At 65.1% G+C, this 57,671-nt stretch carries 46 protein-coding genes and 3 pseudogenes (1 of these 49 running past the window's edge); 34 read left to right on the top strand and 15 right to left on the bottom strand.

Annotated elements, in window-relative coordinates; all coding sequences use genetic code 11:
* Positions 1-719: the 5' portion of a glycoside hydrolase family 26 protein gene (locus ACTWQJ_RS00590; RefSeq protein WP_443304623.1), read on the bottom strand. It extends 496 nt beyond the left edge of the window; only the first 719 of its 1,215 coding nucleotides appear in the window; it begins with the start codon at positions 717-719; the stop codon falls past the left edge of the window.
* Between the two features lie 168 nt (positions 720-887).
* Here ACTWQJ_RS00590 and ACTWQJ_RS00585 point away from each other — a divergent pair, with 168 nt between their 5' ends.
* Both ACTWQJ_RS00585 and ACTWQJ_RS00580 read left to right on the top strand, forming a co-directional pair.
* Positions 888-2,144: a carboxylate--amine ligase gene (locus ACTWQJ_RS00585; RefSeq protein WP_443304622.1), complete on the top strand. Its 1,257-nt coding sequence runs from the start codon at positions 888-890 to the stop codon at positions 2,142-2,144.
* A gap of 2 nt (positions 2,145-2,146) precedes the next feature.
* A complete protein-coding gene (locus ACTWQJ_RS00580; RefSeq protein WP_443304633.1) occupies positions 2,147-3,412 on the top strand; it encodes an NAD(P)-binding domain-containing protein in 1,266 nt (421 codons plus the stop codon).
* A 112-nt stretch (positions 3,413-3,524) separates the two neighbouring features.
* On the opposite strand, the gene ACTWQJ_RS00575 is transcribed toward ACTWQJ_RS00580, so the two are convergent.
* The 3 genes and pseudogenes from ACTWQJ_RS00575 to ACTWQJ_RS00565 form a co-directional block, all read right to left on the bottom strand.
* On the bottom strand, positions 3,525-4,325 hold the full coding sequence (locus ACTWQJ_RS00575) for a chaplin (RefSeq protein ID WP_443304621.1): 801 nt from the start codon (positions 4,323-4,325) through the stop codon (positions 3,525-3,527).
* Between the two features lie 214 nt (positions 4,326-4,539).
* Entirely contained in the window at positions 4,540-5,403 is an 864-nt protein-coding gene (locus ACTWQJ_RS00570) for an ABC transporter permease (protein WP_443304620.1), read from the bottom strand.
* Positions 5,400-6,188, bottom strand: a pseudogene (locus ACTWQJ_RS00565) (ABC transporter ATP-binding protein); the annotation flags it as partial. The pseudogene ACTWQJ_RS00565 and the gene ACTWQJ_RS00570, both read right to left, overlap by 4 nt.
* A 31-nt stretch (positions 6,189-6,219) precedes the next feature.
* Here ACTWQJ_RS00565 and ACTWQJ_RS00560 point away from each other — a divergent pair.
* From ACTWQJ_RS00560 to ACTWQJ_RS00530, 7 genes are all read left to right on the top strand, one after another.
* Positions 6,220-7,881, top strand: a complete 1,662-nt coding sequence (locus ACTWQJ_RS00560) for a recombinase family protein (protein ID WP_443304618.1) — start codon at positions 6,220-6,222, stop codon at positions 7,879-7,881.
* A gap of 2,167 nt (positions 7,882-10,048) precedes the next feature.
* Positions 10,049-10,774: a hypothetical protein gene (locus ACTWQJ_RS00555; RefSeq protein ID WP_443304616.1), complete on the top strand. Its 726-nt coding sequence runs from the start codon at positions 10,049-10,051 to the stop codon at positions 10,772-10,774.
* A gap of 574 nt (positions 10,775-11,348) precedes the next feature.
* Positions 11,349-11,873: a DNA cytosine methyltransferase gene (locus ACTWQJ_RS00550; RefSeq protein WP_443304615.1), complete on the top strand. Its 525-nt coding sequence runs from the start codon at positions 11,349-11,351 to the stop codon at positions 11,871-11,873.
* Between the two features lie 333 nt (positions 11,874-12,206).
* Positions 12,207-12,938 (top strand): hypothetical protein, encoded by a 732-nt coding sequence (locus ACTWQJ_RS00545; RefSeq protein WP_443304614.1) that lies wholly within the window; start codon positions 12,207-12,209, stop codon positions 12,936-12,938.
* Positions 12,939-13,098: 160 nt separating this feature from the next.
* Complete coding sequence (locus ACTWQJ_RS00540) at positions 13,099-13,449, top strand: hypothetical protein (protein ID WP_443304613.1); 351 nt, start codon at positions 13,099-13,101, stop codon at positions 13,447-13,449.
* 67 nt (positions 13,450-13,516) lie between these two features.
* Positions 13,517-13,819, top strand: coding sequence for a hypothetical protein (locus ACTWQJ_RS00535; protein WP_443304612.1), 303 nt, complete (start codon positions 13,517-13,519; stop codon positions 13,817-13,819).
* A 16-nt stretch (positions 13,820-13,835) separates the two neighbouring features.
* Positions 13,836-14,726 carry a bifunctional DNA primase/polymerase gene (locus ACTWQJ_RS00530; RefSeq protein WP_443304611.1) on the top strand — a complete coding sequence of 297 codons (891 nt, stop codon included), beginning with the start codon at positions 13,836-13,838 and terminating at the stop codon, positions 14,724-14,726.
* 529 nt (positions 14,727-15,255) lie between these two features.
* Here ACTWQJ_RS00530 and ACTWQJ_RS00525 read toward each other — a convergent pair.
* Entirely contained in the window at positions 15,256-16,761 is a 1,506-nt protein-coding gene (locus ACTWQJ_RS00525; protein WP_443304610.1) for a hypothetical protein, read from the bottom strand.
* Positions 16,762-17,135: 374 nt separating this feature from the next.
* On the opposite strand from ACTWQJ_RS00525, the gene ACTWQJ_RS00520 reads away from it, so the two are divergent.
* The 20 genes and pseudogenes from ACTWQJ_RS00520 (at position 17,136) to ACTWQJ_RS00425 (ending at position 40,727) form a co-directional block, all read left to right on the top strand.
* Positions 17,136-17,384: a hypothetical protein gene (locus ACTWQJ_RS00520; protein WP_443304609.1), complete on the top strand. Its 249-nt coding sequence runs from the start codon at positions 17,136-17,138 to the stop codon at positions 17,382-17,384.
* 613 nt (positions 17,385-17,997) lie between these two features.
* Positions 17,998-18,213: a hypothetical protein gene (locus ACTWQJ_RS00515; RefSeq protein WP_443304608.1), complete on the top strand. Its 216-nt coding sequence runs from the start codon at positions 17,998-18,000 to the stop codon at positions 18,211-18,213.
* 1,723 nt (positions 18,214-19,936) lie between these two features.
* The gene (locus ACTWQJ_RS00510; RefSeq protein WP_443304607.1) at positions 19,937-21,277 is read left to right on the top strand and encodes an AAA family ATPase; all 1,341 of its coding nucleotides are present in this window, start codon (positions 19,937-19,939) and stop codon (positions 21,275-21,277) included.
* Between the two features lie 749 nt (positions 21,278-22,026).
* Positions 22,027-22,578 carry a DUF7341 domain-containing protein gene (locus ACTWQJ_RS00505; RefSeq protein ID WP_443304606.1) on the top strand — a complete coding sequence of 184 codons (552 nt, stop codon included), beginning with the start codon at positions 22,027-22,029 and terminating at the stop codon, positions 22,576-22,578.
* Between the two features lie 1,491 nt (positions 22,579-24,069).
* Positions 24,070-25,473: a terminase large subunit domain-containing protein gene (locus ACTWQJ_RS00500; RefSeq protein ID WP_443304605.1), complete on the top strand. Its 1,404-nt coding sequence runs from the start codon at positions 24,070-24,072 to the stop codon at positions 25,471-25,473.
* A gap of 9 nt (positions 25,474-25,482) precedes the next feature.
* Positions 25,483-26,646 carry a phage portal protein gene (locus ACTWQJ_RS00495; RefSeq protein ID WP_443304604.1) on the top strand — a complete coding sequence of 388 codons (1,164 nt, stop codon included), beginning with the start codon at positions 25,483-25,485 and terminating at the stop codon, positions 26,644-26,646.
* A gap of 17 nt (positions 26,647-26,663) precedes the next feature.
* Positions 26,664-27,323 (top strand): HK97 family phage prohead protease, encoded by a 660-nt coding sequence (locus ACTWQJ_RS00490; RefSeq protein WP_443304603.1) that lies wholly within the window; start codon positions 26,664-26,666, stop codon positions 27,321-27,323.
* 206 nt (positions 27,324-27,529) lie between these two features.
* Complete coding sequence (locus ACTWQJ_RS00485) at positions 27,530-28,750, top strand: phage major capsid protein (protein WP_443304602.1); 1,221 nt, start codon at positions 27,530-27,532, stop codon at positions 28,748-28,750.
* Between the two features lie 66 nt (positions 28,751-28,816).
* On the top strand, positions 28,817-28,975 hold the full coding sequence (locus ACTWQJ_RS00480; protein ID WP_443304601.1) for a hypothetical protein: 159 nt from the start codon (positions 28,817-28,819) through the stop codon (positions 28,973-28,975).
* Positions 28,976-29,194: 219 nt separating this feature from the next.
* Entirely contained in the window at positions 29,195-29,788 is a 594-nt protein-coding gene (locus ACTWQJ_RS00475; RefSeq protein WP_443304600.1) for a phage gp6-like head-tail connector protein, read from the top strand.
* 8 nt (positions 29,789-29,796) lie between these two features.
* Positions 29,797-30,240, top strand: coding sequence for a hypothetical protein (locus ACTWQJ_RS00470; RefSeq protein ID WP_443304599.1), 444 nt, complete (start codon positions 29,797-29,799; stop codon positions 30,238-30,240).
* Positions 30,241-30,975 (top strand): hypothetical protein, encoded by a 735-nt coding sequence (locus ACTWQJ_RS00465; protein ID WP_443304598.1) that lies wholly within the window; start codon positions 30,241-30,243, stop codon positions 30,973-30,975.
* 14 nt (positions 30,976-30,989) lie between these two features.
* Positions 30,990-31,400 (top strand): hypothetical protein, encoded by a 411-nt coding sequence (locus ACTWQJ_RS00460; RefSeq protein ID WP_443304597.1) that lies wholly within the window; start codon positions 30,990-30,992, stop codon positions 31,398-31,400.
* Positions 31,401-31,911: 511 nt separating this feature from the next.
* Positions 31,912-32,322, top strand: coding sequence for a hypothetical protein (locus tag ACTWQJ_RS00455; RefSeq protein WP_443304596.1), 411 nt, complete (start codon positions 31,912-31,914; stop codon positions 32,320-32,322).
* 153 nt (positions 32,323-32,475) lie between these two features.
* Positions 32,476-35,565 carry a phage tail tape measure protein gene (locus ACTWQJ_RS00450; protein ID WP_443304595.1) on the top strand — a complete coding sequence of 1,030 codons (3,090 nt, stop codon included), beginning with the start codon at positions 32,476-32,478 and terminating at the stop codon, positions 35,563-35,565.
* Positions 35,562-38,939, top strand: coding sequence for a hypothetical protein (locus ACTWQJ_RS00445; RefSeq protein ID WP_443304594.1), 3,378 nt, complete (start codon positions 35,562-35,564; stop codon positions 38,937-38,939). Before ACTWQJ_RS00450 ends, ACTWQJ_RS00445 begins: the two co-directional genes overlap by 4 nt.
* On the top strand, positions 38,940-39,335 hold the full coding sequence (locus ACTWQJ_RS00440) for a hypothetical protein (RefSeq protein WP_443304593.1): 396 nt from the start codon (positions 38,940-38,942) through the stop codon (positions 39,333-39,335).
* Between the two features lie 250 nt (positions 39,336-39,585).
* Positions 39,586-40,077: pseudogene (locus ACTWQJ_RS00435) on the top strand (GH25 family lysozyme); the annotation flags it as partial.
* A 120-nt stretch (positions 40,078-40,197) separates the two neighbouring features.
* Positions 40,198-40,533: a hypothetical protein gene (locus tag ACTWQJ_RS00430; RefSeq protein ID WP_443304634.1), complete on the top strand. Its 336-nt coding sequence runs from the start codon at positions 40,198-40,200 to the stop codon at positions 40,531-40,533.
* Entirely contained in the window at positions 40,530-40,727 is a 198-nt protein-coding gene (locus tag ACTWQJ_RS00425) for a hypothetical protein (RefSeq protein WP_443304592.1), read from the top strand. Before ACTWQJ_RS00430 ends, ACTWQJ_RS00425 begins: the two co-directional genes overlap by 4 nt.
* A 648-nt stretch (positions 40,728-41,375) precedes the next feature.
* Here ACTWQJ_RS00425 and ACTWQJ_RS00420 read toward each other — a convergent pair.
* The 3 genes from ACTWQJ_RS00420 to ACTWQJ_RS00410 all read right to left on the bottom strand — a co-directional run bounded on the left by ACTWQJ_RS00420 (position 41,376) and on the right by ACTWQJ_RS00410 (position 43,505).
* Positions 41,376-41,828, bottom strand: a complete 453-nt coding sequence (locus ACTWQJ_RS00420; RefSeq protein WP_443304591.1) for a helix-hairpin-helix domain-containing protein — start codon at positions 41,826-41,828, stop codon at positions 41,376-41,378.
* Between the two features lie 204 nt (positions 41,829-42,032).
* Positions 42,033-42,248: a hypothetical protein gene (locus ACTWQJ_RS00415; protein ID WP_443304590.1), complete on the bottom strand. Its 216-nt coding sequence runs from the start codon at positions 42,246-42,248 to the stop codon at positions 42,033-42,035.
* A gap of 843 nt (positions 42,249-43,091) precedes the next feature.
* Positions 43,092-43,505 carry an ATP-binding protein gene (locus tag ACTWQJ_RS00410; RefSeq protein ID WP_443304589.1) on the bottom strand — a complete coding sequence of 138 codons (414 nt, stop codon included), beginning with the start codon at positions 43,503-43,505 and terminating at the stop codon, positions 43,092-43,094.
* Between the two features lie 206 nt (positions 43,506-43,711).
* Between ACTWQJ_RS00410 and ACTWQJ_RS00405 the strand changes: the two genes are divergently transcribed.
* Positions 43,712-44,602 (top strand): helix-turn-helix domain-containing protein, encoded by an 891-nt coding sequence (locus ACTWQJ_RS00405; protein WP_443304588.1) that lies wholly within the window; start codon positions 43,712-43,714, stop codon positions 44,600-44,602.
* A gap of 9 nt (positions 44,603-44,611) precedes the next feature.
* Entirely contained in the window at positions 44,612-44,839 is a 228-nt protein-coding gene (locus ACTWQJ_RS00400; RefSeq protein WP_443304587.1) for a DUF397 domain-containing protein, read from the top strand.
* 1,100 nt (positions 44,840-45,939) lie between these two features.
* Here ACTWQJ_RS00400 and ACTWQJ_RS00395 read toward each other — a convergent pair.
* Positions 45,940-47,814 (bottom strand): annotated as a pseudogene (locus ACTWQJ_RS00395) (CocE/NonD family hydrolase); the annotation flags it as partial.
* A gap of 259 nt (positions 47,815-48,073) precedes the next feature.
* Here ACTWQJ_RS00395 and ACTWQJ_RS00390 point away from each other — a divergent pair.
* Positions 48,074-49,507, top strand: coding sequence for a condensation domain-containing protein (locus tag ACTWQJ_RS00390; RefSeq protein WP_443304586.1), 1,434 nt, complete (start codon positions 48,074-48,076; stop codon positions 49,505-49,507).
* Between the two features lie 96 nt (positions 49,508-49,603).
* Here ACTWQJ_RS00390 and mmsA read toward each other — a convergent pair whose 3' ends face one another.
* From mmsA to iolC, 5 genes are read right to left on the bottom strand one after another with little or no spacing between them, the layout of a single operon-like run.
* Entirely contained in the window at positions 49,604-51,106 is a 1,503-nt protein-coding gene (gene mmsA, locus ACTWQJ_RS00385) for a CoA-acylating methylmalonate-semialdehyde dehydrogenase (protein ID WP_443304584.1), read from the bottom strand.
* Positions 51,107-51,120: 14 nt separating this feature from the next.
* A complete protein-coding gene (gene iolD / locus ACTWQJ_RS00380) occupies positions 51,121-52,998 on the bottom strand; it encodes a 3D-(3,5/4)-trihydroxycyclohexane-1,2-dione acylhydrolase (decyclizing) (protein ID WP_443304583.1) in 1,878 nt (625 codons plus the stop codon).
* On the bottom strand, positions 52,995-53,816 hold the full coding sequence (gene iolB, locus ACTWQJ_RS00375) for a 5-deoxy-glucuronate isomerase (RefSeq protein WP_443304582.1): 822 nt from the start codon (positions 53,814-53,816) through the stop codon (positions 52,995-52,997). The genes iolD and iolB overlap by 4 nt, the downstream gene beginning before the upstream one ends.
* Before the next feature lie 7 nt (positions 53,817-53,823).
* Complete coding sequence (locus tag ACTWQJ_RS00370; protein WP_443304581.1) at positions 53,824-54,705, bottom strand: Cgl0159 family (beta/alpha)8-fold protein; 882 nt, start codon at positions 54,703-54,705, stop codon at positions 53,824-53,826.
* Entirely contained in the window at positions 54,702-55,670 is a 969-nt protein-coding gene (iolC, locus tag ACTWQJ_RS00365; protein ID WP_443304580.1) for a 5-dehydro-2-deoxygluconokinase, read from the bottom strand. The genes ACTWQJ_RS00370 and iolC overlap by 4 nt, the downstream gene beginning before the upstream one ends.
* Positions 55,671-56,001: 331 nt before the next feature.
* On the opposite strand from iolC, the gene ACTWQJ_RS00360 reads away from it, so the two are divergent.
* On the top strand, positions 56,002-56,202 hold the full coding sequence (locus ACTWQJ_RS00360) for a helix-turn-helix transcriptional regulator (RefSeq protein WP_053763086.1): 201 nt from the start codon (positions 56,002-56,004) through the stop codon (positions 56,200-56,202).
* A gap of 19 nt (positions 56,203-56,221) precedes the next feature.
* On the opposite strand, the gene ACTWQJ_RS00355 is transcribed toward ACTWQJ_RS00360, so the two are convergent.
* Positions 56,222-57,265: a zinc-dependent alcohol dehydrogenase family protein gene (locus tag ACTWQJ_RS00355; RefSeq protein ID WP_443304579.1), complete on the bottom strand. Its 1,044-nt coding sequence runs from the start codon at positions 57,263-57,265 to the stop codon at positions 56,222-56,224.
* A gap of 149 nt (positions 57,266-57,414) precedes the next feature.
* Between ACTWQJ_RS00355 and ACTWQJ_RS00350 the strand changes: the two genes are divergently transcribed.
* Positions 57,415-57,654, top strand: a complete 240-nt coding sequence (locus ACTWQJ_RS00350) for a heavy-metal-associated domain-containing protein (protein ID WP_129802521.1) — start codon at positions 57,415-57,417, stop codon at positions 57,652-57,654.
* Positions 57,655-57,671 lie beyond the last annotated feature (17 nt).

The raw sequence follows: 57,671 nt of genomic DNA, 5'->3' as shown, positions 1-57,671 counted from the left end.
CAGGGAATGGCGTCCCTGCCACGGCTCGGCGTGAAATCGAACCGGAACCTCTGGCCCGGCACCGAACGCATGGTGGTGACGATCCTGTTCCAGTACTTCTTCCACGCCTGCGGGTCCGGACCGCAGCGATGGGTGTACGTGGTGCCGTTCATCTCCCAGCCGAGCACCAGGACCGTGTCCGGCACCTCCAGCTGGACCAGCCGCTCGGCGAGGGCACGGAAGTGGTGATCGAACTCCCCGGCCGCGCCCCGCCGCAACAGCTTGCGCACCTCGGCGTCGGAGACGCCCCCCTCGTTGCGCTCCTGCAGGGGGACGTTGAGGACGAGCATCCGGTCGTCCTCCTGGTTGCGCCAGTTCGCCCACACGTTGAGGAAGCCGGGGGCACCCTCGATGTCGCGCCAGCTGTTGCCGGGCAGGTAGGTGTGGCCGACGCGGAGCTCGGCACGGCCCAGCCAGTGGCTGAACCGCGGCATGCGGGCCACGCCACGGGCGTCGGAGCCGAGGAAGGCACCGAAGGCCGGAACGTCCCTGCCCGGCGCGGGCCTGGGGATCAGGGGCGCGGGAGCCGCCGGGACGGGTGCCGGAGGGCGAGCATCGTCACCCCGCACCACCCCCACCTCCGCCGGGGGCCCGGACGCCAGGACTGCCGACGCGGCTGCGACCGCCACCGCGCCCGCGGCCAGCCAGCGGACCCGGATCCGCTTGTGGTGAGGGGCCATGCTGTTCCTTTCCTCAATCTCCTCCGGCCTTCCGCCGCAGCTTCTGCTTATTGACCAACCGTCACATGAAGTCAGGCACAGGAAAACCAATGGCGCCACTGCCATTGCGGCTTTCGAGTGCTGCGCCCGCCCGTGCGGGTGATCCGATCCGTTAGAAAGAGAGATTTCGTGCCGCTACTCGACACCCGCGTCCCCGCCGTACTGCTACGAATCGACCGGAATCCTTTTCACCACGGCACGCTGGGAGCCGTGCGGTCGCTCGGCAGGGCGGGAGTGGAGGTGCATGTCGTCGCCGATTCAGCGAGAAGTCCGGTCCATGCGTCGCGTTACGTGCGTCAGATGCATCCCCCGCCGCTCCCGGGAGCCTCCCCGGACGACATCCTCGGCGTGCTGCGCCGCGTGGCCGACCGGATCGCGCGTCCGGCCGTCCTGGTCCCGATGGACGACGCGTGCGCCGTCGCCGTGGCTCGGATGCGGACCGACCTCGCGCCCTCCTACCTGCTGCCGACGATGCCGGGCACGCTGCCCGAACGCGTGGCCGACAAGGCGGAACTGGCCGCCGTGTGCGCGTCCGCGGGCGTCCCGCACCCGATGACGCTGGTCCCGGACAGTGCGGCACGGGCCGCCGCCGACGCGCGGCAGCTCGGGCTGCCGCTGGTGGCGAAGTGGAGCCGGCCCTGGCTGCTGCCGGCCGGCAGCGGGCTGCGCAGCACGGTGCTGGTGCGCTCCGTGCAGCAGGCCCGCGAGCTGTATCTGCGCACCGAGGATGCGGGCAGTCGGCTGCTGCTGCAGGCGTACCTGCCGCCGGGGCCGAACCGGGACTGGTTCTTCCACGGCTATGCCGACCGCTCGGGCACCCTGCGCGCGGGCGGGCCGGGCCGCAAGCGGCTGGACTGGCCGCGGGGAGCGGGGCTGACCGCGGTGGGCTGCTGGACACCCAACCCGCAGGTGCAGGCGCTGGCCGAGCGGCTCACCGGCGAGCTGGGCTACCGCGGCATCTTCGACCTCGACTTCCGCCGCTGCGGCACGACGGGCAGCTATCACCTGCTCGACTTCAACCCGCGCCCCGGCGCGCAGTTCCGGCTCTTCGCCGACAGCGCGGGACTGGACGTCGTACGCGCCCTGCACCTGGACCTGACGGGCCGTCCGCTGCCGGACGGGGCCCCCATGGCCGGGCGGACGTTCGTGGTGGAGAACTACGCGCCCCTCGCGGCACTGCGTGCGGCGCCGGGCGGGCGCGAACTGGCCTGGTACGCCCGCGACGACCGCGCGCCCGGATGGGCGATGTGGGGCCTGTGGTGCCGGCATGTGTCCCGCCGGCTGCGTGAGCGGCTGGGCGCGACGGCGGCGGCACCGGCGGCGCCGCGGCTCATCCCCCGGGCGTCCTCGCCCTCCCTGACCGATAACGAGAAAGCGAGCAGTTGATGATGTACGACCTTCTGGTGGTGGGCGCAGGCCCGTACGGCCTGTCGATCGCGTCCCACGCCGCGGCCGCCGGGCTGAACCTGCGTGTGTTCGGTCGGCCCATGGCGTCCTGGCGGGACCACATGCCCCGCGGCATGTTCCTGAAGTCGGAGCCCTGGGCGTCCAACCTCTCCGACCCGGCCGGGCGTTGGCGCCTGGACGTCTACTGCGCGGAGCACGGCCTGACGGCACGTCATGCGCAGCCGATCCCGGTCGAGGCGTTCGCGTCGTACGGCCTGTGGTTCGCGCGCCATGCCGTGCCGGAGGTGGACGAGCGCACGATCACCCGGGTGGCGTCGGGCCCCGGCGGCTTCACGGCGGTCACCGAGGACGGACAGGCGCTGTACGCGCGGGCGGTGGCGCTGGCGGTCGGTGTGATGCCGTTCGTCGAGGTCCCGCAGGCGCTGCGCGGACTGCACCCCTCACTGGTGACGCACAGCAGCCACCACAGCGACCTCGACCGCTTCCGTGGCAAGGACGTCACGGTCATCGGCGGCGGCCAGGCGGCCCTGGAGACCGCGGCGCTGCTCGCCGAACAGGGCACGTCCGTACGTGTGCTGGCGCGGGCCGACGGGCTGCGGTGGAACGACGTGCCGCCGCCCTGGGAGCGCCCCTGGTGGCAGTCGGTCCGCTCCCCGCACAGCGGCCTCGGCCCCGGTTGGCGGAACTGGTTCTACGCCGAGCGCCCCGGCCTCTTCCGGCGCCTGCCGGAGTCGACCCGGGCCCGCATCGCGACCACGGCACTGGGGCCGGCGGGCGCGTGGTGGGTGCGGGACCGGGTGGAAGGCGTGGTGGAGCTGCTGCCGGGTCATGAGGTCACCGCGGCCTGTGCGGTACCGGGCGGCCTACGGCTGGACATGGTGAGCCGCGCGGGCGTCCGGAGCGCCCTGGAGACCGAACATGTCATCGCCGCCACGGGGTTCCGGGCGCGCTGCGACCGGCTCGGACTGCTCTCGCCCGAGCTGCGCGGAACGCTGGCGGCCCTGCCCGACGGCTCCCCGGTGGTCGGGCGCGACTTCGAGTCCTCCCAGCCCGGCCTGTTCCTCGCGGGCCTGGTGACCGCCTCCGGCTTCGGCCCGGCCATGCGCTTCGTCCAGGGCGCGTCCTTCACGGCGGAGACCCTCGTCCGAGGGGTACGCCGCCGGCTCAGGACGACTCCCACGGGCGGGACGGTCCCCGTACCGGGAGGCGGCCGCCGAACCGAAACGCCGTCGCCGGTACGCCGTTGACGAAGGAACGCGAAGCCGCTCGGGGCCGCTGACGACGAGAGAGTCGTCAGCGGCCCCGAGCGGCGTTTCCTCCCGGTTCGGGCGCCGGGCGGGTTGCGTCCGGCAGGAGCACCTACCGGTGGGAGGTGGCGCGGCTGCGGCGGTACACCAGGACCCCGCCCGCGATCAGTGCGGCACTGGCGGCCGAGGCCGCCATCAGCGCACCGCTGCCGGTCTCGGCCAGCTGGGGCACCTCGCCGGGCAGCACCTCGGCCGTGGGCGGCAGCTCACTCGGCGGCGTGGGACGCGGCGTCTCCTTGACGCGCGGAGGAGCCGGGGTGGCGGGCGTGGACGGCACACTCGGCTTCGCAGGCGTGTCCACCTCGGTGCCGTAGCCGTAGTCACGGTTCGAGCAGGTGTTGTCTGCCGCCTCGTTGAACAGCGCGAGGATATCGACGGTGTTGCCGCACGCGTTCACCGACAAGTCGACCGGCACCTGCAGGCTGTTCCCTGACAGCACACCGGGAGAATCCTTGGCGACCTCTTCCGCGTGCGCGCCGGAGGTGCCGTCGCCGTAGCCGTCGGAGTCGCTGGAGCTGCTGGAGCTGCTGGACTTGCCGGAGTCGCTGGACTCACCGGACTTATCGGACGCCTCAGAAGAGGACTTGGCCGACCCGTCCTCCGTCTTGTGCGAGGTGTTGGCGCAGCTGTTGCCGAACGCCTTGTTGAGCAACGCGGCCGCATCGACGGTGTTGCCGCACAGGTTCAACGGCACCTTGATCGGCACCTGCACGGCGTTCCCGGACAGCACACCGGGAGAATCCTTGGTGACTGCTTCCGCCTGGGTGTCAGCGATGGCGGACGTGCCGTACAGGGAGAGCATGCCCGTGGCGGCAGCCGCCGCGAACACTCCCCTGCTCAGGGTCTGTCGCAATGTCGTTGTCTTCCTGCTCGAAGAATGAAGAACTGGGAAGGCCGGCCTTGGAACGGAGATTTCGTCCAAGGCCGGCCAGGACGCAGCCGGGAAGCTGGTGCGTTGGGCGGTCAGTCGTTCTTGCACTTGGCCCGGTCCGAGGAGTCCCTTGCCCTACGGCTTCATCAACACGACACCCGAGAATTGGTTTCGCAGGTTCACCCGGTTGGCGCGCTTACGACACCACGTCCTTGCGGGCGAAACCCCGGAACGCCAAAGCGAAAAGCACAAGTGCGTATGTAAGGGAAATCGCGGTGCCCTGGATCATGCCGGACCACTCGGGGCTGGGCTGGACGGCGTCCGCCCAGGCGAACTGCCAGTGCGCGGGCAGGAAGTGGCGCCAGTCGCCGAGGGCGGTCACCGCGTCGAGGACGTTGCCGACGATGGTCAGGCCGACCGCGCCACCGACCGCGCCCAGGGGGGCGTCGGTCTTGGTCGACAGCCAGAACGCCAGCCCTGCGGTGACCAGTTGCGACACGAAGATGAACGCCACGACCACCACGAGCCGCTGCGCCGCGGTGCCCGCGTCGAGCGCACCGCCGGTCGGGATCTGCAGCGGGCCCCAGCCATAGGCGGCGATGCCGACGGCCAGCGCGACGACGGGCAGCAGCATCATCGCAGCCAGGCTCAGGCCGAGCCCGACGACCAGCTTGGACCACAGCAGCCGGGCCCGCGGCACGGGCGCCGCCAGCAGATAGCGCAGGGACGACCAGCTGGCCTCCGAGGCGACCGTGTCCCCGCAGAACAGGGCCACCGGGACCACCAGCAGGAAGCCCGCGGAGACGAAGAGGTTGACCGCGGCGAAGTTGGCGGCGGACGCGGTCGCCGAGTCCATCAGCGTGATCCGGTCGCCGCCGGCGTCCGGCTCGCCGCCGATCGCGAAGGCGACGACCAGCACGAACGGCAGGACGGCGAGGATGCCGAACATGACCAGCGTGCGGCGCCGTTTCAACTGGCGGACCAGCTCGACCCGGAGGGGCAGCGTACGGCCCGCCCGGTAACCGGAGGCGACCTCGGTGCGCTCGGTGAGCGTGCTCATGCGGAACCTCCGATCAGGGTGAGGAAGGCGTCTTCCAGGCGGCGGTGCGGGCCGACCGACGTGACGGGCACTTCGAGCCGTACGAGTTCGGCGACCAGGCGGGCCGGGCTGCCGTCGGGGTCGAGGCGGACGAGGAGTCCGTCGTCGGTGAGGACGGCGGAGGCGACGCCCGGCAGGGCGGCGACCTTCTCGGCGACCGGCTCCTCCACGGGCACGGCGGTGCCGACGAGGAGGGTGTCACCGGAGCCGACGATCTCGCCGACCGGGCCCGCCTGCACGAGCCTGCCCCGGTCCATCACCACGAGATGCGTGCAGGACTGCTCGACCTCCGCCAGGAGGTGGCTGGAGACGATCACCGTACGGCCGGCTGCCGCGTACCGGATCATCACCTCGCGCATCTCGCGGATCTGGGGCGGGTCGAGGCCGTTGGTGGGTTCGTCGAGGATGAGCAGGTCCGGCAGGCCGAGCATGGCCTGCGCGATGGCCAGGCGCTGGCGCATGCCCTGGGAGTACGTACGCACCGCGCGGGCCAGCGCGTCGCCGAGGCCGGCGATCTCCAACGCCTCGTCCAGGTGGGCGTCCTCGGCCGGGCGGCCGGTGGCCTGCCAGTACAGCTCCAGGTTCTCGCGGCCGGACAGATGCGGCAGGAAGCCCGCGCCCTCGACGAAGGCGCCCACCCGGGACAGCACCGGCGCGCCGGGGCGGATCGCGTGGCCGAAGACGCGGATCTCGCCGCCGTCCGGCTTGATCAGGCCCATCAGCATGCGCAGGGTCGTCGTCTTCCCCACTACAGGGCTAGGGCTTACTTTGTCCCCCATGGCCACAGCAACCACTCAGAGACCAAGTATCCGCAGGTCAGCCGACAGACTCAACGTCGAATACGACCGCGTCAGCCTTGATGAGCAGAAGACAGGGCGAGGCACAGACTCACAGTACGAGGAAAGCGACGCGTTCGCCCTTGACCAGTGGGGGCGCCCTCTCGACCGTCGTTACTCGGACGTCGGTATCTCCGCATACAGCGGAGTCGAGCGCCCAGACTTCAACCGCCTGTGCCGTGACATCGTGGCGGATGCCATCGGCACTCTGACCGTGTGGCACGCGGACCGTCTGACCCGTGATCCCGCGGAAGCACTCTTGATCATCGACTTGTGCCTTGCGCATGACGTCCGCCTGTACTCCGTCCAGAGGGGCGGGGAATACAACCTCCGTCGAGCGCAGGGCAAAGCTGATTTCCTGCATGACATTATCGACGCGAATAAGGAGAGTGCACACAAGGGCGAACGCGTCGCCCTTGCTCGACTGCGGCAGGCGAAAAACGGCGAGTGGGGCGGAGGCGTCCGGGCGTACGGGTGGGGCATCGAAACCGGGCGCGTGACTAACCGGTGTGTCAACCCCAAAGCGCCTATCGCAGAGCGCGCGTACGAGGAGCGCCCCGTTCTGGACATGGGGCAGCACAACACGGAGGAAGCCAAAGAGATTCAGCATTGGGAATCTGAACTGTCCGCCACCAAAGGCAATATGTCCGCGCTACTCCGTGACATGAAAGAGCGCGAAGTGTTGACCGTGTCGGCCAAGGACGGACGGAAGTACCGACGCGGAAAGAAGACATTCGAGGGTGTCAGTAACTGGCACAGTCGGACGGTTAAGCAGATTCTCTTGAGTCCGCGGGTATCCGGTCACGCCGTGTACAAGGGCGAAATCGTCAAGTACAACGCGTATCCTCCGATCATCCCGGACGAGAGGCGTAAGGCGCTGATCGTTCTACTCAACGACCCTGCGCGCCGGACCGCAACCGGCAACGTCCCGAAATGGTTCGGGAGCCTCATTTATGAGTGCCCTCACTGCACGACCGACCCGGATGAGCCGGTTACGTGCACTGTGCGCAAGAGCGCTACCAAAGTCGACGTGTACCGCTGCAAGAAATGCGGCAGGGGACGTCAGTCCGCCGTGTTGCTCGATGCGTTCATGGAACGCGTAGTCATCGCTCGACTCTCCCGCCCCGATGTGGCGGACCTAGTCAAGCCTGTCAAGGACATTGACCTTGACTCCCTGCGTGACGAACTGATGGACATTGAGGCGCGCAGGACAGAGCTTGCAACGGAGTACGGCCAAAAGAAACTCACCATGTCCGAATGGCAAACGGCTCGCGCAGAACTCAACGCGCGCGTTGAAGAGATCAACGCGGAAATGCTTGAGGGCGTGCAGGATGACCCGTTGGCGCCGTTCGCACTCAATCACGCGGCAGCCGCGGAGACTTGGCAGGGCCTATCACTCGCACGCAGGCGGGAAGTCCTGCGCCTGTTGTATCGCGTCGAGTTGAAACCGGTAATGCGCCGGATGGGGCGACGCCCCAAGGGCGCACCCAAGGAAGAGCTTGACCTGTCCAAGCTCATCATCACGCCCAGGGTTGAGGGCGCGTGTCCGATAGACCTGTCTCCGTTCATGGCGAGGCAGGTGAGACAAACACAAGCCGCGTAAGGGGTAGCCATGGCCGCACGACGGAACGCAGGTGAATGGACGTTTTCTCATCACGCGCTAAGTCGGGCGGTAGACATGGCCCTAGGTCCGGAGGAAGTGAGGGCGGCAATAGAAAGCAACAACCGGCCCTTGCCGCATGGCTCACGCTCAGGTGTTCACTACCTCCACACGGAACGGATCACCCTTACCGTCAACCTGTCGACGCGAGAGGTAATCACGATCCAATGGAACACGTTCAACGGACGCGGATATACCCGTTGGGTGCGTGACACCCCGGAGGACATTGAGCGTTGTCGGGACGCTAGCTAGCTCGACGCCAGTAAGGCCCCTGCCAGTGCGAGAGGCAGGGGCCTTAGTCGTTCTCGGGGTCATCGTGGCCGAGCAAGGCGCGCAGCCGTTCCGTGTCTGCCTCCGTGAGTGGTGGCGACGCGTCGACAATGTGGCGGATAGCTTCCGCCTGGGCGTCGTCTGTCTCGTCCGCCTCGGTCCGTTCTCCGCGCTCGCCATGGCTCACTGTTGCCCCCCTCTGTCGACTGTGGGGGCAACCCTAGCGGGCCCTAACTCGCCTGTTGTACGCGGCTCATGGCGCCTCGCACTGTCGCCCTGGGCGTCTGCCTCGCCTGCGTCCTCATCTATCAACCATCCTCCGGCGCCTTGCTGCGCCTCGCCACTCAATCCGCGGAGGACTCGACGCCATGAGCCGTGGCCGGCTAACCCGTGATCACTAATGACCGGTGTGTTTGTTGTGGGGAAGCGCGCCCCCTCCGTGTAGGCACTCAAGAGAAAGGCACGAGCGTTGGGCAACCGAAACAAAGCGAAAGGTACAGCCGCTGAAACAGCCGTTGTTGTTTGGTTGCGGGAGAGCTGCGGCTATGTCGACGCGCGGCGAAACACCCTGGGCGGAGCTTATGACCCTGGGGACGTTGAGCCTGTGCCTGCCGCAGTTCCCCCGGTAATCATCTCTGTCAAGGATGGGAAAGAGGGCGGGTATTGCCCTCACTGTCGACAGCGTCACGAACTGCATATGCAGACGGCGCTATTCGCCAAGTGGTGGAGTGACATTACGTCGACTGTCGAGCGCCGTAGTCCTCTCGCGCTCCCTCTCCTGTGCCACAAGCGCGCAGGGAAAGCCAACCCGGAAGATTGGAAATGGTACGTGGATTCTGCGTGCCTGGGGCGCTATCGGATGGGGCCCATTGCCATTACCGGACCGCAGGCGCGTTTCGTCATGGGGCGCCACATAGCACGTTGGGCGGAAGAGTGAAGAGAAAGCAACTACGGCCACGCAAGCCGCGCGAGGAACGCCACGCGCCCCCGGAGCCGACAGGCGAACTCATGACGCCCTTTGAGGTAGCCCAATACATGGGCGTCCGCATGTGGCGCGTCCGGCGCTGGGAACGCGAGCGATACCTAACGCCCGTAGTGCGCATGGGCGAGCGCGTCTATATACGCATGGAAGTCGAGCACTTGGCGGCAATGTATGCCCGATAAATACCGGTGCCCTGTCTGCCGTAAGGACGTCGCCCCAACCGCGGCAGGCAAGTTCCGCAAGCATGACAAAGAAAAGGGCGTTGAGTGCGACATGTCCGGGGTCATCGTCCCTGCGCACGTCCTCAAGGCAGGGCCATCGGACAACTCCGACGCGCCCGTTAGGGGCCGTGACTATGCCGACTGCCCAGCGTGCGGACGGACGCCCATTCTCGACGCGGAGGGGCGTTACGGACGTCACCTCATCGTGCCGCGAGGCTCCGAGGAATGCCCCATGAGCGGCAAGGAATACGCCCAGGCCGGCGCAGCCGAGAAAGGACCGGAGCCATGCCCAGAGACCCAATCCCAGGCGTTGACGACTACGCCGCAGCCATCGAGCGAGCCAAGCGGAGACATCCCGCAGGCAAGGGACTCCCGCCCGGAGACTGCCCCCACCCTGGGCGACACGACGAACGATGTGCCCCCGACACCTGCGGATGCCCAGGGTCAATCCCCATCGGAACCTACGCGGAGCCTGACAGAGTCCTCTGTCCTTTCTCCGCCTCCGGAGAGTGCTACGGGGGGTGCCCCAGCAACCGCGAGCGCGCCTGTGTCGACGGAGCCGTTTGAGTTCCGCCAACCGGCACCACCATTCGAGCAACCGGACAGGACTGCGCGCGTACTCGCGCAGGCGGTACCCATGACAGAACACGGAAGAGATATTGCCGCGCGCCTCAAAGAGACTTTCTACGCTTACACAAACCGCCTCGCACGCAATCAACAAGAAACGTTGGGACCGAGCGAGATTGGCTCACCCTGTGACAGGCGTATTGCAATGTCTCTACTGCGGGTGTCCCCTACCAATCCAGGGGGCGACAACTGGGCAAGTTTCGTCGGGATCTGTGTTCATCAAGGTCTTGCCGACATGTTTCTGTGGGCGAATGCCGGTACGGGTAGATACGCGGTAGAGATACCGCTCAAGTTTCCCAACGCCTATGTCCCGCACGGTACCGGTGACTTGCTCGACCGGACGCTACTCATGTTCTTGGATCACAAACTCATGGGGCGTTGGTCGCTGGACAAGTTGAGCACCAAAGGCCCCTCGCCCACGTACAGAGTGCAAGTCCACACGTACGCCTATGGGGCGAGACTCAAGGGCGAGAAAGTTGAGCGCGTGGCCATTGTCGGTTGGCCGCGCGAGGCGTCGTCACTCGATGACCTTTACGTGTGGGAGGAACCTTACGACGCGTCCATTGCCATAGACGCGCTCGCTCGCGTCGAGTCGATAGCCGCAGCCATCAAGCGATATGAGGGCGAGCCTCAACAGGTAGCGCGCAAGTTCCTTACTGCCGATGACTGCCGTTTCTGCCCCTTCTACTCCCCAGGCGATAGCGAGGGGGAAAGGGGGTGTAATGGCAAGCGGTGACGCGCCGGAGTGCGGTTGGCGCCTAGGTCTGTGCGCCGGTTGCGAGCGTTGCTCATTCCGGCACGACGTCATAGACGCAACGAACCTTTCGCTAGGCGTCCGTAAGGTCTCGTACTACGCGCCGTTTAGTGCAGAGCAACTCATAGACGCAGGTATTCCGTTGCCGCCCGGAATGGAGCCTCCGCAGCCTGTTGTGATTCCTCGTTGGCGCCGTGTGCGCTATCGCATCCGTGAGGCCATATGGAACGCGAGGCGCCGTGTTGGCTACTGGATAGCCGGAGACTCGCCCGACGATTGGGGGGACTGATGGCACAAGCCCAGCAAGCAAAGAAGAACAAGGGAGTCCGTAACGACGACAGGCGGAGCGGGAAAGCGTGGAAGCTCCGTAAGTGCTGCGGACGCAGGCACGCGCCGGACAGGTGCAAATGACAGCATGGCTACTCATCACGTTGAGGGCGCTACTCCATTGGGTGGCGCCCTCTTTGCATGCCTGGGCGGAGACTTCCACTCCCGCCAACCGCGGTCCGCTCAGTTGGACGTGCCGCACGTGTGGGGCAGTGTCGCGTGAACTCCCGTGATCCTCTCTCTCTGTTCGGGCATAGGCGCGCTCGATTACGCCGTTGAGCGCCTTACTGGCGAGCGCGTAACAATCTATGCAGAAAAGGCGTATTGGCCATCACTGGTCATGGCTCGACGCTTCCCGGACGCCGCGAACCTGGGCGATATCACGCAGGTCGATTGGGCGTCCGTAGCGGTCGAGCATCCCGAGATAACAACCATCGTGGCGGGTTTCCCCTGCCAAGACATAAGCCACGCAGGCCCCAGAGGGGGAATAGGTGGAAGACGCTCCGGAGTCTGGGCGTGCGTCGCCCAAGCCATTCGCGAGATACGACCCCGTATCGCGTACCTGGAAAACGTGGCAGGGATACGAGGAAGGGGCCTTGACGTCGTCGCCGGAGACTTGGCCGGCTGCGGGTATGACCTCAAATGGGTATGCCTACCGGCTGCCTCCATTGGCGCTCCGCACGTCCGCAACAGATGGTTTGCCGTTGCCTCTCCTGCCGACGCCAACCGCAGCCGACAACATCCGCGGCCCTGATTACGCGCGAGCCTCCCGCCCAGACTCCGGAGGCGACGACCTAGTAACCACACTCGCGCGCCTGGGCGACGCGGGTTGGGGCAAGTACGGCCCTGCCATTGAGCGTTGGGAGCGCGTCACTAAGCGCCCTGCACCTGCGCCCATCGAGCTGGGTCCGCGAGGCGGCAAGCGCCTCTCTCCGCGGTTCGTCCAGTGGCTCATGGGATTGCCCGGAGCCTGGGTTACGGGCGTCCGCGGAATGGACCGGACAGACGCGTTGCGCGCCATCGGCAATTCAGTCGTACCGCTACAGGCATACAGGGCCTATCGGTACCTCACGAGAGAGAGAAACAGGTGACAGTCCCTCCGCAGTTTCAGCAACCCGGCAAGGCGGATAAGTTCGCGCCTCGCGACAACCCACAGTGGTTGGGGCGCCTATTCCTGATCTACCCGGACAGCGTGAGTCCGCAGACTTTCAACCGGCCGGATGGCACACAGGAAACGAGCGACGTCGTTACCGCGGACGTCGTCATAATAGATTTGCCGGACCCTCAGACAGGGCAGCCGGTAAAGCTGGAAGGTGCGCGCATCGGCGGTAAGGGATTGGTCCCGCAGTTGCGCAAGATGATTGGCAGCATGGTCCTTGGGCGCCTCTCCAAGCTCCCCTCGCAGGGGCAGAAAGATGGGGCCTACGTATTGCAGGATTGGACGCCCCAGGATGCCGCGATGGCCACGGCATACGTGAACGCCAACCCGCGGACGCAACAGTTCGCGCAGCCTGCCGCACAGGCGCAGCCGGTAGCCCAGGCCCCAGCGCCCCAGGCGCCTGCCGCTCAGTACGCCTCGCAGGCGCTCCCCTATGACCCGTGGCAGAACACACAGGCGCAGCCTCCCCAGGCGCCCCCCGCGCAGGCGTACGGCGCCACTCCGGCTGTCGCCCAGGCTCCGCCTGCCGCAGCTCCCGCCCCTGCGGGAGCGCCCTCCCTGCCTGACTTCCTCGCGTCCAAGGGCGTTCCGACTGCCGGAATGGGTGAGCAACAGATGCAGATGATTGCCGCCACGTTCCCGGACAACCCCTTTAAGTAATCGAGTCATACGGGCCGGAGGCCATGCCCCCACATGGCGGGAGTTGTCAACGTCCGGACGCGCGAACGTAGGGCCCTGCGCACCCCTCAATAACACAACCCATTGGAGATAGCTAATGGCTGTTCGTCGCAAGGCAAACGCAACCCCGGAGGTAGCCGAAATGACGGAGGTCACGGCGGAGCCGTACGAGGAAGACGCGGAGTGGGACGGCTCGATTGATGACGGGCCGGCTGATTCAGACGACGTCGTGAACGCCCCCAAGCGCCGTGGCCGTGCGCCTCTGACGCTGCCTGCGCTCGCGGGAGCGTTCGAGCGAGCCAAGCGGCGCGTCGAGCGCCTTGAGGCCACGGACGTCGGGGCGGAGCGCGCCAAGATCGAGGGACAGATGGAACGCCTTACGGAACGCCTCGCCAAGCTCGATGGCCATGAGGCGGAACTCAAGGACGCGCACACCGAACGCGAAACCGCGGAGCGGGAGTTCCGCGCAGCGCTCGCAGCCGTACAGGGCTGAAAAACACTCAACACACAGGGGCCTGTCTCGCCTGGGACAGGCCCCTGTGCCTTACCTAAGAGGACATATGGACCGACAGACATTGCACACGCTCATAGACGCAGCCATAGACGCTATGGACTGCGAGCGATGCAGGGACCAACTTATGGACCGTGTAGCCATCTACACGACCAACACGGTAGGCGAGGCATCCGCCGTGAATCTCGCGGCTGACGTGAACAGGGGAACGCTCACCGTTCTACAGGCTTATGACAGGCTCGCGGGAGTGGTCCGGCCGGTTTACGAACTCGCGGGATATGAGATCTCGGACGAGGAAATGACACTCGTCCGGAGGGCGCTGGAAAGGGCCACAACGCGTGGCCTGAACTGAGAGGGGGCGCGAGCGCGTGAACCTCATTGCCTACGCGCTACAGGCGCGCGCTCGCGGCTTCCACGTGTTTCCGGTCGAGCCATACGAGAAAACGCCTCACACCTTGACGCCTGGGCAGCCGTACACGCTGCGTTGGGGCGAGGCGGCAACGTACGACCTAGGCAGGATCATTGACTATTGGCGCCGTTGGCCAGACTCGAATGTCGGTGTGGCTTGCAAACCGTCGAGCCTACTGGTTGTCGATTGCGACATACCTAAGCGCGAATACCAATTGGCGGGTACTCAGTACGCCGGACTGCATGACTCTCTAGGGCCTCTTGTTGACGGTACGGACGTCTTCCGGCACGTCTGTGAATCCCTGGGGGGATCTTGGGCGGAGGCGTACGACACGTACCGAGTCTGTACCGGGTCACTCGGCTGTCACTACTACTACCGATGGCCGCAGGGCATATGGTCCGCGGAAGCCTCGCAAGCATCCATCGTCAAGGGCCTAGTCGACATTCGCTGTAACGCAGGTGAGTGGGGCGGGTACGTGCTGGGCGCCGGAAGCGTCACGACTAAGGGCGCGTACGTTGCCGAGAATGCCGCGGACGTCCGGCCGGCGCCCCCGTGGCTAGTCGAGTTGTGCCGCAGACGCGAGCCGGTAAAGGTGGCCTCCCCCTTCCGGCAGCCTGGGCGAGTGGGCAGCCTGTCAGGGCTCATTGCCACAGTCGAGAACGCGCAACCCGGCAACCGCAATCAGTCGTTGCTGTGGGCAGCGCGCGCAGCCTGCGCGGACGGGGCGCCTATCGATGACGTCCTAGGGCCCCTCGCGGACGCCTACGCAGCCGTAGGGGGCGACGGAGGACACAGGCAGGCGGAGGCCACCATACGCAGCGCGTACCGCCTACAGGGGCGGACGGGGTGACCCGTGAGATACCTATTGCGCTACGTCATGCACGCGTTGCACGACAGGCTATGTCCGTGCGATGACATCTATGCCGACTACTGGGAATGTTCGGACTGCGGCACGTGGAATCATCCGCGGCATGAGTGGTGCCAAGTTGAAGAATGCCGTTCCCCCTCGCCCACGAACCCATATGCGTAGGTGCCCCCCGCGTCGGGCGAGGGGCGCCGTTGCCTATCTATGGAGTGATCACATGGCCAAGACAAGGGGGGCAGACGTCGAGCCGCGTAAGAGCGCGGTTCCACCCTGCCTGATCAGTAACACGGTGCGTGAATACCTGTTGTCGCAAGACTTGAGCGCGGAGGCTCGCAGCGCCGTTGAGGGTGCCAAGTGGCAGGAAGACAGGCAGTGTTGGGTGATGGACTGTCCTCCGTTCTCGACCCTCAGCGAACTCGCGGACGCTTGCGTGCCCCCCGGTAGCGACGGTTAGCCCAACGCAACGGCGCCCCTGCCTCTCGCACTGGCAGGGGCGCCGGAAAAGCTCGATGGGTCAGAAACCCCAGGCGGAAATCAAGGCGTCCGCCTCGCGCTCGCGGTACGACTCGACCATGAGCGAGCGGACGTGTGCAATAGCTTCCTCTGTGGACTGCGGCGCAGCCTCCAACATCATCACGTTGAATTCGCCATCGTCCCAGGACTCAATGACGACGTCCCAACCGTTGGCGGAATTGGCCTGGGCGTGCGCCTTCACCTGAGCGGCGAACCAAGAGGCGAGCGCAACGCGCTGCCAAGAGGCGCGCGCCTTTTCGTTGGGCGCCATCGTGATCATGTAACTCACGTTCCGGTGCGTGCCCTTGAAAGGCGCGTCCGCCTCAACCTCCGGAGCACGCAGGGCCTCAAGGCGCAGCCTCGCAGCCTCGCGTGCCTCCGCCTCCGCGCGCTCCCCTCGCGCGTCCGCCTCGCGCGCAGCCTCCGCCTGGGCGCGCGTGACTTCCTCGGGGTCGAGCTGCGGAGCGCCCTCAACGGCGCTCAGTTCGCCCTCTGACGCGCCCTGCGTGGCCTGGGGCACGCCCGGAATCCGCACGACGTAGGTGAAGCGCCCACCCTCGCGGTATGCCGCCTCCGGGCCATGGTCGACAACCCGCGTGACCTCAACGCGCCCGTTGGGGATGCTCGCGGGAACGTCGCCTCCGCGGGTGTAGTCGACCGTTTGGCCAACCGCGTACCGGGCGCCATCGGCCAGCAACGCAGCCACACGGGGCGCCTCGCGCTCAATGAATCGGTCGGCAGCCTTTACCGCCTCCGCCTCGCCCTGGTCCACCTTGGCGGCTTCCTTGGTAAGCGCCTCCGCAGTCTCGACAACAAGAGCCTCCGCCTGGGCAGCGTCGGCAATCTGCTCGGGCGTCCACTCGCACGCCCCAAGGGCAGCGTCCGCAATGTCCTGCGCGGACACGGTGACATCGTCGCCCTCCGCCTGGGCGTCGAGCTGGGGCGCATCCCCCGTGCGACGCTCCGCCTGGGCGATAGGGGCGGCAACCTCCGTGAGCGTGAACGACTCGGCAAGGGCCTCCGCACGCTCCGCGGCACGCTCAACCATGGCGTCGTATCCCTCCGGGACGCGCCGGACGTAGAGCTTGGTCGTGCCCTTCACACGGCACTCAACCCGGCCGTTCTTGTCACGGAGAGCAAAGAGGTTCCCGCCCAGGTCTGCGAACCGAACGACCGAGGCGTAACCGGACGGCTTCCGCAGCTTGTTCGCGTTGCCCTCATACATCACGTACCCGTCCGCGTTGGCAACGCTCGCCATGGCTTCCACGGGCGTGAGCGCCTGAATCGGGTTGCGCTCTTCCTCCGCCTTGCGCGCGAGGTGAGCCATACGGAACGCGCAGCGCTCGCAGATGCGGACGCCCGGGTTGGCTTCCAGTACCTCACGGGTGACCAGGACGCCCCCCGGAACGGTCCGCCGGTTGCACGTGGCCTTGCCCTCCGTTGCCTCCGGGAAAGCGTGGCCAAGCGTCGAGTTGCTCTTGGTGACTCCCCAAACCTTGTCGCTCATTTCGTGCCCCTCTCTCGTGTGCCGTGGCCGGCTCCGTGTCCCTGTTGGGGCTCCCAACCTAGCGCGCCTTAAAGCTACTTGCAACATTGCAAGCAGGCTTGGGCGCCTTTCTGTCGCACAACCGTTACGAACGGAGGTCAGTTAGTCATGTCCATTTGGTCTTGGGCTTGGGTGTCCCTCTTGGGTGCCTGCGCCCTTGTCGAGCTAGCCGCATTGGTCAACAAAGAGCGTGGCGACACGTTGAGCGAGCACATATGGCGTTGGTTCGCCATACGCGACAAGAGGCGCGTTGGTTGGGTTGGCTTTAGGCGGACTCTCCTGTTGCTATCCCTCGCGTGGCTGTTCGCGCACTTCCTGACAGGGGGGCGTTTCTGATGGCTGATGACCCGGTAGTTGTCCGCGCATCGGCCGTTTGGAACGGGGAGAAGATCATGGCCGTAAACCATGTACCGGCGCCCCTGTGGAATGATCTTGCAATCCGTGAACAGATAGAACGCGCGCTCCGGCAGACCATTGCGGAGGCCATAGCGTCACGGCTAGACCTCAATATCGAATGGCGAACCGTGCCGCTGTCCTGCCTCTTTGACCCTCAATTCGTGTTCCCGGAGGGCAGCGCCCAATGAGCTATCAAGTCAAGTGCGACCGGTGCGGAGCCACGCGCGATATCCCGGATACGGCAACCTTCGCAAGCGACTACTTCCCGGCGCTGCCCCAGGATTGGCAGCGCCTTGCCATGGGCCGTGACCGGTACGCGGAGGCGGAGGTTAAGGCGCAACTCTGTCCGGAGTGCTCGACCTTGGTTCGCCGATTCGTCGCAGCCTCGCCCAAGTGTTTGCGTGGGGGGTGCAATGAAAATTGCTCATGATGGCGAACACGTCGTCATTCAAGTCGGTGAAGAGCTTTGCCTGTTGAGCGTCCGCGAGGCATTCGACGCCACCACAGAGCTATTGCGCGCCATCGAGGGGGCGCGAGCGTACGGCGCATACCTCCGCGGAGAGGTACCCAACCCGGACCCTCGCAACAACCCGACGCCACGCAGGCATTACCGGAGGCGCCCCCATGGAACGGAGGAAACGTGATCGGAAAGGCGTTGGCCGGCTACCGCAGGATGGCCCTTTGGGTGCGTTGTCACGTGCTCGGGAGGCATGCCTACGACTGGCAAGAGGTATTCGAGCATGCCAACGAGACAGGGGAAGTCCGGGCCAAGTGTGGCGACTGCGGACGCGAGGGGGAGCTATGAGCATTCACCCACTGGTCATAGCCGAACTGCGTAAGCGCCTCGCAGACCTAGAGCTAGCTGCCGTACGGCTCGACTACCGGATACCGGGCGAGGGCGCATCGCGGAGCGCAAGCAAGCGCTACGCGGACAGGCAGCGCGCAGAGGGCATGGCGGACGGATACCGGACGCTCATTGTCTGGGCGGAGGGCGCCAACGATGCGAGTGAGGCATAGCCGCTATTACTGCCCAGGGTGCGGACAGGTAGCCGGACCAACTGAGGTACGGCATATCGCAGTTGTGCGAGGCGGCAAGGTTGCCCCTCACTTCATGTCATCCGCTATAAGCGCAGTCTTGGGCGAACCTCAAGAACGTTCGATATGCCCAGGCGGATACGTCGACAGACGCAGGGATGAGGCGCCATGAGATGCGTGCATTGCAAACAATGGGTAGTCCGCGGTTGGCCTGGGCGCGAGTCCGAATCGTGGCGCCACGGCCGGACAGGGCTATTCACGTGTGACGTAGTCCCCCTCTATTGGAAGGGGCGCAGTTGGCCGATGGCCGTTCCGGAGGCGAGGGGTACGCGTGCACAGGCTCTCTCCCTCGGCTAGCCATGGCGTCATCGAGATATGGACGTGTCCCGACTGCGGTAGGTCCGTGGCTATCACGTGGCCCAATGCCAAGTGGGTTGGGCAGGCTCGCGAGTTCAATGCGGAAGTGCTTTTCAAGGGCGACACAGTATGTGTGTCGGACGGAGGAAACGACTATGACCCTCAACCCCAGGGGAGACCTGGGGAACGTTGATTGGGCTTACTGCGCAGTCTGCAACCGTGACGTCGAGCTGCGCCCTAACGGGCGCCTCGCGCCACATGTCACGCACAAGGGCGACGGTTGGGCGGAGGTGACCTGTAAAGGGTCCCTCCGCCCACCTGCGCCCCGACCAGAGGAAGGGGGCGAGGATGCCTAGGTCACGGCAAAACGTGTGCGGCAACGGGCTGCACAGCTTTGAGAACCCTGAGAACTATTACGCGTACTTCGACATGACGCGCGGCCAATGGCGCCGTAGGTGTCGCCCCTGCGCGCAGGCGAGGAAGCGCGAGGCGGACGCGAGGCGCGCGGAAGCGAGGCGCCATGTAGCGCCCCAACGGCCATGGTGGGAACAGCTCGAATGGACCGGACCGCACAAGCCGCGGAACCCCAACTCACGTGCTGGCCGGCGCAAGCGCACACGGCAAAACTACGTGGTCATAGGGCATCCGATTGCCTACCGTCCGACGCCTCAACAACTCGACTTCCTACAGGCCATGGCGGACGGAGAGACGTTCCAAGAGGCTGCCGACCGCCTCTGTGTGAGCCTCCAAGCGGTACGGAACGGGTTGCTTGAGGTTCGGCGCAAGTACGGCGTATCGAGCAATGGGGCAGCCGTGGCGCAGGGCCTCAAGAGAGGCGCCATACGCCCGGACAGGGCCACGGCTCGACGTCTGCCGCGGAGGCTCGCGCGTGAACACGTCGACTCGATACGGGCGCTCATCAAGGGCGAGCGCAGCCCGTACAAGTCGCAGCAACCTAGCCGGTTGCTCGACGCCTGTATGTCATGGACGGAGCCTCACGCCGTGAGCGTCCTATGGGCAGCCGGAAAGATCACGTCTAGGGACGTCCCCCAGACACGGAACCAATATCGGAGGCGCGTAGGGAAGCGCACGGAGGACGCAGCAACATGGACAGCACCAATGAGGGCGGATGGGTGATTGCCGTTGACGGCAAGATCAGGGCAATTGCCGATGACGCGGATAAGGCGCGCAGGTTCGTTGTACGCGACTGCGTGAGCATCGACTACAGGGGCGCCCGATTCAGGTGGACTAAAACACACAAGCTCTTTGCTCAGCGTCCTCTGTGTCCCTGGGCATGGACCGGAATAGAGATCATCCCTGCCCCATACGTCTAACGGCAGGGGCAGGGGTGACAGTGTCGATTCAACCGCAGGGGAATCCGGAACTTCCCCAATCGGAGATAAACGCGCGGCTAGCCCTTTGGTGGCTACTCAATCCGGAGGCTGCGCCACTAGAGAGTTTCAACGATGACGTCCGGCGCCTAGTGAGCGTTCTCTCTGAAAAGCTCCCTCTCACCAATGCAGACGACAAAACGCAGGCGCTCATAGAGGCGCACAGGCGCGAGGCAGCCGAGATAGACAAAGCAAAGGAGATTGCCTCATACAACAGGGCCAAAGAGCGCGCCCTCACGATTGAGGAAGAGAACCAACGCGCTCGCGTGGCCGAACTAGTCGACGCGCTCATGTCCGAGACACTGACAACGGACTCGCTAGACGACATTGAGGAACTATCCCCAGTAGTCGACGGACTCTTGTACCGCTCGACCGTGGCGCGTATCAACGGGCGCCCAGGCTCGATGAAATCCTTTGTGGCGCTCGACATAGCCGGATGCGTCGCCAATGGCTTGTCATGGGCAGGGCGGGACATCATCAAAGGGGACGTCATCTATCTAGTGGCGGAGGGCGCAGGGGGCATCAAAAAGCGCGTCCGGGCATGGGAGCAAGAACGCGGCTGCCGTATGTCTGGGGTGCACTTCCTCCCCAGGCCAATTCAGGTGGCCGGCGTCGAGTGGCTTGTGTTGGAGGAAGCGTGTAAGCGCCTCCGCCCTGCCCTTGTCGTCGTAGACACGCAGGCTCGCGCCACAGTCGGCATTGAGGAATCGAGCAACGAGCGTATGAGCGTCATCTTTCAACGCATCGAGCGCCTTGCGCGGGAGTCGGAGGCGTGCGCGCTACTCGTCCACCACACAGGCCACCAAGGGGAGCATGGCCGCGGAGCCTCAAACATGCTGGGCGCAGTCCAGACAGAGCTACTGACGAAAAAGGAAGGGAAAGGGGCGGACCGCGTAGTCAGCATTCGTATCGACAAGACCAAGGACGATGACGACTCCCAAGAGATACGGCTCTTGCCTCGCGTCGTGGCCGTACAGGGCATGACGCGGAAGAACGGGCAGCCGGAAACGTCCATCGTCCTTGTCCCGGAGCAACAGGCAGTGTTCGGCATACCGGGTTTGGACCCTGCCGTAAGCCACGCTGTCCAATTGCTCGACAAGCACAACGCGCCACTAGACCTAGGAAGAGACAGGATGCGCGCATGGCTCACAGACAGGCAGATAGCCATAGGCAACACTGTTCTTGCGCCTGCCATTGCGTACCGGAAAAAGCGCGAGGCGCAAAGGCAGCCGGAAATGAGCGCCCAGGTTACGGACGTCGAATTGCCGCTACCAGAGGGCGAAAAACACTCTCCGTAACCGTAGACCTGTCCCGGATCATGGGGACAGGTCGAAAAGCCACCTGTCCCGGATCATGGGGACAGGTTTCCTCATTTGCCCAGCTCAGACCTGTCCCGGACAGGTTTTCAAAACTGTCCCGTCCGCCTGTCTGACCTGTCCGTCCGGTCCCCCCCTCTATAGGGGGGACAGGTGGGACAGGTTTTCACGGACAGGTACGGAGAATGATCTATGACGCAACACCTAATAGATACGCCTCCACGCCTGGGCAACTGCGTCAGATGTGGCGCCTACGTCCTCACGGCCCTAGTGAGCGGAGGATGGGCGGGAGTCGACACAACGCCCCTGTCCGCGGTCGAGCTGCGTGCGCGCCTCACGGCCGGACAGGTGGCCTACAAAGTGAGCTACGCAGCCGGACGCGCCCAGGCGCTCAAGGTGGCCACCCTGGGCGACGTCGAGCGCGCTACGCCCCTACTGGGCGCCCATGCGTGCGGAGGTCACCCGATGGACGCTCGGGCGTTCCGCGAGGCGCCTGCGGTCCCTCTGCGTCCCCCTGTGAGCGCTACTGGGCGCCCGGACCGCCCCTCTGTCTCAGAGGCTCGCAGGGGGACGAACCAACGTCGTGCAACACCTGTGATCCCCCACCGTTCTAGACCTGTCCGTTGCGACACGTGCCGCAGGCTCATCGAGCCACGCGAGCCTCATTGGGGCATCGAATGCGGAACGTACATATGGGCCGTACATGACGTGTGCCCGGAAGTCGAGAGGCAATGAGCACTGACCTTGAGTACATAGCCAATCTCGTTGAGCCGCTAGTGAGCGGGTTTGATGAGCGCATTGAGTACGACCTACGCGTTGTGACGCACACGGAGGACTGTCGAGCCTCGCGCCCCACCTGGGCGGAGTGCGACTGTCCCAGCACCTTGGAGAGACGCGTCAAGACAGTGCGGCACGCCCCCCTGATCGCTCAGTTGCAAGCGGCCATAGCCGCGCCGGCTACCGCGGATGATCACGGAGGACGCTCCGCAACACGGGTCGAGAGTCCGTTCCCCGGCAATCTCGATGCGCTCGACCTGTCCGACGAAATCAAGCGGACCGTAAGAACCTGGGTACGTCGAGCGCGCGCCATTCTCGGCTATGACGTCCCTCCGTCATCCATCGTGCGAGGCGCCGTGTGTGGCGAATGCGCAGGCGCCCTGAAACTGCACAATGGCTCAGCTGTGTGCATAGGTCGAATAGGCGAGTCCCCGCCATGCGGCATGGAATACACGTGGCAACAGATTGAGGACTATTACAGGGGCCTGAATGAGCAAGTCAGTTAAACGGCGCTTGGTCGATACCGCCTGCGCGGAACTGTGGACCGGTAGGCCAAGGGAAGTGCTGTACCGATGGGCACGAGAGGGGCGCATACAGAGGCACGGAAAACGTGGTCACTGGGGGGCACGCTGGGACCTTGACGAACTCCCCCGATATGGCCATCTGTGCGGCCCTGCGTGCCACTCAGAGGCAGAGTGCCCCCCTCTCCCGGAGCCTCCGCCTGTGCGCTTTCCTCGCCCCCAGGCAGCCGCTTGACGATTCGAACTGATCAAGTGCACTATTGAGGCGCGTTCGGCATGCCCGGACACAGCTTGGACGCTCACCCGCCGTTGAGCGCCCAGGCATAAGGCCCCTGACCCCTCGCACGGGACAGGGGCCTTATGCATGCCCGGAGGGGGGCGCCATGGCAGGGCGTAAGGAACTCACAGAACGCAGGTACAGAGAGAACAGAGCAAGGGTCCTTGCAGCCTCCGACGCCTGCATATGGTGCGGACACTCAGGCGCAGACGCAGCAGACCACATCATCCCCGTGAGCCGCGGAGGAGATCCGTACGCGCTCGACAACTTGGGCCCCATCCACGGAGTACGCGGCTGCCCCACCTGCCTGCGCCTGTGCAACAACGAGAAACGCGACAAGCTACCGAGCGAGTGTGAGCGGCTGCGCACGTCAGTCGATTGGTACGCGCAGCCCTAACCCTGGTCCACGTGGCGAGCACGAAGCAAGGCGCCCAGGGCGCGCACCCTGTCCACCCCTCGCAGCTCATCCGCGTTGACCTCCGGGGGCAAGCACCCATGCTCACGCGCGTACGCCTCCAACGCGTCCGCATCTAGGTACCCCTCATTGTCCCGCCAACGTGCGTCACCCATGCGGGGAGGCTATCGGCACGCCACGTAGAGCGGAGGCCGGCGCATCCGCGGTCGCATAAGCGCAGGTCGCAAGGGGTGCCCCTCGCTCGACGTCGAGCACCTGGCCCAACTCGACGCGCCCCAGCTCGACGCCGCAGCGACGCGGTTTTTTGGTGGCGCACGCTTGGCAGCCCCGGCCCCAACTTCCATTTTTTTGCGGGGGGCGAGTTCGGCCGGAGTGATCAAGGTCGGCTGCGCGCCCAATCCGAATCCGCGCAGGTCAAAGGGGGTGCAAAGCATGGGCCCCATTGAGCGCGCCGTGAGGGCGGACATTGCAGCCATGGGCGAGTTGCTCGGCACTGAAAGGACCCTCGCGGAACTCGCGTACCGAGTAGCCGCGGAGCTTGACGACGGAGGCGGACCGGAGGGGCGGCAAATGGCTGCCCTGTCACGTGAGCTGCGCCTGTCCTTGCAGCAACTCAGCGACGGACATGCGGGGGGCGCTCATGACGATGAGTTTGGGGACCTGGGCGCCCCCGACTGATTACGTTGACTCGCTCCGCGAGGCGTACGGATTGACCTGTCCTCCGCGGTGGGGAACGCCTCGCAACTGGGCGCGTCCGACGCTGGGGCCCAAAGCTGCAAAGGTCATGGCCGCATTGGTCGGCTCGCCCCCCATGCCGTGGCAAAGGTACGTGCTCGACGTCGCCCTTGAGATCGATCCCGCTACCGGGCGCCTCGCGTATCGCAAGGTTGGGCTTTCCGTCCCGCGGCAGCAAGGCAAAACGGAAACGGTCCTAACCGTCATGGTCCATCGGATCATGGCTTGGGATCGACAGAACGTGTCTTATACGGCTCAGACTCGAATAGACGCGCGGAAACGCTGGGAGGATGAGTTCCTAGCGAAAATGGATGCGTCGCAACTCAAGGGTCGGTATCACCCGCGGAAGACAACCGGCAATGAGGCGATCATCTGGAAGTCGACGCGCAGCCGGTTGGGCATCGTCAGTACGACAGAGAAAGCGGGACACGGTCCGCCCCTAGACCTGGGCGTCATCGATGAGAGTTTTGCCCATAAAGACGACAGGGTTGAGCAAGCCATGTCGCCTGCCATGCTCACTCGCGACAACGCCCAAATGTGGTGGGCGTCCGCGGGGGGCACGGAACAAAGCGCTTTCCTTAACGAAAAGCGGAAAGCGGGACGCGAACTCATCGAGCGCGCTTGGCTTACCGGCGAGTGGCCTGCGGTTGCCTACTTCGAGTGGTTCGCGCCGGACGAATATCCCAGGGATGATCCGGCCACGTGGTTTATGTGCATGCCTGCGCTGGGCTACACGGTTACCCCTGAGATCATCCGCACTGAGCTTGACTCGATGGATGATGCGGAGTTCGACAGGGCCTATCTCAACCGGACGAAAACGGCTCGCCCCCCTGCGGACCCAAACGTTCCCAGGGACGAATGGGCGCGATGCGTCGTACCCGACTCCCGCCCGGACGCCTCGCGCCTTGCGTTCGCCGCGGAGGTCTCGACCCTGCGGGATTGGTCGTCCATATCGGCTGCCTCCGTCCTGCCGGACGGACGCGTGCACGTTGAGCTAGTGGACCGACGTCCCGGTACCGACTGGATAGCGCCTGCGCTCGCGAGGCTCCGGGACGTGTGGGACCCAATCGCCATAGCCATCGACACAAAGGGCCCTGTCGCCTCTCTCGTGGGCGAGTTGGCCGGCTACGGCATCACGCCCCCGGAGGACCCTGAGAAGCCGCTACGGGGAGACCTAGCCCTGTTGCGCACGCCCGATGTGGCCGTTGCCTGCGGACAGTTCGCCGACGCCGTGAGGCGAGGCACGATCGTGCACGTTGACCAACCGCCCCTCACGGGCGCCATGAACGGCGCGCGCACGCGCCCTCTCACGGACGCCTGGGCATGGTCGCGCTCGCGCTCAGAGTCCGTCGACATTTCCCCGTTGGTCGCAGCGACGCACGCCCTATGGGCGCTGCGGCTGCGTGAGGACGTCGCCCAGGCGGATTACGACGTCCTTGATTCGGTTCTTTAGGGGGCGCCCATGTCTCAGTTCGCAGATACGTTCCGGCGCCTCTGGACACGCTTCCTTGAGTCGCGCGCCATCACGTCACTGCCATGGGTGGCGGGAGGCCCCAGGCGCCCAACGGTCGTGACGACGGAGAGGGCAATCTCTCTCATCCCCGTGTTCGCGTGCGTGCGCATCCTCGCGGACAGTGTGGCGAGCCTGCCGATTCAGCTATACCGGCGCAACGGCGCCCAGCGCGAGCAAGTCTCATTTATCCCCCAACTGTTCTGGGCGCCTGCCGCACGAGACAACCTCTTTCAGTGGCTCCATAAATGCGTTGTGTCCCTCGCGCTCCGCGGCAACGCATACGGGTTGGTCGTGCAACGCGACGCATTCGAGTTTCCAACGATGATCGAATGGTTGCACCCCGATGAGGTATGGGTGGACGAATCACGCCCGACCCTCCCCGTGTACTACTGGCAAGGCACGGAGGTACCGCGGGAAGACATCGTGCACATAACTTGGGTCACCATGCCTGGGCGCGTCTGCGGACTCTCGCCAATACAGGCATTCGCCCAAACCATCGGAGTAGGTCTCAGCGCCACAGAGTACGGACTGAGTTGGTTCGACAATGGCGGTACGCCCCCTGCGACGATGCGGAACAACGCCAAGACTATTAACCCGGACGAATCCAAAGAGATTCAGAATCGTCTGTCATCCGCCATGCGCAGCCGAAAGCCTCTGGTCTTTGGTAATGACTGGGATTTCAACGCGCTACAGGTCTCGCCGGAAGAGTCTCAGTTCATCGAGACAATGAGGCTCAACGCAACGCAAGTGGCTGCGATCTTTGGCGTTCCCGCGGAAATGGTCGGGGGCGACTCGGGCGGACCGCTTTCCTACAGTTCCCCTGAACAGAACGCCATTCAGCTAGTGAATATCACGCTACGCCCATGGTTGGTCCGACTGGAGACTGTGTTCTCAGCGCTCATGCCTGGGCGGGAGTTCGTCAAGTTCAACGTTGACGCGATGATTCGCACAAGCCTTATCGACCGCTACACGGCTCATGGCATGGCCCTTGGCCAAGGGTGGCGGAGCCGTGACGAAATCCGGGCGCTTGAGGACTTGCCGCCCCTGCCCAATGGCGAGGGGCAGGCGTACGGACTCCCTAGCCCAGGACCCACAGACAACAAAGCTGCGTAGTAAAGGGAGTCTCCGCCATGGCCGATATTGAAAGGCGCTTCACAAAGGTAGCGGTCGAGCTGCGAGCGCAACAGGAACGGAAGAGCATCGGTGGCTATGCCGCCGTGTTCAACCGGCAGAGTCACAATCTCGGCGGATTCGTAGAGGTTGTGGACCCTGCGGCATTCAACGCCTCGCGTGGCGACGGTTGGCCGGACGTCATCGCTCGCTATAACCACGATGACAACATGTTGCTTGGCTCGACCGGAGGCGGAACGCTCCGCTTGGGCATTGATGGCACTGGCCTTGACTATGAGGTGGACCCTCCAAAGGCGCGCGCGGACATTCTGGAATTGGTACAGAGAGGCGATGTGCGTAAGTCGTCGTTCGCCTTTCAGACCATGGAAGACGATTGGGGTACGACCGATCAGGGTTTCCCCATGCGCACTCTGCTAAAGGTCCGACTCGTTGACGTCGCCCCCGTGAACACTCCCGCATATCCCGACTCGACCGCGGGTTTGCGCTCGCTCGCGCGACACGTCGGGGCGGACGTTGAGGAAGTGCGATCGATGGCGGAGCGGGATGAGCTGCGGAAGTTCTTCCAGCGCTCAGACAGGCCAAGCGCGCCCCGAAAGAAGACATACGGCGCTGCGGCACGTATGGCGCTACTTGCGCGACAGAAGGACCCTTACGCATAACTGAACAAAGCATTGGCGCACCGGTTTAGCGACCGGGGCCGGCTACGCCGGTATCTGCCGATTGGACACCCCGTCGGCATGCGTGACACGGGCAGGGATCAAGCGACAGCCGTTTGCAGAGGGCGACGGCCATTGGTGCCCCATTAGGGGCGCTGGGCGCTGCGGACTCCCGTTGGAAATCGACTCTTTCCGACGGGAGTTCTCTGATGTCAGAGATGGTAAAGCGCCTCCGCGAGAGGCGCGAGAATGTGTGGGAGCAAGCAAAGGCAATTGCCGACCGTGCCGCGGACGAAAACCGCGCCCTCTCCGGGGAGGAAGAGGGAGAGTGGCAGTCGCTCAATGCGGAGCTTGACGCGCTGGACAAGCGCATCAAGAACGTCATTGACGGTGAGCAGAGGGCCAAGGATGCAGAGGATGCCATGGCCAAGCTCCGGGGCGAGCCGCGTAAGCAGAGTGGCAACGGTCCGCAGGCGCAGGGCAATGACGAGCTGCGCGCGTTCCTCCGCGGAGAGGGCGCGCGGTATTACGACGTCGTCCCCAACGGTCCCGTCAACTACCGTGACTTGAGCAAGCTCACGGCAGGCGCAGGCGGCAACCTCGTGCCGACCGGTTTCTATGAGCGCCTTATGGCTCACCTCATCGAAACGTCCGCGGTACTCCAGACCAACCCGACCGTACTCAACACGTCCTCCGGGGAATCGATTCAGGTTCCCAAGACAACGGCGCACAGTTCCGCGGCAATCGTCACGGAGGCTGCGGCAATCTCCGAGTCTGACCCTGCCTTTGGACAGGTGACCCTAGGGGCGTTCAAGTACGGCACGCTGATTCAGGTCAGCCGAGAACTGCTCACAGACGCAGGGGTCGACCTTGAGGGGTACCTCTCGATGCAGGCCGGCCGCGCGCTGGGCAACGCGTTTGGCGCCCACATGGTGACCGGTACTGGTACCGGACAGCCGCGAGGCGTAGTAACCGACGCCACCGTTGGCAAGACAGGCGCCACGGCAGGCGGAGCGATTACGGCAGACGATCTCATTGACCTCCAGTACAGCGTGATTGCACCTTACCGCGCGTCGTCGTCGTGTTTCTGGACTGTCAAGGACGCCACCCTTGGCAACATTCGTAAGCTCAAGTCGACGGATGGCCAGTACATTTGGCAACCCTCTCTTGTGGCAGGGGCGCCGGATCTCCTGTTGGGTAAGCCCATCGTCACTGACCCTAACGTTGCCGCGGTTGGGTCGAGCGCCAAGAGCGTCGTTTTCGGTGACATGAGTCAGTATTTCGTCCGCCTCGCGGGTGGAATCCGATTCGAGCGGAGCGACGATTTCGCATTCAACACCGACCTTGTCACTTTCCGCGCGCTACTCCGCGCGGACGCTGCGCTTGTCGACCTCACAGGCGCCGTGAAGGTATTCCAGGGCGCTGCGTAATCGTCGCCCTCCCCATTGGTCCGGCCGTACTCAGTACGGCCGGACCTTTCTTTTAGGAGTGATCCCATGGCCGGAGAACCCAAGACGTTTGATGAGGACTCGTTGCAATGGGTGCATGGCGCTGCAATTGCCAACGTAGGCGCCACATATGACGCCACCGTTCAAGCGGCTATCAACAACATCCTTGCCGCCCTGCGCAGCGCCGGAATCATTGCCGCGGACTAACGGAGGTCACCCCATGCGTATTCGCATCCTGGGCGATATCTCCGGGACACGAAACGGCAAGCCATGGCCCAAGCGTGGCGCCATTGTCGAGATTCCAGAGGGCGAGGGGGAGACCCTTTGCAGCTGCGGCATGGCGGAACGCGTGCCCGACCCTCCCCGTGTGGAGAAAGCGACTCGACGCAAGGCAGGCGTCGAGACCCGTTAGGGGGGTGAGTGGCCGTGGCCAACGAGTACACGGATAACGCAACCCTCAAACTCGCTCTGAACTCAAGCGACTCGACACGTGACGCGTTGCTCACGGCTGCCATTGCGGCTGCGTCCCGCGGGATCGATAGGAACTGCGGCAGGCGCTTTTATCTCGATGGCAGCGCGAGCGCGCGCGTCTTCAATCCTGAGTTGCGAGTGGTCGCTTACGAGACTGGCCAACTCTTGATAGTCGATGACATTGGTTCAGCGACAGGGCTTGTGGTCGAGACAGGCGACGTGGGCGGTACCTACAGCGCCATCACGGATTACGAGACATGGCCAGAGAACGCCCTCTCTCGCGGCCTCCCCATAACCGGGCTAGTCCGCTACTCGGGTACATGGGGTACGACCGGTACGGCGCGAGTTCGCGTAACCGCGCGGTGGGGTTGGCCGGCTGTGCCGGAGGAAGTCACACAGGCCGCCATCTTGCAGGCCCTACGCCTCTTTAAGCGCAAGGACTCCCCGGAGGGAGTTCTAGGCTCCGCGGAATGGGGAGCGGTCCGTGTGGGGCGAATAGATCCCGACGTCCATGAACTGATCAAACGGTTCATGCTGCCTGGGTTTTAGGGGGGCGCGTGGATATCTACAACGTCCGGGCGCAACTCGCGCTTGCAGCCTCCGCGGTTGTCCTCCCCAATGCCTCGCTCACGTGTACCGGCTACATGCCGGATGCCGTAAACCAACCGTGTTTCTTTATCGCTGATTACACCATCGAGTTTGACAAGGTCATGAAACGCAAGCTCGACGTAATCACGTTCACGGCGCGCGTTCTCGTGAGTCGAGCCGATGACCTGTCCGGGCAAAAGCTACTCGACGCCATGATGAGCGGTTCCGGCCCTGCGTCCCTCAAGGACGTCATAGAAGACGCGCGAGGCGCCCCCGGTAGCGCTGCCCTAAACGGCTTTGCCCATGACTTCCGAGTCACGCGCATGCAAGGGCTACGCCTCTACGAACACAACGGCGTCCAATACCTAGGCGCCGAACTCGCGATAGAAGTGATCGGCGACGGGAGCGCGTAAATGTCATTCATCACGCTTACCGACGTCCGCCTGTTTGCCGTAGGGGCAGACCTAACCGGCGCCTCAAACAAGGTCGAGCTAGCCGCGGAAGTCGAAGAAAAGGACAAGACCACTTACGGCTCTAACGGCTGGAAAGAGGTCATGGGCGGACTAGGCTCCGCCCAGGTAACCGGAGAGGGTTTCTGGGAAGCGCTCGACGCAAGCAAGGTCGATAACGCCAACTGGACGAACCTAGGCGGCACCGGACCTTGGACCATTGGGCCGGTAGGTGGCGCCGTTGGGAACCTTGCCTATTTCCTCAACGCCTTGCAGTCGGAATACAAGTTCATGGGTCAAGTGGGCGACATTGCCCCATGGTCCGGCAAGGCGTCGAGCACATGGCCACTTGTCCGCGGACAGTTCGGCCACCACTACGGAACCGCGCGCACGTCGAGCGGCAATGGGTCGGGCGTCAACCTGGGCGCCGTGGCTGCGGGCAAGAGGCTTTATGCCTCCCTTCACGTCCTCTCCGTATCGGGCACGACTCCAACTCTCGACGTAGTCATTGAGTCCGACGCAGATAGCGGGTTTGCGTCCCCCATTACTCAGCTCACTTTCACGCAAGCCAACGCCATTAGTGGTCAGATCCTGCGGACGGATGGCACGGCAATTACTGACTCTTGGTACCGCGTCAAGTGGACCATTGCCGGTACGACTCCAAGTTTCCTCTTTGCCGTGGCATTCGGCATTCAGTAAGGGGTGCAACCCTCATGGCCTTTATGGTTCTCACGAGTGAATTTGTCTCCCTCAATGGAACGGACCTAAGCGCCTACACGAATAAGGGCGAACTCACCGTTGAGGTTGACGAAAAGGACGTCACAACGTACGGGTCCCAGGGATGGAAGCAACTCATCGGCGGACTCAAAAGCGGCGGACTCGCAATCGAGTTTAAGCAGGACTTTGCCGCGAGCGCGCTTGACTCAATCCTTTGGCCGTTGTTCGGAACGGTCGTCACCTTTGAAGTCAGGCCAACATCCGCGGCTGTCGGTACCTCTAACCCCAAGTGGACCGGAAGCGTTCTGATCAAGGAACTCAAGCCCATTAGCGGAGGCGTCGGAGATGAGGCATCGCAGTCCGTGAGCTTTCCGACGTCGGGCGTTGTCACGCGCGCCACGGCGTAAGCCATGGCGGACGGGCCCGTTGGCGTTGAGGTGACGCAAGAGGGACTGCGCTCCCTACTGCGCGCCATCCGTGAAGAGGCAGACGCAAGGACCCTGCGCAAGGAACTCAGGAAAGAGCTGCAAGCCGTTCTCAAGCCACGTGCGGACAGGGCGAGGAACGCAGCTCTAGCCATTCCTGCGCAGGGTTCTGGGACGTCCCCAGCGCTCCGGCCGGCTATCGCGCGAGGCGTCCAACCGCGCATTGATCTGACGATGCGCAACCCCGGAGCGAGTATCCGAGCCAAGCGCACTCCGCGCATTCGGAATTTCAGCAACGCACCCAAGCGCACGAACTCCCGTAAGGGGTGGCGCACGCAGTCATGGGGCAACGACGTGTGGCGCGTCCAGTTCGGCAAAATCGGCTGGTTCGACAACGCAATACAGGGCGTCGCTCCCGAGGCGCGTGAGGCAGTCGCCAAGGTCATTGACGACATGGCGAGGCGCATAGCAAGTCGAGTAAGGGAATGAGCCTATGTACCTGATCTATCACCCGGAAGGTTCGGAACAGCCGACGCGGTTTAAGTACAACCCGCGGAAGCTCATGAGCGCCGAACGGGAAATGTTGGAGCGGAAGACAGGCAAGGACTTTTCCGACTTCACAAGCGCCGTACTGTCCGGGAATTCCCTCTGCCGTAGAGCCTTGCTCTATATGTTCCTCAAGCGCGAACACCCAACCCTCAAATGGGATGCGGTCGACTTTGCTTGGGATGAACTCAAGCTGGAGTACAGCAAGCAAGAGCTACAGAAAATGCGTGAGGCAGTCTCAGAGAACACGTCTGGGGATGAGCGCGCGGCAACCCTCGCCACTCTCGATGAGCAGATAGAAACGGCCATCGATGAGAGCGAGGAAGAGGGAAAAGCAAGTCTGCCGCTCGCCGACTAAGCCAACTCGGGAACGCTGCCCATCTGTTGGGAGTGCGCCCCTGGGAATGGCCGCTACTCGACGTCGAGCAAGAGGACGCCCTGTTGGATTGGCTAGACGAATACAAGAAACAACTTGATGAGGCGGAAGCCCAGTTGAATCGGAGGTGATCCCGTGGCCTCCGACACTTCCCTGATCTTTCGTCTCATTGCGCGTGATGAGGCGAGCCCCGAAATTCAAGCCATGCAAGAGCGGCTGTCTACAGCCTCCGCAGCCATCGGCGCAGGCGTAGCCGCAGGGCTAGGAATCGGCATCGCTGAAAACCTCAACGTAGAGGCGGCAAACGACAAGCTAGCGGCACAGTTGGGCATTGGGCCGGCTAAGGCTGCGGAGCTTTCCAAGGTGTCCGCCAACGTCTACATGAAGGCCTGGGGCGACTCGACGGAAACCGTCAATGAAGCGGTACGCAGCGTCTATCAGCAGATAGGCGACGTGAGCGACGTCAAGGGCGGAATCGAAGGAGTCACTACCAAGGTTCTCGCGCTCGCCCAAACCTTTGACCAGGAAGTTGGGCCCGTATCCAACGCCGTTGGCCAGATGATCAAAACCGGGTTGGCCAAGAACGCTGGGGAAGCGCTCGACATTCTGACAAAGGGTTTCCAAGGTGGCGTTGATAAAGCGGGTGATCTGCTCGACACCTTCAACGAGTACAGCACTCAGTTTAGAGACCTGGGGCTAAACGGGCAGGCGGCAATGGGGATTCTGAAACAGGGTCTCCAAGGTGGCGCGCGTGACGCGGACGTTGTTGCCGACGCCATGAAAGAGCTAAACATTCGCGTACAGGATGGGTCCGCGGCGGAGGCGCTGAAAAAGATTGGCGTCAACGGTAAGGACATGGCTGCCGCTTTTGCCAAGGGTGGCCCTACGGCCACACAGGCGCTCGACACGATCCTTGACAAGGTCCGTGCGGTTGAGGACCCAACCAAGCGTTACGCGCTCGCCCAAGCGGTTCTAGGCACGCAGTCCGAGGACTTGTCTAAGGCGCTCTTGTCCATCGATCCGTCCAAGGCGGTTGCCGCCCTGGGCGACGTGTCCGGCGCAGCCGACAAGATGACCAAGACTGTTGGCGACAATCCCGCGGCTGCGCTTGAGACCTTTAAGCGCAAGGTCGTTCACAAGCTGGGGGAAGTCGGGGGCGAGTTCGTCAAGTTCGGCATGAATAACCAGGGCCTCATGATGGGGCTCGCGTCTGTCCTTGGAGTGGTGGCAGGGGCAGTCATGACGGTTGCCGTTGCTCAGCGCGTGTACGCCACGTACACGGCCATTGCCACGGCAGCCGAGACCGTACGCCAAAGCGCCCTCTGGCGCTCCGTGGCCGGCTACCTGCGTCTCATGTCGGTTGGCCTTATGGCCATGGCCCGTACGGCAGGGGCAGCCGTAGTCTCCGCGGCTACGACTGCGGCGGCATGGGTCGGCTCCGCCCTCACCGGTATCGCCACATGGGTTGCCGCAGTCGTGCGCGCAGCCGTTACGGCGGTTGCTCAGTTCGCTCTCATGGCTGCTCGCGCAGTCGTCTGGGCGGCAACCATGGCCTATTCGTGGATTACCGCCATGGGTCCTATCGGTTGGGTCATTGCCGCAGTCGTGGCGTTGGTCGTTGCCATCGTGGCCAACTGGGACAAGGTCAAGGCTTGGACGGCCCGGATTTGGAATTGGCTTTGGGGCCACATCAAGTCTATCGGGCAAAGGGTCTGGCAATTCTTCCTGAATTGGACCATTGCCGGATTGGTCATCAAGCATTGGGACAAGATCAAGGCGGGAACGGTCCGGGTCTGGAATGCCGTTGTCTCTTGGGTCAAGGGCATACCTGGGAAGATCGTTTCTTTCTTCCTCAACTGGACTTTGCCCGGACTGATCATCAAGCATTGGGACAAGATCAAGAGCGGTAGTATCCGCGTCGCCTCGTCCCTAGTGACTTGGGTACGCGGCTTGCCTGGGCGAATCTCCCGCGGTATCGGCTCGCTCGGATCGCTCCTGTACGACAAGGGCAAGTCCGTAATTCAGGGCCTGTGGAATGGCATCAAGGGCATGGGCGGTTGGCTGTGGTCCAAGGTCAAGAGCTTTGCCGTTGACACCGTAAAGGGCGCCATCGACAACGCCCTGTCTATTTTTTCGCCCTCCAAGGTCACCGCAGCCCAGGGCCGTTGGATTGCAAAGGGTCTAGTCGTTGGCCTGACAAGCAGCGCGAAACAAGTCAAGGCAGCGTCCAAGAAACTCGCGGATATCGTCCGCCACTCGATGCGCCCAGGCAGGGCGAGGAATAAGGCGCTCGACGTCATACACGACGACACTAAGCGGCTTGTCTCCCTCGCCAATAAGCAAGCGAGCGTTGCGGCCAAGCTCAAGGCTGCCCAAAAGAAGGTGGCGGACCTAATCAAGGCGCGCAGCGATCTCGCGGCCAACGTTAAGTCCAACATCCTGGGTGGCGCCGATATCACGTCCATGGTTGGCGAGGATTCGCAGCGCGGTATGGGTGCGATGAACATCCTTGATGGCCTCAAAAAGAAGACTGCGGATGCGCTCAAGTTCGCGTCTCTCCTCAACGCCCTACGCAAGAAAGGCGTTCGAGGTGACCTGATCACACAGATAGCCAACGCAGGCGTTGAGGGCGGCATGGCCTCCGCGCAGGCGCTATCGACTGCGAGCGCCCAGCAAGTCAAGGCCATCAATGGGCAGCAAGCCGCATTGGTCAAGGCTGCGGGACAGGCCGGTTCCGCGGCAGGACACGGAGCGTATGACGCGGGAATCAAGGCTGCACAGGGTCTCGTAAAGGGCCTACAGAGCCAAGAGAAAGCCATCGAAAAGCAGATGGAAAAGATAGCCAAGCACATGGCTAAATCCATCCGCAAAGCTCTTGGCATCAAGTCGCCCTCAACCCTCATGGCCAATGAGGTTGGGGCACACGTGCCCTCCGGACTCTGGCAAGGCATCAAGCGCAAGACACCCAAGCTCGAAACGGACCTACGCCGTTGGGCGCTCGACATGGTCAAGCCCATGCGCGAGGGAGCTGCGGCACCGACGCGAGGCGGAACAACGCCCGTGTTCGGCGCCTCGGGTGGCTCGACGCCTGCGCGCCCCATGCAAGCCAACTTGGTTGTGGACGCACGCGTGTTGGCCTCCGTCCTCATTGACCCTCTGCGCGGAGAGATTCAGCGGATATCCGGGGGCAACGTCCAGAAGGCGCTAGGGAGGGGGAGCGCGTGACTTTCCCAACCATCCCTCTGACGTCGAGAACGGAACTGTTCATTGATGGCGCGTGGGCCGATATCACGTCCGACGTGTACGAGCGTGATCCCATCACCATCACACGCGGCAGAACCAATAACGGGGAGGACGTAGACCCAACGCGTTGCACGCTCACGCTCAACAACCGTATGGGCAAATACTCCCCCCGCAATCCCACTGGAATCTACTTCGGAAAGATTGGAAGGAATACCCCCATCCGGGTATCCGTGAACGCAGGCTCAACGGCGCTCGACCTACCGGGCGCCGTTGGCGATTGGGCAAGCACTCCCGACACTGCCGCATTGGATATCACAGGAGACCTTGACGTAAGGCTCGACGCCACGCTGAGCAATTGGCTTGACCCGGAGGGCGACACATCCATATTCAATCACGTCGACTTGATAGCAAAGTTCGACGCGGCACCCAACAAGTCATGGCTACTTGCGGTTCGTGACTATCACTTGTTCTTTGAGTGGTCCGCAGACGGAACCAACTCAACGGGCGTTAGCTCGACAATCCCCCTGCCTGCCGGACCCACAACCCGCATGGCCGTACGCGTCACGCTCGACGTGAACGACGGAGCAGGAAGCAACGTTGTCACGTTCTATACCGCGGACACGATGAGCGGCACTTGGGCACAACTGGGCGACGCCATCACGACTGCGGGAACAACCTCTATCGCCAACTCGAACACTGCCCTCAAGATTGGCGACGCATCGACGTTCACGTTTGGTCGAGCTACAGGCTTGGTCCATGCCGCCCAGGTTCGGAACGGCATCAACGGCAGCATCGTTGCCAACCCGGATTTCTCCGCCCAGGCGAGCGGCACGACATCCTTTGCGGACAGTGCCGGACTCACTTGGACCGTAGCCGGGGGAGCGACGCTCACCAATCGCAAGGTCCGCTTTGTGGGCGAGGTGAGCGAGTGGCCGGCTGAATGGGACGTGTCCGGACAGGACGTCTACACGCAGGTCACAGCGTCCGGCATCCTCCGCAGGCTGTCTCAGGGCAACTCGCCCATCAAGTCGACGCTTACCCGACGCATACCAACACTCTCGCCCTTGGCCTACTGGACCATGGAGGATGGCGCCAACTCGACGGTTGCCTACTCCGCCGTGGCAGGCGTCGAGAACATGACGACGTCGGGACTTTCCTTTGCCGCTAACGACACGTTGGCAGGGTCGAGCGCGCTCCCCACTATCACCACAGGCGCAAGCCTCTCCGGGGTTGTGCCTGCGCCCAGCTCGACGCAGACGAGTTGGCAAGTTGAGTTCGTCTACAACCTCAATGCCGAGACAACGACGTATCGAACGGTGCTTTCCATTCAGGGCACAGGCACGGTACGCACTTGGTACCTGCAACTGTCTGGGCACACTAACGCGCGCATCCTCGGGTATAACGATGACGGAATTCTTGTCGTCAATGACGCGCGGTCCGTTGGGTCGGACCTGAGTGACGGGCGCTGGAATCGTTGGCAACTCAACGTCATACAGAACGGCGGCAATGTCGATTACGTATCCGACTGGATAAACATTGGAGGCGCCGGAGGACAGGCGAGCGGTAGCTATGCGGGAACCGTTGGCAGGGTTACGGGCGTGAGTTCGCCCCCTGGGGATTCCGGCTACTCATCCGAGTTGGGGAGCATGGCCATTGGTCATGTGAGCGTGTTTTCTCCGCGGAACACGTCTGCATATAACGACGTCGACCATGGCCTTAATGGCGAGCGCGCAGGCGTCCGCCTCGCACGCCTCGCAGATGAGGAATCCATAACCATGGCCGTTTTTGGTGACCCGGACATACAGGCGCAGCTAGGGCCACAGAAACCCGCGGCTTTGCTCGACATTCTCAAGGACTGTGCGGAGGCAGACGGAGGCATTCTCTATGAGCAACGCTCAGTTGCTGGACTGATCTACCGGGACGCGTCCTCTCTCTACACCCAAAGGGTCCGTCTCGCCCTCAATTACCAGACTGCGGGACACGTGGCGCCCCCGTTCAAGCCTGTCGATGATGACCAACTAGTAAAGAACGAAATCACGGCGAGCCGTAAGGATGGGGCCTCCGCCATGGCGGAGTTGTTTTCTGGCGCCCTGTCCACGCAGGCGCCCCCCAATGGGGTTGGCAGATACCAGGACTCTCGGGAGTTCAATTTCTACAACGACACCCAACCCGCAAACATGGCCGAATGGCTCTTGATGCTGGGCACCTGGGATGAGGCGCGTTACCCGACGCTGCATGTCGATTTGGCCGCAGGCCCCTCGCTCATCAATGACGCTACCGCGGTCGACATTGGCGACAGAGTCACAGTCTCGGGTCTGCCTGCGTGGCTCCCGCCCGACCAAATCGATTTGCTCGTACAGGGTTACACGGAGGTCATCAAGCAATACGAATGGGATCTTACCTATAACTGCACACCTGGGGCCCCATGGTCAAGCGTCGCCCAGGTGGGCACTGCGCGAGCGGATACGGCAGGGTCCGAACTCGCCTCCGCCATGACGTCGAGCGCGACGACTGCATTTGTGCTCACGACGTCCGGCCCTGAGTGGGTCGACTCGACTGATAGCGCCTCCGACTTTCCGTTTGATGTGCGCGTGGCCGGCGAGCGCATGACCGTTACCGCGTGCACTGGTTACGCAGCCGATGACTTTAGCGGCACGGTATCCAACGGATGGGGAGCGGCAGACGTCGGAGGCTCTTGGAGTACGGGCGGAGGAACCTCCGCGGACTATTCCGTTGGGTCCGGCTACGGCTCGCACACCTTGGCCACAGTCAATGCGTCACGGCGTACGTTCTTGAGTTCGTCGTTCGCCGACTTTGACGGGTACGTGTCCATAGCCACTAGCGCGCTCGCCACGGGCGGGTTTCTCTCAGGTGGCCTTACGGCTCGACACAATGACTCGGACAATCTCTATACGGCTCGCGCTGCGTTCAACACGGACGCGTCCATCACCCTGTCTATCCGCAAGCGGGTTGCCGCGGTCGAGACAGAGCTAGTGAGCGTCACCATTCCTGGTCTTACGCATGTGGCAGGCACCTTCTACCGCATGCGTTTTCAGGTGTCCGGGACAAGCCTCAAGGCCAAGCTATGGCTTGCCTCTGACAGTGAGTCGGTCGCATGGGACCTGTCCACTACGGACAGCAGTCTGACGACGACAACCTTTATGGGTACGCGCTCGATATCCGCGAGCGGGAACACGAATACCAACCCTGCGATTCGATACGACAATTTCCGGGTGATCAGTCCCCAGATAATGACGGTCACCCGTTCTGTCAACGGTGTCACTAAGGCGCAGTCCTCTGGGGCAGCCGTGAGCCTCTGGCAGCGCTATTACGTGCCGTACCTGGGGGGTGTCTAAGTGACTGCATGGAAATCAGGCATGTTGCTTACGGCTGCGCGCCTTTTGGATGACACGCCTACAAAGACGACGTCCGGATATACGGCGGCAACCGGGTTTTCCCTTAACTCGTTCTCCGGTTACCGGGTCGGCAACATGGTTGTCTTGGATATCTACCTGAACCGTACGGGCGCCACGATTACGGCGACGTCGGGCAACATCACTGATACCCAATGCGGTACCGCTCCGAGTGGTTGGCGCCCAACGAGCGGAACCATTAACGGAACCTGGGACACGGGCGTTGCCGAGGGTGGCTTTGTTATGGGCACCGATGGAATCACAACGCTGCGGACCGCAAATGGAGATATCAGCAACAACTCAAACGTACGCCTACACCTTGAGTTCATTGTGGACTAGCGAGGCGCCATGTCCGACAACGCAGAGACAAGCCTCTTGCTTGTCCGCATTGAAACAAAACTCGACCTTGCGCTACGGCAACAGGAAGACCACGAAAGGCGCCTGCGCACGCTAGAGGCGCAGGGAACCGCGAGCCATGAGGAAAGGCTGACAACGCTTGAGCGTTGGCGCTACGCCCTCCCTACGGCTGCCGTACTCAGCGCAGGGTCCATCATCACGGCCGTGGCAACGGCAGTCGTGAGGTAGACGAATGGCCGAATATATAAGGGGCGTTGACGTCGCCTCATACCAGTCATCGAGTTATGACCTCAAGGGCCTTGACTTTGTGTTCGTCAAAGCCACAGAGGGCACGTCGTACATCAACCCCAAGCTACCCGCCCAGGCAGCGCGAGCGCGTGACGCTGGGCTAGTCGTTGGGTTCTATCACTTCCTCAGAAAGGGCAACCCGGAGGCTCAAGCGGCCTACTTCCTAAGCAAGGCCGGCGCACGCAGGGGCGAGATTTTGGCCTGTGATTGGGAGGCTGCACCGGACGGGAGCGCGCCCAGCAACGAGGAAAAAGACAGGTTCATCCGCGAGTGCAAGAGGCTCGCCCCCTCGCATCGGATCGTGCTCTATTGCAACCGGGACTATTGGTTGAACCGTGACCGGACAAGCTATGCGGGTGACGGTTTGTGGATAGCGGACCCAAGCGCCCCGGATGGGAAACCGCGAATCACTCACCCGTGGCTCTTCCACCAATACTCAATCACTGGCGGGATTGACCGGAACCTAGGCAACTTCCCATCGCGCGAGGCACTTAGAGCCTGGGCGGAGGGTCGGCCGGCTACGTCGCCCAGCACTCCGGGCACAGGAGAAAGCACCATGGCGCTTACCGCTCAACAGGTGTACGACGCCGTATGGAAGACAGACCAGATAGCCGCTCCGGTCACGGCGCCGGACAGGGCGAGCAACGAGACGTGGCAGCCACAGAGTTGGGTCAAGGACACAGGGAACCGCGTCCGCGCGCTTGAGGCGGAACTCTCCGCGGTCCGTGCCATCGCTGCGGCCAACAATGCCGCCCTCAAGGACGTACGCGCCCAGCTCGACGCGCTCACGGCCACGCTCGCCCAGCTCGACGTGTCCGGCGCCCTGGGCGCCCTACAGGCAGCCATCAACGCAACAACCATCACCCTGCACACGGGGGAGGTCACGTCATGAGTAGGTACCTCAAGCGCCTCGCGGAGCAAGCCGCAGCCTGCGCCCTGGGCGCTGCGCTCGCAGCCTGGGCAGCGTCCGGCTATGACGTGTCTCAGGCTGCCCTAGGCGCAGCCCTGGGCGCCGGAGTACGGGCCGTGTGGGGCATGCTCGCGCAGCCCGTTGGAGACAAGGACTCCCCCAGCGTCGTCAAGTAACCCGCGGACATGAAAGCGCCCCCCTCGCCTCTCACAGGCAAGGGGGGCGCTTTCGCGTTTTCGCTCTATCCGCACTCACGACACTTGATTAAGTGCATGTTGAGCGCTCGCGCCTTGGTCTTTTTCAGGGCTTTCAACGCGTCAGTTTCGAGGACCCATGCGAACCCGTCCGCTTCCTCTCGCATGGGGCGCTTTCGGCCTATCGCGTCATCATGCTTTTGACAGAGGGCATTGAACGCGGCGCATCGTTTCGAACCCATCATTCGTGCCAGCAATCGTCATCGTCGTCTGAGTCGTCGTCGTACGGGTCCGGCCGATACTCCCCTAGTTGGTCATCGTTGCTGGGCGCGTCCGCACACAGGGGACAGTCACCGTTGTCCCGCAGTACGGCCCTTACGCCCCACACGAAATGGAAGTAGCACGTTGGCCGCTTGTCCATCGTCTCTTCCGTGGACTCTTGCTCTTGCTTGTCTTCCATCGTTCCTCCCCTATCGGCAGAGCGGGCACCGGCTCAGGTGTGTTCCGAGTGCGCGAGCCTTCCTGTGCTTGGCCGTGTCCACGTCCACGGATGCGATAATTGCTGACTCCTTGCGCTCGTGGCTTGTGGCCCTGTCCCTTTCCCTTTCGATACGCCGCGTTAGGTCCGCCTCAATCCTTAGAAAGTCGCGGCACCGGAAACGCTCCATCATTCGCCCCCCTTTCTCGTGCTTTCTCGATGTGCTCCTGCCGGGCTTTCTCTACGCGCCCGATAGCGACGTCGCCCAATCCCTTGATGGCGGTCAATTCCTTGACAGGTAGCTCGATGAGCCTCGCCCAGGTGGACACGCCGTGGCTGGCGAGCTTGTTGACTGCCATGTGCCCAATCCGGTCATGGCCCACGGTGTCGGAGAATTCGACGTAGACCAGGCACCGGCCGCAGCCGGGGGGAGGGGCGGGCGTGCAGTTCGGGCACAGGGCGCGCCCTTCGGGGCCGTCTGGGAAAGTCCATCCGACAGACCTGGCGGCGGTGACCACCAGGGCCGAGATGCGCCCTTCGCGGTTGAGTTCGGACGGACACGCTTTGTTCCGGCCGTCGCACTGGACGCTGATTACAAAGGTCATCGGGGTTCAATCTCTTGCGGATTGCTAAATGACTCGCCCCCCGCCCGGAGTCTTCACGGGAAGGGGGCGAGTGTCTGTGTTTTCCCCAGGGTCTTTCACAGCCCAGCGCTGGGGGCGCACTCCGCCCTAGTCGGGGTCTAGCCCTTTTCGTGCGGCACTCCGGAATGGTGCGCCCACCTGGGCGCACCGCTGCCATCGGGTGTGTTACTTGCCCTCAAACTGGGCGCGCGCATCCGACCGGAGGCCATCGATCCATTCGGCGTAGAGGCGCGCGCCTTCCTTGCATCCGTTGCGCGGGTTTTTCACGTCAAGGCATTCCGCGCAGTTCGGCCCCTGGGGCGGCACACAGTGCAACATCCATTTACCCTGGGGCGATTCGGCAGGGTCGGCGGTCACCTGGGGTGCGGTCGTCTCGCTCATGCGTCTTGCCTCTCTCGATACTCGGGGGCGTACGGGCGGACCAGGGGCCCGGAGTCATCGAACGGTGCGGAACGGCGCGCGTTGCGCTCGACATGGTGAGGGGGCGCCCAGGTGGCGCGAGGGTGGCGTGCGCGCCAGACAGGCTCATCCGGAATGGGCTTGGGCATCGTGGGGTGTCGTTCCTTGATGGCCCGCTGGCACCGTTCCGACCAACGGCGCCAACGTGCCGCGTGCGGGTCCGGCACGTGCCCGTTGGGCCACTCTCCGGACGCCTGGGGGATGTGCTCGCGGGGGGCGATGAGGGGGCGCCTACGGACGCCCGGACCGCGGAACAGTGCCATGTACGCCATGGCGAGCACGTACGCGACGGCGCCCAGGATGAGCGCCCACCCGATAAGGTCTTGCATTGGTTCGCAGTCTCCCTTGCAGTTGGTTGCGGACTACTGCCGCGCGTTGGCAGACGCGCGGTAACGCAGGCGCCCAGGTGGAATGCGCCACCTGGGCGCCTCGCGGAGACTCAACCCGCGGTTTCTCGGGGGGTGCGGGGAGTCTCTGACCCGTCCGGCGCGCGGAGGATTACGCGCTCGACGGGATCTTGAGGCATGCGGGGAAGGTGTTCGATGACGTACACCTGTCGTGTGCCGTTGATCGAAAACCCGAATTCGAACCGCGTGAAACACCGGAGGCGTTGAGCCGTAGTCCGGTAGTTGGCGGAGGTGTACCAAACCTCAAATGCCCTGCGCGCGCCCGGAGTTAGCGGCGCCCTCCGGATGATGCACGCCATTCCGCGCAAGGCTTGTCCGGCCGTTTCGTATTCCTCCCCCTGCGTCGCTGCTATGTGCCTCACGCTGAACATGTCGGCACCTTGACGTTGATTTCCGCCCAGACGGTTTTCCCGACTACTTCCGGCCGCCAACCCCAATCACGCGAGTATGCGTGAACGAGGAACAGGCCCCGTCCGTTCGTGTCGCCTTCCTGGGCGGTGCCCTTTAGGGGCGCCTGTCGCGCGGAGTCACGTACCGAAATACAGATGACATCCCCGTAAAGCGCAGCCGATACGGAGAAAGGGCGTTCCTCATCCCCGTGCAGCACTGCGTTACTGGCCAATTCACTTACAACGAGGATGGCGATAGCTGCATCCTCGCTCTCGCCCTCCTTGAGCCCCTGCCCTTCCAACAGCTCACGGACCTGGGCACGCGCCAAGGGGACCGATGCCGGATGGGTGGGATACTGGCGACGCGTTGAGTGTGCGGGCATAGCTCACCCCTCATGGGGACGGACCTGTGCGCGGACGGTCGGCGTCCGGTCACGCACCGCCAACCGGCTTGCAATGTTGCTGGAGCAGACCCGCTCTTGCAACCTTGTTGGCGAACTTCCCCCGGACGGGGGACGCTCAACTCGCGTGGCCGGCTGAAAGGTTGGCATCGTTCGTGCAGGTCAGAGGGGTGAGGGGAGGTAAACGCGTGGCGGAACGAAGTTGGCGCTACGACGAGCCGACGGCACGTCAAGTGCGCCTAGGACGCCTGTTGGAGCAGCAACGCAAGGCGGCAGGGAAGTCCCAACGCGAGGTTGCGGAGGCGCTTGGGTGGAAGGGTGGCGCCTCCAAGACATCCCGTGTCGAGTCGGGGCGCGTGGGCGTGTCCGATGCGGACCTTGAGCGCATGTTGGCTCTGTACGGGGTCACGGACCGCGGACTCAAGGCGTACATCAAGGACCTCAAGAGCCGTGGCACCGAACGCGGTTGGGAAACTGAGGTTCGCGACGTCGCGTCATCCGCATACGCAGATCTGATCGGGCACGAGGAAGACGCACAGGACGCGTACGCAACCAACCTCACGTTGGTTTCTGGTCTGTTGCAGACGGCCCGCTATAGGGCTGCGGTCATTGATGAACACATGCCGGATATCGCGCCGGAGGAACGCGAGCAACGGCTAGTTGTTCATGGCAAGCGCCAAGAGGTTTTCAAGCGCCCCAACCCGCTGGTTTTCTGGGGCGTGATCTCTGAATCAGCGTTTCGCCATGTGATTGGTTCTCCCGAAATCATGGCGGAACAGCTTGACCACATCTTGGGCCTGCGTGAGGCGTACCCGCACGTAATCAACATCCAGGTTCTACCGGAGGCGGCTGCCTGCCATGCGGCCCTATTCGGCCCGTCGGTAATCCTGAGCTTCCCGGAACGCTATTCGCCGGACATCGTCTATCTGGAAGGGTTTACAACGAACAGGTTCCTTGAGGAACCGGGCGAAGTGCAGGCTTACACGCGGCTATATAACCGGCTGATGACTGAGTCCCTACCAGGGGCAAAGTCTATCGAGCTAATCAAGAAATACAGAGACACCTACAGCAAGGGATAGGTTCACCCAATGGACGAGCACGTTATTTCGGACGCGTCGACGCTGGGCGTTACGTGGCAGCGAGCCACGGCAACGGGCGCCAATGGCGATTGCTTCGAATTCGCCGCCTACAACGAAATGGTTGCCCTGCGGCACAGCAAGGCCCCTAACGGTCCGGCGCTGATCTTCACGCGTCGTGAGCTTGAGTGCATGCTCGATGGCGCCGTTAAGGGCGAGTTCGACCACCTCACGCGCTAGGCGTAGCCGCAGGGCGAGGCGCCCCCGCTCAGACACGTTCGGACCCTGTCCGGAACCGTTCGGGCGGGGGCGCTTTGCTGTCCTCATGACGTGACAAAGGTTCACGTATTCGCAGGTCAGAGGGAGTCCCCCAAGATGTGCACCCTTAAACCTTCACACGGAAGATTGGCCAACTCGCATGCTCGGTAAGGGAGTTGACGCGCGTTCGAAAAGATCTTCACCGGAGTCGCACAACGCCCCTTGACATGCGCTTTCCATCGGCAGAGTGTTTGAGCCCTGCCGGAGCGTAAGCGCCGGTAGGACCAGACTTTTGCATAGCTTGGGCCGGTTGGAAGAACCGTCGTGTTGCCCCTGGGTGCACGGCCAGATTGTCACCGGTAATCCGCTAGGACATGGCGCGTATCAGCGAATGCCCGGGGCACCCCGGAGCCGCGATGATGTACGTGGGCACAGGTAGCGGATAAACAAGAATCTGAATTGATGTGCGCACTCGGCTAGGTAATGGGTGCGCACCCGCACGTGAACGGATGGCCGGCGAACCTGGGGCCGTTCACGTGAGAGTCCAAATCATCACTACATCAAGGGGTGCGACTGGTGAACGTCCCGCATAGCGCGTGGCGCCCGTGGCCGTGCACCCCTTTGTCATTGCGCTGATTGGTGGGTCCGTGGCTTGCGTCCTTGGGGGGGCGCTCGACACGGACCCATCATGCCGCCCCCTGGGCGTCCGCGCAGTGACCCGCTCAACCGGCCCTGTACGACGCTCCGCTAAGCGCCCAGGGCGCCACGGGGGGCACATACGGGACTAGGGAACCTTGGGGGGTACCCGATGCCGGAGGAAGCAACCGACACAGGCGATAGATGCGACGCAGGGACGCAGGGGGCAGGCTCGACGCTCGATGAGATGCACCGTGCGGAGCGAGCCGCGGAGGAAGCCATACAGCGCGCCATAGAGGCGATTATGGAAGCCTCGCCCCCGCTCGACGCTGCGCAGCGCGCGCGGCTCGCGGTGCTGCTCGGACCTGGGCGAACAGTGCCTAGACCTGGGCAAACGGGCCATGCGGCAGCCGCGTAAACATGTGGCAAAAAGTAAGCCCTAGTCCTGTGGTGGGGTTGCCGGCGCCGTTCGGGCCGAGCAGACCCAGAACCTGGCCCTTCTCCACACGGAAGGACAGGTCCTTGACCGCGTACCGGTCCGCCGACTTCGCGTACCGCTTGCTCAGGTCGGTGATCTGGAGCGGGACGTCGGACAAGGCAGGGTCCGGTGCCGGCGTGGCGGTGCGGCGGCGGGCCGAGAGCAGCAGGGCCAGGGCGACCACGGCGCCGGTCAGCGGCAGCCACCACACCCAGGCCGGCAGCGGGGCGGCGGCGGTCGTGACGGCGGGGGCCGTCGGGATCGTCAGGTCGCTCTTCAGGGAGACGGTGTACGTCGCCGGGGCGGCCGGGGAGGCGTACGCGAGATCGGTCGAGGCGAGGACCAGGCGCAGCCGGTGGCCCTTGTCGACCTCGTGGTCGATCGCCGGGAGCGTGATCGTCACATCCTTGCCGGACCTGGCGCCCTCGACCCTGAGGGGGGTCACCAGCTGGGAGGGCAGCACCTGCTGGGTGCCGTCGGCGCCGACGTCGTACATCTTGGCGAACAGGACCGCGTCGTCGCTGCTGGACTGCACGTGGACGGTCACCGTCGGCGACCCGGTGATGCGCAGGTCGTCGCCGACGGGCGCCGACTCGAAGCGCGCGTACTGGCCCGGGAAGTCGAGGGACACCCCTACGCCCAGCGAGGACAGCTGGGCGAGGCCGCCGGCGCCGCCGATGCCGGGGAGCGCGGAGACGGCGGGTGGGCCGGCGCCGGGCGGGTTGTCGAAGGTCTGCTCGCGTCCGGTCAGTTCCACCGAGCGCTGTCCGCTCTCCAGGCCGGGGTACGCGTCCGCGCTCGCGCCCCGCAGCAGGGCCTCGCCGTCGGTGGAGTCGACGCCTCCGGTGCGGGTGACCCGGAAGGCGGGGCCGGTGTCGGCGCCCTTGTCGTCCTTGAGGTAGCGGTCGAACCAGGACTGCACGCGCGACTGGACGCGGCTCATCTCCATGTCGCCGCCGTCATGGCCGCCGGCGATCCAGTCGACGTCCACGGGGGCGCCGTTCGCCTTGATGGCCCTGGCCGCCGCGTCGGCCTGGCCGAGCGGGAAGAGGGAGTCGGTCTGGCCCTGCACCAGGAGGGTCGGCACCTTGATGCGGTCGCCGACCGCCGAGGGCGAGCGGGCCTGAAGCAGTTCCCGCGCCTCGGTGTCCGGGGTGCCGGATGTGGCGACCCGCTCGTACATCTCGCACAGCCGCGGCTCGAACTCGGCGCAGCCGCCGCCGGAGTTGACGAAGATCCCGGCCCACAGCTTCTTGAACACGCCGTTCGGGAAGAGGGCGTCCGCGAGGTTCCAGTACGTGACCGCCGGGGCGATGGCGTCCACCCGGTCGTCGTTCCCGGCGCCGAGCAGGGAGATCGCGCCGCCGTACGACGCTCCCGCCATGCCCACGCGCGGGTCGCCGCTCCTGTCGAGCTGCACCTTGGGCTGCTCGGCCAGCCAGTCGATCAGCCGGGAGACGTCGGCGACCTCGGCGTCGGGACCGTTCAGCCCGATCTTCCCGGTCGAGTCGCCGAATCCGCGCGCCGACCAGGTCAGCACCGCGTACCCGTCTCTCGCCAGGTCCTCCGCCTGCTGCCGTACGTCGTCCTTGCTGCCGCCGAAGCCGTGCGCCAGCAGGACGGCGGGCCGACGGCCGTCCGAGCCCGACGTGAAGTACGAGGTGTCGAGGCGCACCCCGTCGCCCATGGCCATCACCCGGTCGGCGCGGCGCACCGCGGGCGCGTCGTCGTCGGCGACGGCCGTCCACGTACCGGCACCGGCGAGCACCACGACCGCGGCCGCGGCCGCGACGATCCGCCGCGGCCGCCGTAGCCCACGCCATGCGGGCAGTCGAAGATCCATGCGTCAACGGTACGGGGCGAACCTGTCGGCACGTCATCGACCGGAGACCGAACCCCCACCCCTCCCACAGGGGTACGTGCCCTCTCCCACGTACTGCGGCCGTGGTACGCCCGCCCCACCGCCCACCGGGCAGGGCACTGGCGTTCGAGACACCATCCGTTCCGCTGAAAAGCCGCATGAAAAGCCGCAAAACAGCACGTTTCTGGCGTATCCGCATCAGATCCTTGAAGATCTGCCCCTCTGCGAACGGAGACGCCCTGTGCGCATCACAGACATCCAGCGGTGCGAGGTCCGGCCCGGACGGCTCGTCGAGTGGACGCTCAGTCCGGCGACCGTTCAGGCGGCGGCGGGCCTGCCGGACGACTCCCGGCCACCGGCGTACATCCAGGAGTCGCACATCCGCACCGCCCGGTCCGTGCGTGAGGACGGTCTGTTCGTGCCGACCTGGCTCGGCACGGCGTTCGACATCCCGGGCCGGATCGACCTGGACGCGCTCGAGGACGCACTGCGCAGCTGGACCCTCCGCCACGAGACGCTGCGCAGCGGCTTCCGCCTGCGCGACGGCGAGATGCGCCGGTTCACGCTCAGCACCGGGGCGGTGTCGCTGCATCGCGAGGTCGTCGGCGACTTCTCCGAACCGGCGGACCTGGTCCGGCACCTCCAGGACCGCTTCGATGTCGCGGCGGACGCGCTCGGCTGGCCGAACCTCATCTACACGGCGGTCGTCCGGGACGACTGCACCAGCGTGTACATGGCCTTCGACCACAGCAACGTCGACTCCTACTCCATCCAGCGCATCCCCGCCGAGGTCCATGAGCTGTATGCGGCGAACGTCGCGGGCCGTGCCGTGGAGCAGACCCCGGCCGGCAGTTACATCGACTTCTGCGAGATCGAGCGGGCGGACGCGGACCGGATCGACGAGACCCACGAGATCGTCGCCCGCTGGCGGGAGTTCATCCACCGGTGCAACGGCATGCTGCCGAGCTTCCCCGTCGATCTCGGTCTGGTCCCCGGCGGCCGGCTGCCCACCCAGAAGCTCATGTCCGAGATGCTGGTGAGCCCGGACGACGCCGCCGCCTTCGAGGCGCACTGCCGGCCCTACGGCGGAAGCCTGGTCGGCGTCCTGGCCGCCACGAGCATCATCGTCCGGGAGATCGGCGGGCAGTCCGTGTATCGCACGGTCGTGCCGTTCCACACCAGGGTGAAGTCCCAGTGGTCGGACTCGGTCGGCTGGTATGTCGGCGGTGCGCCGATCGAGATTCCGCTGGTGCCGGCCGCCGACTTCCCGACCCTTCTGAAGACCGTGCGCAGCCAGCTGCAGACCAGCAGGCCGCTGGCCCGGATGCCCCTCGCCCGGGTGCTCCGCCTGCTCGGCTCGGACTTCCGCCCGACGTCGCCCGACCTGTACTCGATCGTCTCGTTCGTCGACGCCCGGGGCATCCCGGGTTCCGGGCGCTGGTCCGAGCTGGCGGCGTACGGACTGATCCGGGTGTCGTACGGCGACCAGGTGTGCGTGTGGATCAACAGGCTCCACGAAGGCCTGTGGTTCGCGTGCCGCTACCCGGACACCGACATCGCGTACAAGAACATGCGCCTGTACGCCGAGCGGTTGCGCGACCTCATCGTCCTGGTGGCCCGCGGCTCAGTACCGCCGGTCTCAGGCGTGCGCGCCGGTCATCTCGCCGACAGGTGAAGAGGGCCGCCGAGCAGCAGGGCTGATCCCCGGCTCGGCGGCCGTACGGCCTTAGGGCCTGTCCGGCGGATCAGGCCCTAAGTGGCCGCTGCTTCCTCAGTGGTTGCGCGGGAAGCCCAGGTCGACGCCCGCCGGGGCCTCCGCCGGGTCCGGCCAGCGGGTGGTGACGACCTTGCCGCGCGTGTAGAAGTGCGTGCCGTCGTTGCCGTAGATGTGGTGGTCGCCGAAGAGGGAGTCCTTCCAGCCGCCGAAGGAGTGGTAGCCGACGGGGACCGGGATCGGGACGTTCACGCCGACCATGCCGGCCTCGATCTCCAGCTGGAAGCGGCGGGCGGCGCCGCCGTCCCGGGTGAAGATCGCGGTGCCGTTGCCGAACGGCGAGTTGTTGATGAGGGCCACGCCGTCCTCGTAGGTGTCCACGCGCAGCACGCACAGCACCGGGCCGAAGATCTCGTCCTGGTAGGCCTTCGCGCTGGTCGGCACCTTGTCGAGCAGCGAGATGCCGATCCAGTGGCCGTCCTCGAAGCCGTCGACCGTGTAGCCGGTGCCGTCCAGGACGACCTCGGCGCCCTCCGCCGCCGCGCCCTCGACGTACGACGCCACCTTGTCGCGGTGGGCCGCGGTGATCAGCGGGCCCATCTCGGAGGCCGGGTCGTTGCCCGGGCCGATCTTGATCTTCTCGGCGCGCTCGCGGATCTTCTCCACCAGCGTGTCACCGATCGCGCCCACCGCGACGACCGCGGAGATCGCCATGCAGCGCTCGCCCGCCGAGCCGTAGGCCGCGGACACGGCCGCGTCGGCCGCCGCGTCGAGGTCGGCGTCCGGCAGGACCAGCATGTGGTTCTTGGCGCCGCCGAGGGCCTGGACGCGCTTGCCGTTGGCGGAGGCGGTGGTGTGGATGTAGCGGGCGATCGGGGTGGAGCCGACGAAGGACACCGCCTTGACGTCCGGGTGCTCCAGGAGACGGTCGACGGCCACCTTGTCGCCGTGCACGACGTTGAAGACGCCGTCCGGCAGACCGGCCTCGGCCAGCAGCTCGGCGAGGCGGATCGACGCCGACGGGTCCTTCTCGCTCGGCTTCAGCACGAACGTGTTGCCGCACGCGATGGCCAGCGGGAACATCCACATCGGCACCATCGCCGGGAAGTTGAACGGCGTGATGCCGGCGACCACACCCAGCGGCTGCCGGATCGCGGCCACGTCGACCCGGTTCGCCACCTGCGTGGACAGCTCGCCCTTGAGCTGCACGTTGATACCGCAGGCCAGGTCGACGATCTCCAGGCCGCGCGCCACCTCACCGAGGGCGTCGGAGTGCACCTTGCCGTGCTCGGCGGTGATCAGCTCGGCGATCTCGTCACGGTGGGCGTCCAGCAGTGCCCGGAACCTGAACAGGATGGACGTGCGCTGGGCCAGCGAGGACTGGCCCCAGGTGGCGTAGGCCTCCTTGGCGGCGGCCACCGCGGCGTCGACCTCGTCGACGGACGCGAACGCGACCTTCGTGGTGACCGCGCCGGTCGCCGGGTCCGTGACCGGACCGTACGTGCCCGACGCGCCTTCGACGGACTTGCCGCCGATCCAGTGGTTGACGATCTTCGTCATGACCGAGAACTCCTTCACAGATGGCGGCGTCGGGTCGAGACGTGCCGTTCGTACAGCTCACGGGCCTTGACCGCGGACGCTCGGGTCGCGGTCTCGGCCACGGGTACATCCCACCAGGCCTGCGCCGGAGGCGCGCCCGACACTGTGTCTGCCGTTTCGGTCTCCACGTAGACACATGTGGGAGTGTCGGCGGCCCGCGCCTCGGCGAGCGCCGCCCGCAGGTCGCGTACGGTCTTCGCCCGCAGCACCCGCATGCCCAGGCTGGCCGCGTTGGCGGCCAGGTCGACGGGGAGCGGGGCGCCGGCGAAGGCCCCGTCGTCGTTGCGGTAGCGGTAGGCGGTGCCGAAGCGCTCGCCGCCCGTCTCCTCCGACAGGCCTCCGATCGACGCGTACCCGTGGTTCTGCACCAGCAGTACCTTGATGGCGATGCCCTCCTGCACGGCGGTCACGATCTCCGTCGGCATCATCAGATAGGTGCCGTCGCCGACCAGCGCCCATACCGGCCGGTCCGGGGCGGCGAGCTTCACACCGATCGCGGCCGGGATCTCGTAGCCCATGCAGGAGTAGCCGTACTCCAGGTGGTACTGGTCGTACGACCGCGCCCGCCACAGCTTGTGCAGGTCGCCGGGGAGCGAACCGGCCGCGTTGATGATCACGTCCGACTCGTCGACGATCGCGTCCAGCGCGCCGAGCACCTGCGGCTGCGTCGGCCGTACGTCCGGCTCCTCGGCCTCGTAGCAGGCGTCGACGCGCTGCTCCCAGCGCTCCTTGTCCTCCGTGCACTCGGTGACGTACGCGTCCGTGACCCGGTACTCGTGCATTCCCAGGGACTGGGTCAGTTCCTGGAGGCCGCTGCGGGCGTCCGCGATCAGGGGCATTCCGGCGAGCTTGTGGCCGTCGTACGGGGCGATGTTGAGGTTGAGGAAGCGGACACCGTCACCCGTGAACAGCGTGCCGGAGGCCGTGGTGAAGTCGGTGTAGCGGGTGCCGACGCCGATCACCAGGTCGGCGGTGCGGGCGAGTTCGTCCGCGGTGGCCGTGCCGGTGTGGCCGATGCCGCCGACGTCCTGGGGGTGGTCGTACGGCAACGAGCCCTTGCCGGCCTGGGTGGAGGCGACCGGGATGCCGGTGGCCTCCGCGAACTCGGCGAGGGCCTCCTCGGCGCGGCTGTGGTGGACGCCGCCGCCCGCGATCAGCAGCGGGCGACGGGCCGCGCGGATCGCGTTCACGGCCTCGGCGAGTTCGGTCGGATCGGCGCCCGGACGGCGTACGACCCAGGTGCGCTCGGCGAAGAAGTCCTCCGGCCAGTCGTACGCCTCGGCCTGCACGTCCTGGGGGAGCGCGAGCGTGACCGCTCCCGTCTCGACCGGGTCGGTGAGCACGCGCATGGCCTGCAGCGCGGCCGGGATCAGGGCTTCCGGCCGGGTGATCCGGTCGAAGTACTTCGACACCGGGCGCAGGGAGTCGTTGACCGACACGTCGCCCGCGTACGGCACTTCGAGCTGCTGGAGGACCGGGTCGGCGGGGCGGGTGGCGAAGATGTCGCCGGGGAGGAGCAGGACCGGGAGGTGGTTGATGGTCGCGAGGGCGGCACCGGTGACCAGGTTGGTGGCGCCCGGGCCGATCGACGTCGTCACCGCGTGTGTGGACAGGCGGTTGGACTGGCGGGCGTAGCCGACCGCCGCGTGCACCATCGCCTGTTCGTTGCGGCCCTGGTGGTACGGCATGACGTCCGTGTACTCGACGAGCGCCTGGCCGATCCCGGCGACGTTGCCGTGGCCGAAGATGCCCCAGGTGGCGCCGATGAGCCGCTGCCGTACGCCGTCCCGCTCCGTGTACTGGGCGGCGAGGAAGCGTACGAGCGCCTGTGCGACCGTGAGCCTGGTGGTCATCGGTAACCCCCTGTGCTGTCGACGTGGTCCGGGTGGAAGCAGATCTGCCACTCCCGGGTCTCACCCGGTCCCGCCATGACGTTCAGGTAGTACATGTCGTGGCCGGGCTGGGCGATGGACGGGCCGTGCCAGCCGTCGGGGACGAGGACGGCGTCGCCGGAGCGGACCTCGGCGAGGACGTCGGATCCGCCGTCGCGCGAGGGGAACACGCGCTGATAGCCGAACCCGTTCGGGCCGTCGATCTCGAAGTAGTAGATCTCCTCCAGTTGCGACTCCTCGCCCGGCCGGTGCTCGTCGTGCTTGTGCGGCGGGTACGAGGACCAGTTGCCGCCGGGCGTGATCACCTCGACGGCGATGAGCTTGTCGCAGTCGAAGGCGTCGGCGGAGGCGAAGTTGCGCACCTGGCGGGTGCAACTGCCGCTGCCGCGCTGCTCGACGGGGACCTCCGGCGCGGGGCCGTAGCGGGCGGGGAGTCGTCGCTCGCACTTCGCTCCTGCCAGGGCGAAGCGGCCTCCCGCGCCGGAGGAGATCTGTGCCTGGGCGTCACGAGGCACGTAGGCGAAGTCGGTGACCGAGGCGAACACGCTCTCCCGCCCCAGGAGGCGGAACACCTCGTCCATGACCTGCACCGTACAACCGCCCTGCAGGGGCAGCACGATCCACTCGCTGTCCCCGGTGGTGAAGGTATGGGTGCCACCCGGCTCCAACTCGACGATCCGCAGGCTGCTGTGCGTCCAGCCGGCCAACTTCGGGTCGATGTCGAGCGCGTGGTACGCGTCGGCGGTGGTGCCCTTCGGGACGTACAACTCGTTGCTCATGCGGCCCTCACAGCAGTCCTACGGCGGTGTCCACGGCGGCGGCCACATCGCCGTCCGCCGGGTACAGCAGCGAACGGCCGACCACCAGGCCCCGCACGGTGGGCAGTTGCAGCGCGCCGCGCCACTTCTCGTACGCGCCGTCCTGATCGTCCCCGACATCGCCGCCGAGAAGCACGGCGGGCAACGTCGTCGTCTCCATGACCCGGGCCATGTCGTCGGGGTTGTCGGTGACCGGCACCTTCAGCCAGGTGTACGCCGAACTGCCGCCGAGGCCCGAGGCGATGGCGATGGACCGGGTGACGGCGTCGGCGGACAGGTCGTTGCGCAGCCGCCCGTCGGCGTCGCGGCGGGAGATGAACGGCTCGACGAAGACGGGGAGTCTGCGGGCCGCCATCTCGTCGATGGCGCGGGCGGTGGACTCCAGGGTGTTCAGGGAGCCCGGATCGTCGTAGTCGATCCGCAGCAGCAGCTTGCCGGCGTCGAAGCCGAGGCGCTGCAGATCCTCGGGGCGGTGGCCGGTGAAGCGGTCGTCGAGTTCGAAGCGGGCGCCCTGGAGTCCGCCGCGGTTCATCGAGCCCATGACGACCTTGTGGTCGAGGGCCCCGAGCAGCAGCAGGTCGTCGAGTATGTCGGCGGTGGCGAGGACGCCGTCGACGCCGGGTCTGCCGAGCGCGAGGCAGAGGCGTTCGAGGAGGTCGGCGCGGTTGGCCATGGCCAGTTTGCGGTCACCGACACCGAGGGCACCACGGGCGGGGTGGTCGGCGGCGACGATCATCAGCCGGCCGCTCTCGCCGAGCAGCGGGCGTCGGACGCGGCGGGCGGCGGCCTCGGCGATCGCCTCGGGGTGGTGGGTGCGGGTGCGGACGAGATCCGCGACGTCGACGGTCACTGTTCGGCCCCCGTGGTGCCTACGGCTCCTGCCGCGAGGGCCGCTGCCACCTCGTCCGGGGTCGGCATCGCGGAGGAGCACTCCAGGCGGGAGGCGACGATGGCGCCGGCCGCGTTGGCGTGGCGCATGATCTTCTCCAGCTCCCAGCCGGCGAGGAGGCCGTGGCAGAGGGAGCCGCCGAAGGCGTCGCCGGCGCCGAGGCCGTTGAGGACGGTGACCGGGAGCGGGGGGACCTCGGCGGACTCGCCGTTCTGATGCACGGCGAGGACTCCCTTGGGCCCCTGCTTCACGACCGCGAGCTCGACACCGGCGTCGAGGAGGGCGCGGGCGGCGGCGTGCGGTTCGCGGATGCCGGTGGCGACCTCCACCTCGTCGAGGTTGCCGACGGCGACGGTGGTGTGGCGCAGGGCCTCGGCGTAGAAGGGGCGGGCTGCGTCGGGGTCGGTCCAGAACATCGGGCGCCAGTCCAGGTCGAAGACCGTCGTGCCCGCCTTCGCGCGGTGGGCGAGGGCCGCGAGGGTCGCCGTACGGCTGGGCTCCTCGCTCAGGCCGGTACCGGTGACCCAGAAGATGCCCGCCTCGCGGATGGCGTCGAGATCGAGGCCATGGGCGTCGATCTCCAGGTCGGGGGCCTTGGGCTGGCGGTAGAAGTACAGCGGGAAGTCGTCCGGCGGGAACACCTCGCAGAAGGTGACCGGCGTGGGCAGTCCGGGCACGGGGGTGACCCAGCGGTCGTCGACGCCGAAGTCGCGCAGTGCTTCGTGCAGGTAGGTGCCGAAGGGGTCGTCGCCGGTGCGGGTGATCACCGCCGTCCGGCGGCCCAGGCGGGCGGCGGCGACCGCGACGTTGGTCGCCGATCCGCCGAGGAACTTGCCGAAGGACGACACCTGCGGGAGCGGGACACCGGTCTGCAGCGGATAGAGATCCACGCCGATCCGCCCCATGGTGATCAGGTCGTACGCCATCGAGATCCCTTCGCGTTCCCGTCGCGCCGTCGTCGGCGGTTCTCTCCGGTTTCTAGTCTCCACACAGGAGCCTGTCAATAGTTTGTCCAGACATTCGGACCACTGAGCGGATCTCGTCTACGCCTTTGCTGCACGCGTGTCACAAAAGCCACTCCCTTGTCACACATGTCGCGAGTACGCGGATCCTGGGTCACACCCGACCCACAGGCGCTTCCCCGCGCTCACTCTGCGTCGTTGACCGGACACAGGCTTGGTGATCGCCAGTGCACTGCCCGGCTCCCCCGACGGCCGTTCCCGGCCGGCGCCGCGGCAGCGCAGGGAGGTACAGCTCATGACCGACCGAAGGCTCTGGTCGTACAAGGAGATCGCGGCGCACATCCGGGTGCAGCCGGACACCGTGCGGTCGTACCGCAAGCACGGACTGCTGCCTCCACCCGACCACGTCGAGGGCGGCAAGCCCTACTGGTACGCGGACACCGTCCGCGCCTGGGTCGCCTCCCGGCCGGGCAACCGCGGCCGCAGAACGGAGTGACCGCGCGAGCCCTTCGAGGTCAGCTCCACGGTTCGATGACCGTCACGCCCGAACCGGGTGCGGTACCCAGGGCCGCCAGCGCCTGCGGGGTCGCGTCCAGGGGGATGGTGGAGGTCACGAGGAGGTCGGGGCGGAGGGCGCCCGTGTCCACCAGGTCCAGCATCGGCGGATAGGTGTGGGCGGCCATGCCGTGGCTGCCGAGGAGTTCGAGTTCCAGGGCGATGACGCGGGCCATGGGGACGGGAGTCGTGCCCGTGGGTGAGGGGAGCAGGCCGACCTGGACGTGGCGGCCGCGGCGGCGCAGGCCGTCGACGGAGGCGGCGCAGGTGACGGGGGAGCCGAGGGCGTCCAGCGAGAGATGGGCGCCGCCGCCCGTCAGGTCACGGATCGCCTCCGCCGTGTCCTGCGTCCGGCCCGCGTCGACGCACTCCTTCGCCCCGAACCTCCGTGCCAGGTCCAGGGCCTGCGGCGACACGTCCACGGCGATGACCCGCGCGCCCGACGCCGCCGCGATCATCACCGCCGACAGGCCCACTCCCCCGCAGCCGTGCACCGCCACCCACTCCCCCGCCGCCACCCGGCCCTGCTGCACGACCGCGCGGAACGCCGTGGCGAAGCGGCAGCCGAGCGAGGCGGCCGTCGCGAAGGCCATGCCGTCCGGGACGGCGACGAGGTTCACGTCCGCGTGGTCCAGCGCCACGTACTGGGCGAACGAGCCCCAGTGCGTGAACCCGGGCTGCGTCTGCCGCTCGCACACCTGCTGATCGCCGGCCGCACAGGACGGGCAGGTGCCGCAGGCGCACACGAACGGCACGGTGACCCGGTCGCCGGACCGCCAGCCGGTCACCCGGGCGCCGACGGCCTCGACGACACCGGCGAGTTCATGACCGGGGACATGGGGCAGCGCGATGTCCGGGTCGTGGCCCTGCCAGCCGTGCCAGTCGCTGCGGCACAGCCCGGTGGCCTCGACCCGCACCACGACACCGTGCTCGGCGGGCTGCGGGTCGGCCACCTCCCGCACCTCGGCCGGCTCCCCGAAACGCTCGAACACCACAGCCCGCATCCGCTGCCCCTCTCCTCGTCGATCGCGCCCCGGCCACCCACGATCACCACTCCGGTCTTGGATTCATACCCCCTAGGGGTATACTCTGAGGCATACGGGCACCATCGTGGGCCCCGTCAACCCCATACGCCTCGACGAGGAGTAACGACATGACCGCCCAGACCGACACCCCGGGTTCCGTCACCGCCGTCTACAAGGTGAGCGGGATGAGCTGCGGACACTGTGAGGGCGCCGTCTCCGGCGAGATCTCCGAGATCCCCGGCGTCAGCTCGGTGCAGGCCGTCGCCGCCACCGGCGAGGTCACCGTCGTCTCCGAGTCACCGCTGGACGAGGAAGCCGTGCGCGCCGCCGTCGACGAGGCCGGCTTCGAGCTGGCCGGGCGCGCCTGAAACCCACTTTCCCGGCA

Source organism: Streptomyces sp. KR55 (assembly GCF_052245645.1).
GTDB classification, from domain to species: domain Bacteria; phylum Actinomycetota; class Actinomycetes; order Streptomycetales; family Streptomycetaceae; genus Streptomyces; species Streptomyces flavusporus.
This window is presented reverse-complemented; position numbering and strand designations above follow the sequence as displayed.

Coding starts and splice junctions, on each gene's coding strand:
- ACTWQJ_RS00455 (WP_443304596.1), top strand. CDS start 31,912: ATGTACCTGATCTATCACCCGGAAGGTTCGGAACAGCCGACGCGGTTT.
- ACTWQJ_RS00520 (WP_443304609.1), top strand. CDS start 17,136: ATGGCTGATGACCCGGTAGTTGTCCGCGCATCGGCCGTTTGGAACGGG.
- ACTWQJ_RS00555 (WP_443304616.1), top strand. CDS start 10,049: ATGACAGAACACGGAAGAGATATTGCCGCGCGCCTCAAAGAGACTTTC.
- ACTWQJ_RS00400 (WP_443304587.1), top strand. CDS start 44,612: ATGGACGAGCACGTTATTTCGGACGCGTCGACGCTGGGCGTTACGTGG.
- iolC (WP_443304580.1), bottom strand. CDS start 55,670: ATGGCGTACGACCTGATCACCATGGGGCGGATCGGCGTGGATCTCTAT.
- ACTWQJ_RS00570 (WP_443304620.1), bottom strand. CDS start 5,403: ATGAGCACGCTCACCGAGCGCACCGAGGTCGCCTCCGGTTACCGGGCG.
- ACTWQJ_RS00535 (WP_443304612.1), top strand. CDS start 13,517: ATGGACCGACAGACATTGCACACGCTCATAGACGCAGCCATAGACGCT.
- ACTWQJ_RS00425 (WP_443304592.1), top strand. CDS start 40,530: ATGAGTAGGTACCTCAAGCGCCTCGCGGAGCAAGCCGCAGCCTGCGCC.
- ACTWQJ_RS00465 (WP_443304598.1), top strand. CDS start 30,241: ATGTCATTCATCACGCTTACCGACGTCCGCCTGTTTGCCGTAGGGGCA.
- ACTWQJ_RS00480 (WP_443304601.1), top strand. CDS start 28,817: ATGGCCGGAGAACCCAAGACGTTTGATGAGGACTCGTTGCAATGGGTG.
- ACTWQJ_RS00360 (WP_053763086.1), top strand. CDS start 56,002: ATGACCGACCGAAGGCTCTGGTCGTACAAGGAGATCGCGGCGCACATC.
- ACTWQJ_RS00580 (WP_443304633.1), top strand. CDS start 2,147: ATGTACGACCTTCTGGTGGTGGGCGCAGGCCCGTACGGCCTGTCGATC.
- mmsA (WP_443304584.1), bottom strand. CDS start 51,106: ATGACGAAGATCGTCAACCACTGGATCGGCGGCAAGTCCGTCGAAGGC.
- ACTWQJ_RS00485 (WP_443304602.1), top strand. CDS start 27,530: ATGTCAGAGATGGTAAAGCGCCTCCGCGAGAGGCGCGAGAATGTGTGG.
- iolB (WP_443304582.1), bottom strand. CDS start 53,816: ATGAGCAACGAGTTGTACGTCCCGAAGGGCACCACCGCCGACGCGTAC.
- ACTWQJ_RS00515 (WP_443304608.1), top strand. CDS start 17,998: ATGAGCATTCACCCACTGGTCATAGCCGAACTGCGTAAGCGCCTCGCA.
- ACTWQJ_RS00560 (WP_443304618.1), top strand. CDS start 6,220: ATGGCCACAGCAACCACTCAGAGACCAAGTATCCGCAGGTCAGCCGAC.
- ACTWQJ_RS00525 (WP_443304610.1), bottom strand. CDS start 16,761: ATGAGCGACAAGGTTTGGGGAGTCACCAAGAGCAACTCGACGCTTGGC.
- ACTWQJ_RS00500 (WP_443304605.1), top strand. CDS start 24,070: ATGGCCGCATTGGTCGGCTCGCCCCCCATGCCGTGGCAAAGGTACGTG.
- ACTWQJ_RS00410 (WP_443304589.1), bottom strand. CDS start 43,505: ATGCCCGCACACTCAACGCGTCGCCAGTATCCCACCCATCCGGCATCG.
- ACTWQJ_RS00505 (WP_443304606.1), top strand. CDS start 22,027: ATGAGCACTGACCTTGAGTACATAGCCAATCTCGTTGAGCCGCTAGTG.
- ACTWQJ_RS00460 (WP_443304597.1), top strand. CDS start 30,990: ATGGCCTTTATGGTTCTCACGAGTGAATTTGTCTCCCTCAATGGAACG.
- iolD (WP_443304583.1), bottom strand. CDS start 52,998: ATGACCACCAGGCTCACGGTCGCACAGGCGCTCGTACGCTTCCTCGCC.
- ACTWQJ_RS00420 (WP_443304591.1), bottom strand. CDS start 41,828: ATGACCTTTGTAATCAGCGTCCAGTGCGACGGCCGGAACAAAGCGTGT.
- ACTWQJ_RS00495 (WP_443304604.1), top strand. CDS start 25,483: ATGTCTCAGTTCGCAGATACGTTCCGGCGCCTCTGGACACGCTTCCTT.
- ACTWQJ_RS00430 (WP_443304634.1), top strand. CDS start 40,198: ATGGCGCTTACCGCTCAACAGGTGTACGACGCCGTATGGAAGACAGAC.
- ACTWQJ_RS00355 (WP_443304579.1), bottom strand. CDS start 57,265: ATGCGGGCTGTGGTGTTCGAGCGTTTCGGGGAGCCGGCCGAGGTGCGG.
- ACTWQJ_RS00415 (WP_443304590.1), bottom strand. CDS start 42,248: ATGAGCGAGACGACCGCACCCCAGGTGACCGCCGACCCTGCCGAATCG.
- ACTWQJ_RS00490 (WP_443304603.1), top strand. CDS start 26,664: ATGGCCGATATTGAAAGGCGCTTCACAAAGGTAGCGGTCGAGCTGCGA.
- ACTWQJ_RS00350 (WP_129802521.1), top strand. CDS start 57,415: ATGACCGCCCAGACCGACACCCCGGGTTCCGTCACCGCCGTCTACAAG.
- ACTWQJ_RS00540 (WP_443304613.1), top strand. CDS start 13,099: ATGACGGAGGTCACGGCGGAGCCGTACGAGGAAGACGCGGAGTGGGAC.